This window comes from Marinomonas sp. NPDC078689, assembly GCF_044542435.1.
GTDB lineage: Bacteria > Pseudomonadota > Gammaproteobacteria > Pseudomonadales > Marinomonadaceae > Marinomonas > Marinomonas arenicola.
Genome location: NZ_JBITUJ010000003.1, coordinates 57,672 through 115,342, shown reverse-complemented (window position 1 = coordinate 115,342; position 57,671 = coordinate 57,672). Strand labels below are relative to the sequence as shown.

At 43.9% G+C, this 57,671-nt stretch carries 56 protein-coding genes, 3 tRNA genes and 1 pseudogene (1 of these 60 only partly in view); 17 read left to right on the top strand and 43 right to left on the bottom strand.

The annotated features are described in order from the left end of the window. Both ACIGBN_RS06705 and ACIGBN_RS06700 read left to right on the top strand, forming a co-directional pair. Positions 1–936, top strand: the 3' portion of a protein-coding gene (locus ACIGBN_RS06705) for an ABC transporter substrate-binding protein (RefSeq protein WP_396664403.1). The gene continues 60 nt to the left of window position 1, outside the view; 936 of the gene's 996 nt are visible here — the last part of the coding sequence; its start codon lies beyond the left edge, outside the window; it ends in the stop codon at positions 934–936. A 177-nt stretch (positions 937–1,113) separates the two neighbouring features. Continuing rightward, positions 1,114–1,551: a thermonuclease family protein gene (locus tag ACIGBN_RS06700; protein ID WP_133003974.1), complete on the top strand. Its 438-nt coding sequence runs from the start codon at positions 1,114–1,116 to the stop codon at positions 1,549–1,551. A 60-nt stretch (positions 1,552–1,611) separates the two neighbouring features. Here the strand turns inward: ACIGBN_RS06700 and ACIGBN_RS06695 are convergent, their stop codons facing one another. Further along, entirely contained in the window at positions 1,612–2,469 is an 858-nt protein-coding gene (locus ACIGBN_RS06695; protein WP_133003975.1) for an SDR family oxidoreductase, read from the bottom strand. 90 nt (positions 2,470–2,559) lie between these two features. Then, positions 2,560–3,051 carry a DUF2798 domain-containing protein gene (locus tag ACIGBN_RS06690; RefSeq protein ID WP_396664400.1) on the bottom strand — a complete coding sequence of 164 codons (492 nt, stop codon included), beginning with the start codon at positions 3,049–3,051 and terminating at the stop codon, positions 2,560–2,562. 101 nt (positions 3,052–3,152) lie between these two features. On the opposite strand from ACIGBN_RS06690, the gene ACIGBN_RS06685 reads away from it, so the two are divergent. Further along, positions 3,153–3,578, top strand: coding sequence for a MarR family winged helix-turn-helix transcriptional regulator (locus tag ACIGBN_RS06685; protein ID WP_207923413.1), 426 nt, complete (start codon positions 3,153–3,155; stop codon positions 3,576–3,578). Positions 3,579–3,645: 67 nt separating this feature from the next. On the opposite strand, the pseudogene ACIGBN_RS06680 reads toward ACIGBN_RS06685, so the two are convergent. The 3 genes and pseudogenes from ACIGBN_RS06680 to ACIGBN_RS06670 all read right to left on the bottom strand — a co-directional run bounded on the left by ACIGBN_RS06680 (position 3,646) and on the right by ACIGBN_RS06670 (position 6,332). After that, positions 3,646–4,332: pseudogene (locus tag ACIGBN_RS06680) on the bottom strand (HD-GYP domain-containing protein). Positions 4,333–4,700: 368 nt separating this feature from the next. Continuing rightward, positions 4,701–5,315 (bottom strand): LysE family translocator, encoded by a 615-nt coding sequence (locus ACIGBN_RS06675; RefSeq protein WP_396664398.1) that lies wholly within the window; start codon positions 5,313–5,315, stop codon positions 4,701–4,703. A gap of 105 nt (positions 5,316–5,420) precedes the next feature. Further along, a complete protein-coding gene (locus tag ACIGBN_RS06670; RefSeq protein ID WP_396664396.1) occupies positions 5,421–6,332 on the bottom strand; it encodes a LysR family transcriptional regulator in 912 nt (303 codons plus the stop codon). A gap of 305 nt (positions 6,333–6,637) precedes the next feature. On the opposite strand from ACIGBN_RS06670, the gene fepB reads away from it, so the two are divergent. The 4 genes from fepB to ACIGBN_RS06650 are packed head-to-tail and all read left to right on the top strand — an operon-like array spanning position 6,638 to position 10,521. Beyond that, on the top strand, positions 6,638–7,675 hold the full coding sequence (gene fepB, locus ACIGBN_RS06665; RefSeq protein ID WP_396664394.1) for a Fe2+-enterobactin ABC transporter substrate-binding protein: 1,038 nt from the start codon (positions 6,638–6,640) through the stop codon (positions 7,673–7,675). Beyond that, positions 7,665–8,678 carry a Fe(3+)-siderophore ABC transporter permease gene (gene fepD / locus ACIGBN_RS06660; RefSeq protein WP_133003993.1) on the top strand — a complete coding sequence of 338 codons (1,014 nt, stop codon included), beginning with the start codon at positions 7,665–7,667 and terminating at the stop codon, positions 8,676–8,678. Before fepB ends, fepD begins: the two co-directional genes overlap by 11 nt. Continuing rightward, complete coding sequence (locus ACIGBN_RS06655) at positions 8,675–9,688, top strand: FecCD family ABC transporter permease (protein WP_396664392.1); 1,014 nt, start codon at positions 8,675–8,677, stop codon at positions 9,686–9,688. Before fepD ends, ACIGBN_RS06655 begins: the two co-directional genes overlap by 4 nt. Then, positions 9,685–10,521: an ABC transporter ATP-binding protein gene (locus ACIGBN_RS06650; RefSeq protein ID WP_133003995.1), complete on the top strand. Its 837-nt coding sequence runs from the start codon at positions 9,685–9,687 to the stop codon at positions 10,519–10,521. The genes ACIGBN_RS06655 and ACIGBN_RS06650 overlap by 4 nt, the downstream gene beginning before the upstream one ends. Positions 10,522–10,648: 127 nt before the next feature. On the opposite strand, the gene ACIGBN_RS06645 is transcribed toward ACIGBN_RS06650, so the two are convergent. The 3 genes from ACIGBN_RS06645 to ACIGBN_RS06635 form a co-directional block, all read right to left on the bottom strand. Next, the gene (locus ACIGBN_RS06645) at positions 10,649–11,530 is read right to left on the bottom strand and encodes an MBL fold metallo-hydrolase (RefSeq protein ID WP_396664390.1); all 882 of its coding nucleotides are present in this window, start codon (positions 11,528–11,530) and stop codon (positions 10,649–10,651) included. An 82-nt stretch (positions 11,531–11,612) separates the two neighbouring features. After that, positions 11,613–12,206, bottom strand: coding sequence for a malonic semialdehyde reductase (locus ACIGBN_RS06640; protein ID WP_396664388.1), 594 nt, complete (start codon positions 12,204–12,206; stop codon positions 11,613–11,615). Positions 12,207–12,269: 63 nt separating this feature from the next. Continuing rightward, entirely contained in the window at positions 12,270–12,917 is a 648-nt protein-coding gene (locus ACIGBN_RS06635) for a DsbA family protein (protein WP_396664386.1), read from the bottom strand. Between the two features lie 115 nt (positions 12,918–13,032). Here ACIGBN_RS06635 and ACIGBN_RS06630 point away from each other — a divergent pair, with 115 nt between their 5' ends. Beyond that, entirely contained in the window at positions 13,033–13,935 is a 903-nt protein-coding gene (locus tag ACIGBN_RS06630) for a LysR family transcriptional regulator (protein WP_396664384.1), read from the top strand. A gap of 607 nt (positions 13,936–14,542) precedes the next feature. Here the strand turns inward: ACIGBN_RS06630 and ACIGBN_RS06625 are convergent. The 12 genes from ACIGBN_RS06625 to purU all read right to left on the bottom strand — a co-directional run bounded on the left by ACIGBN_RS06625 (position 14,543) and on the right by purU (position 28,850). Then, entirely contained in the window at positions 14,543–14,704 is a 162-nt protein-coding gene (locus ACIGBN_RS06625) for a hypothetical protein (RefSeq protein WP_396664383.1), read from the bottom strand. Between the two features lie 181 nt (positions 14,705–14,885). Further along, positions 14,886–16,064 carry a hypothetical protein gene (locus ACIGBN_RS06620; RefSeq protein ID WP_396664381.1) on the bottom strand — a complete coding sequence of 393 codons (1,179 nt, stop codon included), beginning with the start codon at positions 16,062–16,064 and terminating at the stop codon, positions 14,886–14,888. A gap of 301 nt (positions 16,065–16,365) precedes the next feature. Beyond that, complete coding sequence (locus tag ACIGBN_RS06615) at positions 16,366–16,851, bottom strand: hypothetical protein (protein ID WP_396664379.1); 486 nt, start codon at positions 16,849–16,851, stop codon at positions 16,366–16,368. Then, a complete protein-coding gene (locus ACIGBN_RS06610; RefSeq protein WP_396664377.1) occupies positions 16,851–17,558 on the bottom strand; it encodes a DUF3800 domain-containing protein in 708 nt (235 codons plus the stop codon). Before ACIGBN_RS06610 ends, ACIGBN_RS06615 begins: the two co-directional genes overlap by 1 nt. Positions 17,559–17,572: 14 nt before the next feature. Then, positions 17,573–19,339 (bottom strand): restriction endonuclease subunit S, encoded by a 1,767-nt coding sequence (locus ACIGBN_RS06605; protein ID WP_396664375.1) that lies wholly within the window; start codon positions 19,337–19,339, stop codon positions 17,573–17,575. Beyond that, on the bottom strand, positions 19,339–20,817 hold the full coding sequence (locus ACIGBN_RS06600) for an N-6 DNA methylase (RefSeq protein WP_396664373.1): 1,479 nt from the start codon (positions 20,815–20,817) through the stop codon (positions 19,339–19,341). The genes ACIGBN_RS06605 and ACIGBN_RS06600 overlap by 1 nt, the downstream gene beginning before the upstream one ends. Before the next feature lie 74 nt (positions 20,818–20,891). Next, positions 20,892–23,348, bottom strand: a complete 2,457-nt coding sequence (gene hsdR / locus ACIGBN_RS06595) for an EcoAI/FtnUII family type I restriction enzme subunit R (protein WP_396664371.1) — start codon at positions 23,346–23,348, stop codon at positions 20,892–20,894. A 658-nt stretch (positions 23,349–24,006) separates the two neighbouring features. Further along, on the bottom strand, positions 24,007–25,311 hold the full coding sequence (locus ACIGBN_RS06590) for a TRAP transporter large permease (RefSeq protein WP_396664369.1): 1,305 nt from the start codon (positions 25,309–25,311) through the stop codon (positions 24,007–24,009). Between the two features lie 74 nt (positions 25,312–25,385). Beyond that, on the bottom strand, positions 25,386–25,898 hold the full coding sequence (locus tag ACIGBN_RS06585; RefSeq protein WP_396664367.1) for a TRAP transporter small permease: 513 nt from the start codon (positions 25,896–25,898) through the stop codon (positions 25,386–25,388). Positions 25,899–26,010: 112 nt separating this feature from the next. After that, positions 26,011–27,048 carry a TRAP transporter substrate-binding protein DctP gene (gene dctP / locus ACIGBN_RS06580; protein WP_396664365.1) on the bottom strand — a complete coding sequence of 346 codons (1,038 nt, stop codon included), beginning with the start codon at positions 27,046–27,048 and terminating at the stop codon, positions 26,011–26,013. Between the two features lie 37 nt (positions 27,049–27,085). After that, a complete protein-coding gene (locus tag ACIGBN_RS06575; RefSeq protein ID WP_396664363.1) occupies positions 27,086–28,030 on the bottom strand; it encodes a bifunctional 5,10-methylenetetrahydrofolate dehydrogenase/5,10-methenyltetrahydrofolate cyclohydrolase in 945 nt (314 codons plus the stop codon). Next, on the bottom strand, positions 28,002–28,850 hold the full coding sequence (gene purU, locus ACIGBN_RS06570; protein ID WP_341564895.1) for a formyltetrahydrofolate deformylase: 849 nt from the start codon (positions 28,848–28,850) through the stop codon (positions 28,002–28,004). Before purU ends, ACIGBN_RS06575 begins: the two co-directional genes overlap by 29 nt. A gap of 229 nt (positions 28,851–29,079) precedes the next feature. Here purU and ACIGBN_RS06565 point away from each other — a divergent pair, with 229 nt between their 5' ends. From ACIGBN_RS06565 to ACIGBN_RS06540, 6 genes are all read left to right on the top strand, one after another. Next, positions 29,080–29,991 (top strand): LysR family transcriptional regulator, encoded by a 912-nt coding sequence (locus ACIGBN_RS06565; protein ID WP_396664361.1) that lies wholly within the window; start codon positions 29,080–29,082, stop codon positions 29,989–29,991. Positions 29,992–30,302: 311 nt separating this feature from the next. Then, positions 30,303–31,556: a sarcosine oxidase subunit beta family protein gene (locus ACIGBN_RS06560; RefSeq protein ID WP_396664359.1), complete on the top strand. Its 1,254-nt coding sequence runs from the start codon at positions 30,303–30,305 to the stop codon at positions 31,554–31,556. A gap of 30 nt (positions 31,557–31,586) precedes the next feature. After that, a complete protein-coding gene (locus tag ACIGBN_RS06555) occupies positions 31,587–31,883 on the top strand; it encodes a sarcosine oxidase subunit delta (RefSeq protein WP_396664357.1) in 297 nt (98 codons plus the stop codon). Positions 31,884–31,896: 13 nt separating this feature from the next. Further along, a complete protein-coding gene (locus ACIGBN_RS06550) occupies positions 31,897–34,953 on the top strand; it encodes a sarcosine oxidase subunit alpha (RefSeq protein WP_396664355.1) in 3,057 nt (1,018 codons plus the stop codon). Further along, a complete protein-coding gene (locus tag ACIGBN_RS06545) occupies positions 34,946–35,641 on the top strand; it encodes a sarcosine oxidase subunit gamma (RefSeq protein WP_396664353.1) in 696 nt (231 codons plus the stop codon). Before ACIGBN_RS06550 ends, ACIGBN_RS06545 begins: the two co-directional genes overlap by 8 nt. A 130-nt stretch (positions 35,642–35,771) precedes the next feature. Continuing rightward, on the top strand, positions 35,772–36,017 hold the full coding sequence (locus ACIGBN_RS06540) for an integrase (protein ID WP_396664351.1): 246 nt from the start codon (positions 35,772–35,774) through the stop codon (positions 36,015–36,017). A 273-nt stretch (positions 36,018–36,290) separates the two neighbouring features. Here the strand turns inward: ACIGBN_RS06540 and ACIGBN_RS06535 are convergent, their stop codons facing one another. From ACIGBN_RS06535 to ACIGBN_RS06455, 17 genes are all read right to left on the bottom strand, one after another. Beyond that, positions 36,291–37,052 (bottom strand): tyrosine-type recombinase/integrase, encoded by a 762-nt coding sequence (locus ACIGBN_RS06535; protein WP_396664349.1) that lies wholly within the window; start codon positions 37,050–37,052, stop codon positions 36,291–36,293. Between the two features lie 331 nt (positions 37,053–37,383). Beyond that, positions 37,384–37,471, bottom strand: a tRNA-Ser gene (locus ACIGBN_RS06530). A 96-nt stretch (positions 37,472–37,567) separates the two neighbouring features. Beyond that, entirely contained in the window at positions 37,568–38,137 is a 570-nt protein-coding gene (locus ACIGBN_RS06525) for a nitroreductase (protein ID WP_133004009.1), read from the bottom strand. Positions 38,138–38,329: 192 nt separating this feature from the next. Further along, positions 38,330–39,376, bottom strand: a complete 1,047-nt coding sequence (gene nadA, locus ACIGBN_RS06520) for a quinolinate synthase NadA (RefSeq protein WP_133004010.1) — start codon at positions 39,374–39,376, stop codon at positions 38,330–38,332. 38 nt (positions 39,377–39,414) lie between these two features. After that, positions 39,415–39,490, bottom strand: a tRNA-Lys gene (locus ACIGBN_RS06515). Between the two features lie 34 nt (positions 39,491–39,524). After that, positions 39,525–39,600 (bottom strand) — tRNA-Lys (locus ACIGBN_RS06510). A gap of 41 nt (positions 39,601–39,641) precedes the next feature. Further along, on the bottom strand, positions 39,642–40,430 hold the full coding sequence (gene ybgF, locus ACIGBN_RS06505) for a tol-pal system protein YbgF (RefSeq protein ID WP_133004011.1): 789 nt from the start codon (positions 40,428–40,430) through the stop codon (positions 39,642–39,644). Then, positions 40,427–41,011, bottom strand: a complete 585-nt coding sequence (gene pal, locus ACIGBN_RS06500) for a peptidoglycan-associated lipoprotein Pal (protein ID WP_396664346.1) — start codon at positions 41,009–41,011, stop codon at positions 40,427–40,429. Before pal ends, ybgF begins: the two co-directional genes overlap by 4 nt. 19 nt (positions 41,012–41,030) lie before the next feature. Then, a complete protein-coding gene (gene tolB, locus ACIGBN_RS06495; protein WP_133004013.1) occupies positions 41,031–42,329 on the bottom strand; it encodes a Tol-Pal system beta propeller repeat protein TolB in 1,299 nt (432 codons plus the stop codon). Then, positions 42,329–43,276: a TonB C-terminal domain-containing protein gene (locus ACIGBN_RS06490; protein WP_396664344.1), complete on the bottom strand. Its 948-nt coding sequence runs from the start codon at positions 43,274–43,276 to the stop codon at positions 42,329–42,331. The genes tolB and ACIGBN_RS06490 overlap by 1 nt, the downstream gene beginning before the upstream one ends. Further along, on the bottom strand, positions 43,276–43,704 hold the full coding sequence (tolR, locus tag ACIGBN_RS06485) for a protein TolR (protein WP_133004015.1): 429 nt from the start codon (positions 43,702–43,704) through the stop codon (positions 43,276–43,278). The genes ACIGBN_RS06490 and tolR overlap by 1 nt, the downstream gene beginning before the upstream one ends. Further along, positions 43,704–44,384 (bottom strand): protein TolQ, encoded by a 681-nt coding sequence (gene tolQ, locus ACIGBN_RS06480; RefSeq protein ID WP_133004016.1) that lies wholly within the window; start codon positions 44,382–44,384, stop codon positions 43,704–43,706. Before tolQ ends, tolR begins: the two co-directional genes overlap by 1 nt. A gap of 9 nt (positions 44,385–44,393) precedes the next feature. Next, positions 44,394–45,407 carry a Holliday junction branch migration DNA helicase RuvB gene (gene ruvB / locus ACIGBN_RS06475; protein ID WP_133004017.1) on the bottom strand — a complete coding sequence of 338 codons (1,014 nt, stop codon included), beginning with the start codon at positions 45,405–45,407 and terminating at the stop codon, positions 44,394–44,396. A gap of 6 nt (positions 45,408–45,413) precedes the next feature. After that, the gene (gene ruvA, locus ACIGBN_RS06470; RefSeq protein WP_133004018.1) at positions 45,414–46,013 is read right to left on the bottom strand and encodes a Holliday junction branch migration protein RuvA; all 600 of its coding nucleotides are present in this window, start codon (positions 46,011–46,013) and stop codon (positions 45,414–45,416) included. Beyond that, positions 46,010–46,567, bottom strand: coding sequence for a crossover junction endodeoxyribonuclease RuvC (gene ruvC, locus ACIGBN_RS06465; protein WP_133004019.1), 558 nt, complete (start codon positions 46,565–46,567; stop codon positions 46,010–46,012). Before ruvC ends, ruvA begins: the two co-directional genes overlap by 4 nt. A gap of 165 nt (positions 46,568–46,732) precedes the next feature. After that, positions 46,733–48,502, bottom strand: coding sequence for an aspartate--tRNA ligase (gene aspS / locus ACIGBN_RS06460; protein WP_396664340.1), 1,770 nt, complete (start codon positions 48,500–48,502; stop codon positions 46,733–46,735). A gap of 196 nt (positions 48,503–48,698) precedes the next feature. Next, positions 48,699–49,193 (bottom strand): transcription elongation factor GreAB, encoded by a 495-nt coding sequence (locus tag ACIGBN_RS06455; protein ID WP_396664338.1) that lies wholly within the window; start codon positions 49,191–49,193, stop codon positions 48,699–48,701. Between the two features lie 179 nt (positions 49,194–49,372). Here ACIGBN_RS06455 and ACIGBN_RS06450 point away from each other — a divergent pair, with 179 nt between their 5' ends. Both ACIGBN_RS06450 and ACIGBN_RS06445 read left to right on the top strand, forming a co-directional pair. After that, the gene (locus tag ACIGBN_RS06450; RefSeq protein ID WP_341564868.1) at positions 49,373–49,795 is read left to right on the top strand and encodes a MarR family winged helix-turn-helix transcriptional regulator; all 423 of its coding nucleotides are present in this window, start codon (positions 49,373–49,375) and stop codon (positions 49,793–49,795) included. A gap of 23 nt (positions 49,796–49,818) precedes the next feature. Continuing rightward, positions 49,819–50,553 (top strand): siderophore-interacting protein, encoded by a 735-nt coding sequence (locus ACIGBN_RS06445; RefSeq protein WP_396664336.1) that lies wholly within the window; start codon positions 49,819–49,821, stop codon positions 50,551–50,553. Between the two features lie 72 nt (positions 50,554–50,625). On the opposite strand, the gene cysN is transcribed toward ACIGBN_RS06445, so the two are convergent. The 4 genes from cysN to ACIGBN_RS06425 form a co-directional block, all read right to left on the bottom strand. Beyond that, on the bottom strand, positions 50,626–52,239 hold the full coding sequence (gene cysN, locus ACIGBN_RS06440) for a sulfate adenylyltransferase subunit CysN (protein ID WP_133004024.1): 1,614 nt from the start codon (positions 52,237–52,239) through the stop codon (positions 50,626–50,628). A 30-nt stretch (positions 52,240–52,269) separates the two neighbouring features. Next, a complete protein-coding gene (cysD, locus tag ACIGBN_RS06435) occupies positions 52,270–53,175 on the bottom strand; it encodes a sulfate adenylyltransferase subunit CysD (protein ID WP_133004025.1) in 906 nt (301 codons plus the stop codon). A 169-nt stretch (positions 53,176–53,344) separates the two neighbouring features. Continuing rightward, entirely contained in the window at positions 53,345–54,691 is a 1,347-nt protein-coding gene (gene yegQ / locus ACIGBN_RS06430) for a tRNA 5-hydroxyuridine modification protein YegQ (protein WP_396664334.1), read from the bottom strand. A 116-nt stretch (positions 54,692–54,807) separates the two neighbouring features. Further along, complete coding sequence (locus ACIGBN_RS06425) at positions 54,808–55,740, bottom strand: hypothetical protein (RefSeq protein ID WP_133004027.1); 933 nt, start codon at positions 55,738–55,740, stop codon at positions 54,808–54,810. A 156-nt stretch (positions 55,741–55,896) separates the two neighbouring features. Here ACIGBN_RS06425 and ACIGBN_RS06420 point away from each other — a divergent pair, with 156 nt between their 5' ends. Further along, a complete protein-coding gene (locus ACIGBN_RS06420) occupies positions 55,897–56,481 on the top strand; it encodes a superoxide dismutase (protein WP_115896324.1) in 585 nt (194 codons plus the stop codon). Positions 56,482–56,559: 78 nt separating this feature from the next. Here ACIGBN_RS06420 and ACIGBN_RS06415 read toward each other — a convergent pair whose 3' ends face one another. Both ACIGBN_RS06415 and ACIGBN_RS06410 read right to left on the bottom strand, forming a co-directional pair. Continuing rightward, positions 56,560–57,000 (bottom strand): TerB family tellurite resistance protein, encoded by a 441-nt coding sequence (locus tag ACIGBN_RS06415; protein WP_133004028.1) that lies wholly within the window; start codon positions 56,998–57,000, stop codon positions 56,560–56,562. Next, the gene (locus ACIGBN_RS06410; RefSeq protein ID WP_396664331.1) at positions 56,985–57,497 is read right to left on the bottom strand and encodes a DUF6942 family protein; all 513 of its coding nucleotides are present in this window, start codon (positions 57,495–57,497) and stop codon (positions 56,985–56,987) included. Before ACIGBN_RS06410 ends, ACIGBN_RS06415 begins: the two co-directional genes overlap by 16 nt. Positions 57,498–57,671 lie beyond the last annotated feature (174 nt).

Below are 57,671 nucleotides of genomic sequence, written 5' to 3'. Positions count from 1 at the left end.
AGCGCCGCAAGCTGTGGTTCTTTTACCATAGCGGACATGAACTGGAATTCCGCGAGTTTGATTGCGCATATTGATCAATTTATTCTTAACAATGGATATCAATGTGATGCCGAACTGATTCCTGGTGACAGCGTGCCTACTGGCATCTCAATGATCGAGAAAGGCCAGCCCGATGTGGCGCCTGAGCTTTGGACCAACAGTGTCAAAGAAGCCTTAGACAAGGGCGTCGCTGATAAGCGTTTGCGCTATGCCGGAAAAGCATTAATAAATGGCGGTGAAGAAGGTTTTTGGGTTCCTGCTTATCTTGTTAAACAGTACCCTGAAATGGCAACCATTGAAGGTGTGATCAAGCACGCAGCGCTATTCAAACACCCAGAAAGTGAAACCAAACACGCGTTTTATAGCTGCCCTGCTGGCTGGACTTGCCAAATTACCGCAGAACACCTTTTTAATGCTCTAAAACTGGCTGATTACGGTTTTGATATGGTCGACCCAGGTTCCGGTGCGGGATTAGCAGGCAGCATTTCTCGAGCTTACGAACGCCACCAACCTTGGTTTGGCTATTACTGGTCACCCACACCGGTATTGGGCAAATACCCTATGGTCAAAGTGGATTTCGGCACCGGTGCGGACGTAGAGGAATACCGCAATTGCACCACGCAGCCAAATTGCCAATCACCAAAAGTGACCATGTACCCACCTTCTCCGGTATACACCATCACCACAGAAGCTTTCGCCCAAAAAGAACCTTTGGCCTACGCTTACTTTGAAAAACGTGGTTTTACTAACCCACAGATGAGCAAGTTATTGGCCTGGATGGAAGACAATCAAGCGGATGAAGAAACCGCCATGTATTACTTTTTAGAAACGTATCCAGAAATTTGGAAAGCGTGGGTGTCGGCTGACACCGCCGAAAAGGTAGAAAACGCGTTATAAAATCCGATTAGACAAACATCATTAAAGCCTGAGTAGCGTAAAAGCCACTCAGGCTTTTTATTATCACTGACTCAGCAAATACGCTAAAATAGCTGAAATATTAAGGTGTTAACTCACCTACTTGAACGAAAATAAGCTCAGCACAGGACGTGCTAATACTCTTTGAGGTAACAATAGATGACCCGCGTTTTGATCTTATTTGGGCTGCTGTTTACACCATTCGTGTATGCCCAATCGATCGTAGTAGATCGCATTATATCTGTATACGACGCCGACACCTTTCGAGTCGACATTGATAGTTGGCCACAGATCATTGGCAAAAACATGTCGATTCGAGTGAATGGCGTCGACGCCGCCGAAATCCGTGGCAAATGCCCAAGCGAGAAGTTGCAAGCCAAAATGGCTCGGGACTTTACAAGAGCGTTTTTAAAGAAGGGGCATTTAATAGAACTAAGAGGCATGAAGCGCGGTAAGTACTTTCGCTTGATTGCCGATGTTTACGTGGATGGAAAGTCACTCTCAAAAGAGTTGATTTCCTTAGGATTGGCTCGCCCTTATGATGGTGGCCATAGAGACGGATGGTGTTCAACCAATACGAAAGATAAACACCTGTAGCCCATCTTGGTCGACAGGTGTTTATGTTAAGCGACGGCATTAAGCTAAAGAAGACAGCGGTTAGTGCTTGTACTCAGCTTTTAGCTTGGAAAAGTAATCTTCCCAGCGAATGTGCTCTCGCCCTGCCGCGGCGGCGAATTGACTAGGGTTATCAGATTTACCTTCTAAAATACCTTGGTAAATGCCCGCTATCACAGTACCAAGAAAATCCCCTAGCTCGGCAATTCGGTTCTCTTTAAACGCTTCAACCGTCATCGCTTGATACACCAAGTTGGCATCAAACGCCTCGTTCATAAAGTCCACCAATTGGGATTGGGTAATCGATTCGCCATTGAGGTTATAGGTGTGACCCTTGTGTTTATCTTCTAGCAGCATTTTTGCGTAAGCGTAGGCCAATTCACCGCGGGTGGTATAACCACACTTGCCTTCCCCAGCACAGTTAAAAATACTGCCCGCTTTTTTGTAGTTTTCGATGTATTCAATGTCTGGCTCAATATAAATGCCATTACGACCAATCACCCATTCTAAACCACTTTCACGCACATCTTGCTCGGTCTGACGATTGCTTTGAATCACGGGTGAAAACGCGGTATTTTCTTCTGCTCCCTGCACACTGGTGTAAACGATTTTTGTTACTCCAGCCTTCTTTGCTGCAGCGATCACATTTCTATGCTGACCTATGCGTTTATCAGGTGCGTCCATACCAGAAACAAGCAACAAGGTGTCAACCGATTGCAGTGATGCTTCGAGTTGTGCCAAGTCATTGTAATCCCCTGGTCGTACTTCCACGCCCAAGTGTTGTGCTTTTTCAGGCGTTCTTGCCAAAGCAATAATATTCTCTTTCGATGTTAAGGATAACAAGGCGTTAACAATGGCTGCGCCTAACTGGCCACTGGCTGCGGTAACGGCAATTTTCATTTTTTTTCCCCTGTTTTGCTGATAATCAGTCTTTGTAAAAGTGTATTTTAGTTTACTCATCTTGCTTGTTCATTTGCTTACGAAGCGCTATTAGCTGCGCAAAAAACGCTCTATTTTTGGTTTTATTGTCATTGTGATGACAGTCGACAAGGTTAACGCCACCGGCAACGCCGCCAATAATCCATTTAACCAGCCATGATAAAATGCAGAAAGGTCATGAAAGCCAATATTGTTAGCCGCTGTGCTGAACGCCATAAAAGATTCCATGACACACGCCATGCCAACGCCAACGATCAAATTGCGTTTGTTCTCCCGCATTTTGGGAGTGAGCTTTTCTACCAGCTTAGTGACCAAGGCCATCAAAATAAACCCTGCTGGCATCACGGTAAACAGCGCGGTTATAAATGAGGTTAACCAGCTTAAGAAAAAAGTGTCGGTAAAGCCAATATTTCGATACGTCATGATGCCGGTTAAAGAACCACCTATAAGGGTCATTACCCCTAAAACAAGGGCGATTTTATGCAATAAAGGGGTTTTCTTTTGTTCTAATGCTGGAGCGGATGCAATCGTTTTAATGGTCATTTTAAAACCCAACCTTGAATTCAATAGATAAGTGATTGATAATATCAACCATAATATACATATGATTGATAAAGTCAACTAATTCCAAGAGAGAGCTTAGATTGCCTACTAACACATCACTAGAAAACCTATTCCACCTGGTGCACGCACTGAAACAACAAATGCATCGACACATTGAAGAGCTTGGCTTAAATATTACCGCGATGCACATACGTACCATCAGCATCATTAATGACAAAGGGTCTTGCACAGCCAGCGAGGTAGCCAGCTTCTTACAGCGCGATAAAGCTCAAATAACCCGTTTGCTGAACGCGCTCATCAAAGACGATTTGATCACTAAAGAAAACAATCCTGACGACAAACGCAGTCAATGTCTGCGCCTTACCGAGAAAGGATTGCATTTGCTAAAGCAAATAAAAGGCATTGAAAAGACCATCTTCAAGATGATGTCGAACGGCATGTCAGAGGAGACATTAGAGGGCTTTCAGCAAGTTACCAAACAACTTACTCGCAATCTTACTGGCTAATCACAAGTGCCTGTTTGATCATTCTCGATCTAGTAACGAGATGACCTAGACAATGGTACCAATCATGTCACGAAAGATAATCAGCAATTGGCACGTCATCAATCTGATCTGGGTTCATGTATTCTTGAGCGTAAGCCAGATAAGCCTTCGATTCTAAAAACAACCGGAAGATATCAGGGTCGATATGCTGGTTGGTTACCATAGAAGACATGATTTTAATGGCTTCGGACAGTTTCTTACCTTTTTTGTAGGGTCTATCTACTGCTGTCAGTGCTTCAAATATGTCGGCTACGGCCATCATTCGAGAAACGGGCGACATGTCATCTCGGGTTAACCGTTTAGGATACCCAGTTCCATCCATTTTTTCGTGATGGCCACCAGCAAGCTCAGGCACAGACTTTAAATGCTTCGGAAACGGCAACTTATCCAGCATTTTTATGGTTTAAACAATGTGCTCATTGATCTTGTAACGGTCTTCTGGTGTCAACGTGCCACGCTGAATTGAGAGATTGTGCAGTTCCCCTCGATTGTAAAGAAATTCAGGCACATCCATTTTGAACCCCCATGGATTACCTTCTGGTAATTTTTCTGAGTCAGGTCGCTCAAAAAGATGTTCTGGCCGGTCAGCAAGTAATGGCTCTTTGATCGGCAATGTAGGGGCTGCTGTTCTATTTTTCTTTTCTAGTTCTTCATGGGAAATGCCAATACGATCGTCGAGGGTTCGAGTCCAGGTTTTTTGCGCAATGCTGTCCATGCGGCCTTGTTTGCTTTCATCCAAATACTCCCCTCCTTGATTCAACTTGGCCACAAATGCAAAGTCATCATCCAGTTGAGCCAACGTTTCATGCAACGCCGCGTCGTCAACCACAATGGCGTTCTTATCCAGTGTACTGCTCAAAAATTGAATCTCTGTCTCACGCTTGATCACTTCTACTCGCATGCGAATCTCATCAATTCGGTCGTAAATGGTTTCCAGTTTCGTGGCCTTACGCTTAGGCAGAAGACTGCAGAGTATTATGGTGAATTACGTATCCGCCAATGAGGCAGCCGCTATGTTAGGAGCAGATCCACACCGAGACAATTAACGTCAGTCAATGGTCACGGCTCTCATCCTTATTCGCTCTAAATGGTATAAATTACTCGTAATGCAAGTAAGATCAAAATAACACCAGATAGACGATCAATGATCAATGCCTTAGCGCGAACCGTGTTTATTACCTTGGCATTAGTCAGAAAAGTAGCAATCAAGCTATACCATAATCCATCAATCAATAATGGTGTGAAGACGATCACAAGCTGATCAAAAACATCATTGGCTATTGCTATAAACGGACTAAAAAGAGCCGTGAAAAAAAGCATGATCTTGGGGCTTAAAATCGAAATCAAAAAGCTCTCACGCATTCCTTCAAAAATGGATGTCTTTTCTCCAGAAGCTAATTTAGCCGCCAAGCCACCCGTTGAGCGCAGAGCACGCGTACCTAGGTAAATTAAGTAAGCGGCGCCAGCTAATGTAATGCCTTTAAATATCAGTGGCGTCTGCTCCATCATGACAGACAACCCCATGATAGCAATGGAAGCGTAGAGACCAATCCCCATTGCGTGTGACCAAGCGACCGCTATACCGTGGACTCGACCGCTTGCTAAAGAGTGCTTTGCGACAATCGCAAGACTAGGACCCGGTGACATAGCGCCTAACAAACAAATACTAAAAAGTGATAACCACACTGTGATTGTCATAATCTATCCTTCTCTTATTTGCTCTCATTAGATAGGAACTAGATCATTAACTGAAATCATAATTAATCATGATCAAGATGATATAAAGTCATGGCGATACCTTCATCAGACTGAATATTTCGAGGTCCTTAATTTTTGAGCGACCTCATTCCTGAAGTATTTATGCGCGGGTTCATTATCAAATTTTGGGTGCCAAAACAGCCAATATTTCTGTTCTTGTGTCTTAAATGGTAGTGAGTGAGTTTTTATATCCCAATGCCTGGCTAGGTTCGTCGCTATGTGCTCAGGGAGTACCATCAAGCGGTCACTGTTTACCAGTAAACTCATAGCGGTACTAAAAAAAGGCACTTTTAATGCAACCCGACGAGAGTAGCCCTTAGCGGACAATTGGCGATCAACTAAGGAGTCTTTATCAGCACCACCTGTCACTTTAACATGGGTATATTGAACGATGTCTTGAACCGTTATACTCGTTTGTTTGGCTAAGGCATGGTCGCTAGCCATCACGCATACAGGTACATCTGAGCCTAAATAAATACTGGATACATTGTCAGGCTTTTGGGCGAGCATCGAGGACGCTAGATGAATGCCAGTTTCGTGTAACTGATTGATTAGATTTGGCTCCCAGAGCTGAAAAGAGAGATCAAGTTTAGGAGACTGCTGAGTGAGATGCTGAGCTATATCCGGAAATAGATACTGAGCCACATAATCACTCGATGCGAAAACCAGCTCCCCTTGATAGTCTTTAGACTCAAATGGAACCTCGGTCAGAAGCGCATCAAACTCTCCAAGAAGGGAATCCAACTTAATTTTAAGGGTCGCCGCTTTCGCCGTTGGGATTAATTGATTGCCATTTCGCACTAACAGTTGGTCTTGGCATAACTCTCTGAGTTGTGCCAATTGGCGGCTTACGGCAGATTGTGAAATATGAAGGCGAGCCGCCGCTTTGGTGACATGACATTCCTCCAATAAAACATGAAGTGATCGTAATAAGTTGAGATTGGTCGTCCTTAACATGCCAGATGCCCTGCCTTTAACAACTTACGATAAAGCTGTGTGGTGTATTTTAGTGGTGTATATAAGCGCTCTGAGATGATCGAGTCAATACAAACTTTAGACCACCCTAAGGCTCTTTTAGAAAGCGAAAATTCCACCATACTCAGCCGCTTAAGGCTAGTCAATTGACTCTCATTTCAATGCGAATTAAAACCTCTTGCTTCAGGCATCTAGATAAAACACAATGAAAATGATTATCAATAGTGTTAAATTCCTATTCTCATCGATATAATAGCGCGCTCATATTGGTCTACAGGGTTTCAGACATGGTTCGCCGCATTACGCATTTCAGACGAGTTTTTACACTGCTCTTGTTCAGCCTCATTCTTGCAAGCTGTGATCAGTCACCTTCTGCACCACCTGCTCAAAAAACCTTAACCATAGATCAAGTTGAGAAAAGTGATTCTGGCTGGCCAAGAAGCATTATGACGCGTGAAGGCCTATTAACTCTGAAACAGGCGCCGACTCGAATTGTGTCCACCAGTGTGACCCTATCTGGCACCTTGTTAGCGATAAACGCGCCACTTGTCGCATCGGGTGGCACCATGGCCAATACCAGTGTTGCATCCGAACAAGGCTTTATGCGCCAATGGTCAGACATCGCAGAAGAGCGCGGCGTGGTGTCTTTGTATCAAACTGAACCGAATGCCGAAGCCATTATCAAGGCCAACCCAGATCTCATCATTATCTCCGCCACTGGCGGGGATTCTGCCATGAAACTGTACGACCAATTAAAAGACATCGCCCCGACGCTTGTCATTGGTTATGACGACAAAAGCTGGATGCAATTAGCGCACATTTTTGGTGATTTACTTGGCCTAGAAACCCAAGCTAATCAGGTCATTCAAGACTTCGAAAAACAGCTAAAGCTCACAAAAGAAGCCATCACGCTCCCTCCTCAACCCACCTCCGCCATGGTCTATTACCAAGACGATACAGGGGCGAACATTTGGACAACAGAATCCGCCCAAGGCCGTCTATTACAAGAGCTTGGATTCACCATCGCTAAGGTGCCAGAATCCGTTAAAGGCAACATCAGTATGGGGCTACGTAACGACATTGTCATCGCCACAGGCGAGCGCTTCCCCGATGCTGTCACCGGCGAATCTGTGTTGTTATTTTCCGCTTCCGAAGACAGAACCGCCGCGTTTAAAAACAACCATTATTTACAAACCACTCACCCAGTGATCAACCATCAAGTGTACGCCGTTGGTGAAGATACCTTTCGCTTGGACTACTACAGCGCCAGCCATTTATTAACACGGCTGCAAACCCTGTTTGGACGCAAAAACCATGTCGAATAACCCCTCCGTTTCTAGTGGAACGCGTTATAGCTGGTTACTGGGGTCAATATTACTATTGTCCATTATCATGGTGGTGAGTTTGTGTATTGGCGCCAAGCCGCTGTCTATCGACGTGCTCTGGAATGTGCTAGTTGGCAAGGAACACGGTCTTGCTGAAACCATCATTCTTGAAGGTCGGCTACCCAGAACGCTAAATGGACTCTTTGTTGGTATGGCTCTTGGCACTTCTGGCGCATTGATTCAAGCCATTACTCGAAACCCGCTGGCGGACCCTGGCATACTTGGCGTGAACCTTGGCGCAAGTTTAGCCATTGCCATCGCGATTGTTTTTTTAGGCGCAACCCAACTAACTGAGTTCTTTTTTTATTCCGCCATTGGCGCCTTGCTGGCCAGCGTTTTAGTGTATTTTGTCGGCAGTACAGGCGCTGGCAAAGTCGACCCTTTAAAGTTGACCTTGGCTGGTGTTGCCATCGGTGCGGCGTTTGCTGGGTTCAGTTCCAGCCTGACGCTTTTCAATCCTAGTGCGTTTGATCAAATTCGATTTTGGTCGGTTGGCAGCTTGGATTCACGAACACTTATGGTGCCCTTGTTTATTGCGCCTGTGGTGATTTTTGGGTGCTTTCTAGCCGTGGCTATTTCCCCTGCGCTCAATGCGTTTAGTCTGGGCGATTCTCTCGCCGCTGCACTGGGAAGCAAGCCTGCTCGTGTTCAAATCATAAGTTTGATCTCCATTACCCTACTTTGTGGCGCTGCCACCGCCGCGGCTGGCCCCATTGGTTTTGTGAGCTTAATGATGCCGCACATTGCCCGCTGGATGGTTGGGCCAGATCAGCGCTGGATCATCCCTTTTAGCTTTATTTTAACGCCAACATTGTTACTGATCGCCGACATTATTGGTCGCGTCTTAATTGCGGGAGAACTTAGAGTGTCGATTGTGACCGCCTTTATTGGCGCGCCTATTTTGATTTATTTGGTGCGCAGAAAAGGAGCCAACGGACTATGAAACCGCCTCAAAGCAATCTAGCCCGCTCATTTTTTGGCATCAAGCCCTCACGAATCCTTGTTCTTTTTCTGACGATACTGCTGATCTTTGCCACGCTTTTTCTTGGTGATCACATTGCCAACAATCTGAGCGATGTCTGGCAGTTAATCGCCGGAAAAGCCAACCATTATCAATCCATTGTGGTTTGGCAATGGCGTGCCTCGCGATTGTTTTCTGCATTGCTGATTGGTGCGGCGTTGGGCGTCAGCGGCGCTGTGTTTCAATCCCTCGTTCGTAACCCGCTTGGTAGCCCAGACATAACCGGTTTTAACGTTGGTGCTTTTACTGGCGTGTTGATCTCCATCGCTTTTTTTGGAAACCTATACTGGTTGAGTGTGTTAGGCGCCATTCTAGGGGGGCTTTTTTCGGCACTACTTGTGTATTTGTTTGCTTATCGTGAGGGGCATTCTGGCTTTCGCCTAATCATCGTGGGCATTGCCATTAGCGCAACGCTGACGGCGTTTAATCAATGGTTATCACTCACCGTATCACTGGAAACCGCGATGACCGCTGCATTATGGAGTGCGGGGTCCTTAAACGGTATGACATGGGCTCGTATCTTGCCCGCCGCGGCACTGATTTCGGCTTTTATGGTGTGCGCATTTTTACTCAATACGCGGATGAAATTACTTGAAATGGGGGACGATACTGCTGCCGCTTTGGGGGTGCCGGTCAATAAAACTCGCCTGATTCTCATGTTTGTCGGGGTATCGCTCACTGCCGTTGCTACCGCGATTACTGGGCCGATCGCGTTTATTTCATTGGCCGCCCCACAAATCGCCCGTCGGTTAGAAAACAGTGCCAGCGTATCGCTGAGTTCGTCTGCGTATGTTGGTGCTTTATTGTTATTGTGTGCCGACTTTATTGCGCAACACGGCTGGGCAGGCTCCACCTTGCCAGTCGGCCTGGTCACTATCAGTTTAGGCGGTATTTACTTGGTCTATTTGATTACTCGTGAAGGAAAATTATGACAGCGCCCTCCGTAAAACCTCACGTAACGGGGTTATCTCTTACAGAACTATCACTCGCAACAGAATCGATAACCTTATGCTATGACCAGAACATCATTGCGCAGGATCTTTCTGTTCGTATTCCTGAGGGAAAATTTAGCGTGATTGTCGGCCCAAACGGCTGCGGTAAGTCTACCTTACTGCGTGCCATGAGCCGATTACTTGAGCCAAAATCAGGCCAAGTGCTGCTGAATGGCCAAGACATTCATACCCTGGCAACACGAGACGTCGCCAAAATATTAGGATTGTTACCGCAGAGCGCCATTGCGCCAGATGGCATAAAAGTCGTCGATTTGATTGCCCGTGGTCGTTTCCCTCACCAAACATGGTTTCAACCTTGGCGTGAAGAAGATCAAAACGCCGTTGACGCCGCCATGAAAGCCACCAGCATCACAGAATTTGCGCAGCACAATGTTGACCAATTGTCCGGCGGACAACGCCAGCGGGTTTGGGTTGCCATGGCATTGGCACAAGAAACCCCATTACTCTTGCTCGATGAACCGACCACGTATTTGGACATTGCTCATCAGATTGAGCTAATGGATTTGTTTCAGGATTTGAATCGACTTCAAGGCCACACTTTAGTCGCTGTGTTACACGATCTTAACCATGCTTGTCGTTATGCAGACAACCTTATTGCAATGAAAGCCGGCAAAATCATTGCCACTGGCGCGCCAAAAGACATTGTCACGGAAACCCTCATAGAAGAAGTGTTTGGCTTACCCTGTATGATCTTGGACGACCCTATCTCTGGCACGCCATTGATCATCCCAAAAGCTCGACAAACTCGCTAACAACTCAAATTCAATGAAATAAAGTTAACCAATCTGACCCAACGAAAAATGGCGATCTTACACAAGATCGCCATTTTAAACCTCGTCAATGCTGCATAGGCTCATCCCCGCGTAAGCGCGCCCCTATCTAGCCCCAAGGCATCTCGCCCATGATAACTTTGGCGCTTAAACCCAATATCGCATCGCCGCCAATATTCGGATAGATGGCTTTCATTTTATCAATCAATTCATTTGAGTTAGTTGAGGATTGAGCAGAAGCTTCAAAATCTTGAATGTATTTACGGGTAAAGTTAACCGACTGAATAGTCATTGGCTTGTCACCTAACATGTGCCCAGGGATAACGGTTGTAGGATGTAGTTGTTCAATCACATCAAGGGTTTTATACCACTTTTGACGTGATTCAGGGGTTTGCGTATCCGCTAAGAAAACGTGCATATTGCTAAACACCACTACGCCACCAAGCATGGTTTTAATAGAAGGGATCCACACAAAGGTATGCTTGGGATCATGGCCGTTAAGACCCACAATATTCACTTTTTCACCATCAACCATTAAGGTATCGCCTTTCAATACGTCTGGCACAACCAACTTTTGTGGTGCATTTTCTTTAAGGATAGGCCCCCAGTACGCTTTTTTAGGCGCCATGGATGCTTTGATATACGCTTGAGTTTTAGCGGATGCCAATACCTTGGCATGAGGGTACGCCTCTGTAATCACGTCTAGTCCAAAATAATAATCGGGGTCACCGTGGCTAATGTATATAGTGGTTAGTTTTTTACCGGATTTTTTAATGAGTTCAACCAATGATTGTGCGTCATTTCGTTGAAATTGTGCGTCAACTAAGATTGCTTCTGTTGGGCCACTAATAAGTACGGAGCTGACAGGAAACACGCTTTTTTCTTGTGGATTAAACACCGTTGTTTCTAGTGTTGCGCTAACAGCATTGGCAGATACAACCACCGTTACGGCAAGCATACTTAGCTGAATGAATTTGGATAAAAGTGTCATAATAGTCTCTAGTCTTTTGTGAATGCAGCGAGTGAATATGCTGTTGATAAATGTATAAAATTAAGGGATATAAAAGCACTTGCTAAAGAATATCGACAACGTCTTCGAATGCCAGACGCGGTCCTCTTGGATAATTCTTTGTTGCATCCCCGTAGCCAATGTTAATAATAAAGTTAGACTTATAACGACCATCAGGGAAGAAGGTGTCATCAACGATTTTATTGTCAAAGCCACTCATTGGACCGCAATCTAAACCCAGACTGCGAGCGGCCATAATGAAATAAGCGCCTTGCAAACTTGAATTTCTAAATGCGGTGGCGTCTCGAAAAGCATCATTGCTAGCAAATAGGTCTTTGGCCGTTGGGTACGCAGGAAACAACTCAGGTAATTTATTATAAAACTGCGTATCCGAAGCAATAATCACCGTAGCAGGTGCCGTTAGGCTCTTTTGTTGATTGCCAGGAGCTAAGGCTTTGTTTAGTTTTTCTTTCGCATCGGAACTTTTTACCACCACATAATAAGCAGGTTGGCAGTTCATGGAGGTTGGCCCCCACTTCATTAACTCATAAAGCTCTTTAATCAACGCATCAGGAACTTCCTTATCTAAGAACGCATTAAATGTGCGTGCTTCGCTAAACAATTGTGCTTGGGCTTTTCTATCTAATTTATTATTCATGTAACGCTCCAGGTTTATTAACTAATTTTCATTCATAAATACATGCTTTATAAAAGTCATTATTCAATCGATCGAGTTCAATGTTTGTTTTATATAGGCTAACCACTTTACAGATTGGCCGTAATAATGATGGTGGTCCAATTTGATAAAGGCGCCATTTGAATGCTCAAATGCAAGTGTAGGAAATCCACCACCACCGACTGTTTCCAACATATGTCGTGCTTTATTTATGTGTTGCTGAGTTTTTTCACCACTAAAAAGGTCAAAAGCATTTAAGAAATCCAAAGTGCTAGCACCGAGTTCATTGGCAATGTTGGCTAGGTTAGGAACATCGGACTGAGAACGCCCTTGTACAAATTGAGCAATTTGCATCTTTTGCAACATCGCCAATGGATTAAGCCCTAAGGATTCGGCTGCTAACAGCGCTGTAATGGGCGTATCAGAATCTAAAATTCGCAGTTTATCTTCCAATATTGTTGTGTAATAAGTATGACTAAATACTTGGCCTGTTAAGGCTGTAATCTTTTTGTCCATAGCAACAATTTGCTGATGAGAAGCAGCGGATAATTGGCGTTTTCTTACGCCTGAAAATAAGCCGCCTGCATATATTTTAATATCTACATTAGTTAATTGAGTGAGTGCATCAATAAGCGGTGCAACGGCGTAACACCAGCCGCACTGCGGATCCATAATGTAGTGTAGGGTCTTCATTTCGTTTTCCTGAGTAGTATTAACGGTATGAAACCAGTATAAGTTGCAAATATGTTGCAACAAACCCCATAGTAGGCAATTGTTAGTTGCATAAATCGAACATATAGGTTGATAAATGGACAGGATTACTGCGGCTCAAGTCTTTGTCAGAATTGTCGAACAAGGTAGTATGGTGGGTGCTGCTCAGTCATTAGATATGTCACGCTCAATGGTGACAAGATACTTAAGCGAAATGGAGGCTTGGGCGAATGCGCAATTATTGCACCGCTCTACGCGTAAACTCTCGCTTACGGCGGCCGGTGAAAAAGTTTTTGAAAACTGTTTGTCGTTATTAGATTTAGCTCAAGAAGTATCTATTCCTTCTCAACAAGATCGTGTTGCTGAACCTGAAGGGTCAATACGTATTTCGTGTTCCCAATTTGCAGCAACCGTTTTATTACCCAAGGTTATCGATGCGTTTTTAGATCAATTTCCCAAAGTACATATTGATATCCATATCAGCAACCAAGTAACCGACTTAGTTGAGGATAGAATCGATCTAGCAATACGTATTACCAACGACTTAGACCCTAATATTATTGCACGCTCCCTAGGTCGGTGCCGATCTGTTTTGTGTGCCACCGACGAATATTTAAAGCGCTTTGGATATCCAGTATATCCGGATGATTTAGCAAAACATAACTGCCTAATTTACTCCAATTTTGGTAAAAGTTTGTGGCACTTTAGCAAACAGAATCAGGAGTTTGTTACTTCCGTCTCAGGTAATTTTAGTGCGAATGAATCCATGCTATTACTACAAGCTACGCTCAAAGGTCGCGGTATTTCCTTACAACCCGAAAGTGCCGTAGAACAGTTGATCGGTAATAAGAAATTAGTTCATGTACTTCCCAACTATGAACCCGCATCTTTAGGTATTTACGCCATATACCGTTCTCGCAAACATCAATCTGTCGCGATTAGAAAGCTACTAGATAGCCTAATATCGCATTTTGATAGAATAGACCAGAGTAATAAATAAGATAGGCGTCTAGTAAAGTCTGGGAGGTCCAGTGTGCCGCAATAACAGACAATTCAACCAGTACATTTGGACGAGCCATATGAAGACAACATTGGTGGATAAATATGAGATTGCTTGGAGGCACTGAAACACAAAAAAACCGCAATCAAGCGGCTCTTACAGAAATTATCTTCTGTCTGTCTATTATGACATTTTCTTAGCTTTTTCGAGCATTTGTTGCTGCTCTTTGATCGCTTCTCTGGCGATCTGATCAAAAAACTGGCGTTTTTCTGCAGATTTCGTATATCGAAAAAAGTCAGAAAAAGGCGTCGATTTCACTTTCTCTTTTTTTAGCCATCAGCATCTTGAATCTCCATAACTATCGTAGGCCTTCAATAGTCTCTAATTAATTAGGAAAAACTAACTAATAATTCGCACTTTATTCTGATCCCACTTTGACAGAACAGCGGTTTGAAACCAGTAAGGTTGAGTGAGATCATACGCTGCTTTTACCTGAACCATTAGGCCCAGCAATCAGCCTTAAGCTTGGCAAACAAAACTCTCAAGAGTGAGGCGAGGCTTTTCATCCATACGCTTAATTTCACTAATAGAATTATCTGGCGCACGCTTAAACCAACACACCATCTTTTATATAAACGGCTGAAACCCCCGCTTGGCCAGCCTGTTTAATGGCGCGACGCGACGCCTGCTTTGCCAGCTTTTTAAGTGTTTCTATGTCGTGTAAAGGATCTAATCTTTTGTGCTTCTTTACTTTTTTAAATTGACTCATCATTCACCCCTTAAAAAGTAAAACATTGGATTTGAGTTTAACAGTTAATGAAAATTCTTGCACAAAAAACAAATCAGGATTTACCAAAACACGAAGCCAGCCAACAAAGCTTGCTCGACTAACGCATCGACAAGTTGCAGTTCCGTGGTTTGCTCGTAAGGAGCTTCCCCTCACCTCCACTCTAGCCTTCCAGCTTCTGAGATAACAACTTAAATTCTTCTTTGATCTTCTGGTTCTGAAACTCTCTCACATCGGGAATTTGCAGACTAATCAGCTTACCGAAGTTATTCGCTCCATCGCTGATCAAGCCAGACACCGCCGAGCTGAGAGACACTGTCTTATAAGTGTTATCTGCCACCGCCATTTCTTTTTTGGTCAGATCATTTGCTTTAAACACCTTGTCTCGTTGCGACATCAAGACTTTTTTATATAAAGCAATTACCTTGAGAGTTAGCTCATTGGATTCAACGTTGTTTTTAAGCGTTTTTACATTCACACGCTTTGATATTAACTTTTGTGATTCTTTGATATTTGATTGTGCCGTTTCTTTAAAACCCTGCAATTTAGGCAAATAGTTGTTATCTATCTCGGCAATGAAGTGCGTCTGCATGCGATCCATCAACTTATAAAGAACCACCACCATGCCATAATATTTTTTAGCGTGCTCTAAACTCTCTCCAGTCTGATTGGTCAGCTCTTCAAGTTTTAGCGTCACGTCTTTAATTGCATTGAACACAACACTCATCTTAAGAATGTCATCGCCCACAACAGAAGACATAAGTACATCAATCTGTTCAGTTGACAGGGAAAGTCCGATTTCTGAGAAATACGTTCTCATCTCCACCAATGTTTGGCTCAACTCTTTATGATACTCTGAAATATTAGTTTCTGAAGTTTCTATAAGCATTTCATAGTCCGCCTTTGACACTGCGACCATGCTTTTCAGTGTTTCCCCTGGTAATAGCTTAGTTCGTAAGCTTCGCTCATCTCTAGAGGCCAGTACTTTTTCAGAACGGTACTCTTGTTGCTTACCTTCCTCTTCGGCTATTTTATCTTCTAGTCTACGATATTGCTCACGCAATGCTTTGAGCTTTTCTGAATCAAAAACATCCATCAAATCATCTAGGCTTTCATTAAGGTCATTATTAGCAGATGCTTGGTCACGCCCTAAAAGCTTCGACTTTTCTAACGTCGGGATCTCATCATGAATAACTAAAGAGTCACTCAGCTTGTCCAATACATCTCGGACATCGTACTGAAAGCCCGTGGTTTGACTGTCTTCTGCGGCATACGCCACAACGGGCGCTATGACACTGCTACTCAATACACAAGCAACCATGAGCGTTTTTAATTTAATCAACTTTTTTCCCTCAACAATAAATTGGCAATACAACACGAAGTAAATACAATGGCTCACATTGAACGTTTATTAAAAAACGCCTGTCGCTAGTGGCTACTCACCACCATACGCATTCTAAATAATGGTTTTTGATATCAGATTTTTAGCTACATACTCAACGTCAAGCATTTCATTTGAAGCGGCAATTCTGCTTGCAAAAAGACGGTAGTGATTCTAAGATACACGCATCTCATCTACCATGTGTAGAAGGAGTTACGACACCGTCCTCGTCAGAGGGCGAGGTCAGCTTTTCTTAGTGGCATTATATCGGATTACTTCTGTTTCTTTCCCAACGTTTATTGTATTTCCTTCTTTCGTGGTCACGCTCAACATAAAATGCGGTCCAAGGTAAGATATAGTCGCCTCTATCATCTAATACCACCAAATAGCCTTCCGCTTCATACCAAATATGAATACGCCTGTTTCTTCCCTTAGGCTCTGACCATATTTTAAGCAATGGGTGAGTATCATTTTCTATGATGGGCCTAGGCCAATGAATACGTTCACACCTAAAGTAATCTAGCTCACGTTCGTCTTCAACGGCTCCAGTGGTGGTCATATGCCAAAAAGTTGCTGATTTTCCATTTCGTTCTGGGTGACGCTTTAATCCTAATCGAGTACCTCGAAACACTGGCTTTGACAACACAAAGTCTTGTTCAAAGTGTGTATACACAGCATCAAGGTATCGTTCTAATTCATTACCATGATCGTTAAACAAAACTAAACCGGGTAACCATGCCGATGACATTAAGACACTCCCTGTCCATTCCAAATAAAGAGATTAAACTTACTTTCTCTTATTAAAGTATTACGAGTTAACTGATATCCACTGCGTTCTTTTATACGTGCGATTAGATCCAGTTTAGCTTGGTTCGTTGTCAAACCTCTATGCAAATACGCGAGCGCACCTATTAACAAGTCAGCCAATTGTAATTGTTCTGCTTCATGGGAATGAATTCGTTGCATTTTTTCAATCATTTGTTGAGAGAAATCATAACGACTATTGCACACTACATCATGTAACTTAGAAATTTTTTCATGTCCCAATGTGTCTTTAATATCAATGTAGACACGGTATTTTGATTCGGGATCGAAAATATTTTTCAACATGACGAAGTACATTTTATAGTACCAATCATCATGAGTTTGCCCAAAGTTCTGGTGGTTAAGAAGCGATTTATCAGGAACAACTAGCCCTCTAAAGTGACAGTCGTCGTCATCAAAAAAGTAATCTATCACATCAAGATAAAAAGCCAATTTACCTTTACTCACTTTTGTCCATTTGATTTCAAAATCGGCTGACAAACCATGTTTTATTTTAATTTCTCGAAGCCGCTTTGATATATCCACTCGTTTAGTAACAGGGCACCACAGTGCCCCTAACGTCATCACTTTAATGCCATCGTTCTCTAAATGACACGACTCGTCACAATACACATTATAAGTTTCGCTCATGAAATCCTCCTTGATTACAGCGCCTGCTCAACAATCCCATCGGCCAGTTGAACTTGTGTGGTTTGGGCGTCGGTTAAACGGGTTTTGAGTTGGTCGCAGAGTGCCATTAGTTCATCGACTTTGGCGACGATGCGGTGCTGTTCTTCGAGGGGTGGTATTGGAATTATCATTTCACCAACATCCCCTAATCTAAAACTATTTTTAATCCCTCGTTGTGGGGCATTAAATTGAAAATTCGCAAGCGGAGAGCGCATCAACTCAGGAAAATATCTATTTTTGCAATCATGCATAAACCTTAATAAGCAAGTATGTTGATTAATATAGGCCTCTCCAAAGCCATCAGGAATTAAACCTAAATTCCCAACATCACCTGTTATTGAAATTAGTAAATCATCTTTTATTAATTTCGTTCTTAACCCTTCGCCACCAATTGGTGGCGACACATACCTTAAAGCCTCAAGTCTCAGTTTGTAATCACCTTTGGCTAAATTTCCCATTGTTACAAAAATAGCACCAGTATCAGCATAATATTTGGCCCAATCCCTTGAGCCTGATGTAATTAACTCAGCAATTTGCCAAACCCGACACCACTCCCACCCTTTCGGTAGTTCAAACGGTTTTTCTTCGTCGGTGATGTCTGGCAGTGGTTTTTGTTTTTTGATTTTTTTGTCTTTAATTAGCTGGGCTTTTTCTGCGGCGATGCGTTCGAGCAGTTTAGCCGCAGGTTCGTCACTAGGGTTTTGGGGGACGAGTTTGCCCATGACGGCGAGTTGTAAGATGGTTTGCTTTAAAGTGTCGATGCTGGCGTTGGTGGTGAAAAGCGTGTCGAAGTGTTCGCTGATTCGCTGCCAGCTTTGTTGGAATGCTTCTTGGTGATTGTCAGGTTTTAATAAAGCATTTAATAGGGTTTCTACCAGCGTTTGGTGTGCCGTGAGGCTGCTTTCCGTTTGTGCTTCTAAGGCATCGCACAAACTCATTAACTCATCGACTTTGGCAACAATGCGGTGTTGTTCTTCAACAGGAGGTAAAGGCAATATACATGGTGCAATATCATCTTTATTGAAACCATCTTGAGCTGATCTAGATATACCTGTGAACATTTTTTGACCTAAAGGGCTTTTTAATAATTGATATACAAAACCATTGTGGTACGCATTTAGCTCATTATGAATACGAATTAGAGCGACGTTATAAGCCCCCTCTTTCCCCCAAAATACTTTGCCAACAGACGCACCATATCGCCCAACCATAACATCATTTATCGTACAAAATTTAGAGACCTTATCTTTTGGAACATAGACAGGCTGGGGGTTTACTCCTAAATCTCTTATTTGAATAAGCTGAACATATCCATCTAATTTCTCTTCAGAAAAAACAGATTTAGGTGGCTGTCCGCCACCACTGAAATCTAGAATGTCGATGAAGCGAGAAAACTCCCAACCATCAGGCAGTTCAAACGGTTTTTCGTCTTCGGTAATCTCTGGCAATATTTTAGGCTTTTTGATTTTACCTTCTTGAAGCAGCTGGGCTTTCTCTGTGGCGATGCGCTCTAGCAACACTGAGGCGGGTTCGTCACTGGCATTTTGTTCTACCAACTTGCCACGCACGGCGAGTTCTAAAATGAGTTCGCGTAATTTCTTGATGCCATGCAGGGAGAATTTTTTGGAACTGCCACGGCCCGCGGAGGATTTTTGCTCTATGGCGCTGGTCCAAATATCCAAATGATCGGTAATAAGACGTTCCGCCTTTAGCGTCTCTTTTTTGTGATTAGTCGTCGCCATTACTTACTCTCACCGTCTGTTGATGATGAAAGTGCAGCCGATAAGATGCCTTTGAGTTGGTCGCGTAATGCCTGAATATCTGCTTGTTGTTGGCTGTATTCGGCCAGTAGCTCTTCTGGGTCGTGGTTGATCACTTCGCCCACGTGGGGGTTTTTAATGTCTAGATTAAAGTTACGAGCAATAATCTCGTCGATGGAGACTTTCCACGCTTGTTCGTTTTCCACTCGGCTGGCAAAACCGTCGGCTTCGTCGCCCCACCAGCTGAGTTCCGTTTCAAACTCTTCAAATTTCATCGGTTTGGATTTGTTGTAGTTTTTCACGCCGTCTGGGTAAGGGTGTTCATAGAACCAAACGTCTTGAGTCGGTTGGCCCTTGGTGAAAAACAAAATGTTGGTTTTAATGCTCGTATAAGGATTAAACACGCCATTGGGCAAGCGCACTATGGTGTGCAGGTTGCATTCTTCGGTGAGCATTTTTTTGATTTTGGTTTTGACGCCTTCACCAAATAAGGTGCCGTCTGGCAATACCACGGCGGCGCGGCCGTTCGTATTAAGCACTTCGATAATCAATTGCAAAAACAAGTCGGCGGTTTCGCGGGTTTGCATGTCACTGGGGAAGTTTTTCTCGATGCCGTCTTCTTCTGTGCCACCAAAAGGCGGATTAGTGATGATTACATCGACTTGATCGTCCCAACTGGAAAGTGGTTTATTAAGTGTGTTGCCATGTTTAATTTGCACTGGGACTTCGATGCCGTGCAACATCATGTTGGTGGTACAAAGTAAATGTGGAAGCTGCTTTTTCTCTACCCCATGAATTTGCTTTTGCAGGGTTTGGTGGTCGTCACCGGATTTCACATAGTTGGCTTTCACATGGTCAAAGGCGCAAGCCAAAAAGCCGCCTGTGCCACAAGCTGGGTCCATGATGGATTCGCCCAGTTTTGGGTCCGTCACCGCGACGATGAATTTAGTAATGGCGCGCGGTGTGTAGAATTCCCCCGCGTTGCCTGCGCTTTGTAGGTCTTTAAGGATTTGCTCGTACAGATCGCCAAATAGATGGCGCTCTTTGGAATCGGTAAAGTCGATTTCGTTGAGTTTGTTTATCACTTGGCGTAATAACGTACCGTTTTTCATGTAGTTAAAGGCGTCACTAAACGCGGCTTTTACCACATAACCTCGTGGGTTTTTATCGATTGGGGCGATGAGGTTTTTTAGTTGTGGGAAGAGCTCATCATTAACAAATTCAAGTAATGCTTCACCTGTTATGCCTTCATTGTCAGCCGCCCAGTTGCGCCATAAAAACTGGCTTGGGATAGGTTCACGGTAGTCGTCTAGCTCCAGTTCTAACTCTTCTTCTTGGGCGTCGAATACTTTTAAAAATAGTAACCAAGACATCTGCCCAAGGCGCTGAGCATCGCCGTCTACACCGGCGTCTTTGCGCATGATGTCTTGAATGGATTTGATTGCTGAACTGATAGACATAGTATTCTCTTTTTCTATTTTCTTTTACGTGCAGTTTGTAGGGTATCGAACGTTTGTAAAACCAAGAAAGCGCATTACGCCGATTTTGGCGGCATGTGATAAATATGAGTTTCTAAGTCTTTAATGGCTTGTTCGTATTGCGGTTTACCACCAAAGCCTTTTTTGATGATGTCACTTAAACTGCCGATTTCATTAAATGGTTGTACTTTTAGCACTTGCATGGATTCAATTTCTTGTACGCCAACATCTGCGTACTTATCGAGCAAGTTGTTTAATACTTGCTGGGCGGTATCACTGTATTGAGTGAAGTAATTTTGCTTTTTAACGTTCTTTGCCCGCTCTTGTCGAGTCAAAGGTGGCATGTCGTAAACAAGATGGCAGATCATATCAAAAGGGTCCATGTCTTTGCCCACTTCCTCTTCTAAAGCTTGCCAAATAATCCCCTGCTCTGCCATTTCATCCAGAATGGTTTGCTTACGTTCTGCGCTTTGCCACTTTTTAATAAATTCATCGAGAGAGGCAAACTGCTTCGCCATGGTTTTACGGGTGTAATCTTTAAAGGATTCCGTCACCAGCTTGCCATCTGTATCGTAGTATTGAATGCGTTCTGCTAGAGCTTTTACGGTAACGCCGTTTATATAAAATTTTCGGACTTTTTCCTCTTCGTTCCAGTCATCGTCATTGTTACTAGCGTTTTGAAAAGCGCTGTCTGTGGATGAGCCCGAATCATCATAAGGGGCTTCTGGTTCTTGAATGGAGTCTTGATTTATATTTTCATCGTCAAAAGAGTTTTCGGTGTCATCTATGATGTCGTCTAAACCTTCCTCAGTTTCAAAGTCTTCTGGTTTAGTGACTTTTACTTGCTCGGGTTCGCCATCAAAGCGTTCATCCGCAAACAGTTCTGTGGCTTTTTTAAAATCTAAAATGGTGAACCAAAGCTTGCCGTATCTATCATCGATACGCGTACCACGACCAATGATTTGCTTAAACTTGGTCATGGATTGAATGCCTTGATCCAACACAACCAGTTTGCAAGTTTTGGCGTCTACACCCGTGGTCATTAACTCTGAGGTGGTGGCGATCACAGGATAAGGTCGTTTGGGATTAATAAAGTTATCTAACTGGCCTTTACCAAGTTCATCGTCGCCTGTGATTTTCATCACGTATTTATCGTTTTTTGCGACTTGTTCTGGATTCAAATTTACTAAGGCTCTGCGCATGCGTTCGGCATGATCAATGTCGTTACAAAAGACGATGGTTTTCGCCATGGGATCTGTGCGTTTCAGATAATTGGTAATCGTATGGGCGACGAGTTGTGTCCGTTCATCAATCACCAAAGTTCGATCCATGTCTTTTTGGTTATAAATGCGGTCTTCGACTTCGTTGCCTTTTTTATCAACTTGGCCTTTTGTTGGTCGCCAACCTTGAACGTCGACATCTATATCAACACGCACCACTTTATAAGGCGCTAGAAAGCCGTCTTCGATGCCTTGTTTTAAGGAATAGGTATAAATCGGGTCACCAAAGTATTCGATATTAGAAACTTCTTCGGTTTCCTTCGGAGTAGCGGTTAAACCAACCTGTGATGCTGAACTGAAATATTCGAGTATTTCACGCCACGCACTGTCTTCTGAGGCGCTGCCACGGTGACACTCGTCAATAACGATAAGATCAAAGAAGTTAGGATCGACTTGTTTGTAGGCTTTTTGCGATTCTTCTGGGCCAGTTAATGCTTGGTAAAGCGCCAAATGAATTTCAAAGGCAGGATCCACTGTGCGCCCCGTTATTTTTGTCATGGCAGGGCCAAACGGCTGAAAATCATTAATACGCGTTTGGTCTACTAAGATATTTCGATCGGCCAAAAACAAAATGCGTTTTTTCGCCCTGGCTTTCCACAATCGCCAAATAATTTGAAAGGCGGTGTAGGTTTTCCCTGTCCCTGTCGCCATCACCAATAAGTTTCTGTCTTGCCCTGCGGCAATGGCTTCAACAGTTTTATTAATAGCTTGCAGTTGGTAGTAACGTGGCGCTTTGCCACTGCCATCATCATGGTAATCTTGTGTGATGGTTGGTAGATGCTCAGTTTTAAAACCTTTCCAAAGACAATATTTTTGCCATAAGGCTTGTGGTGTTGGGAAGTCTTCTAAGCGTATTTCGGTTTCAAGTTGAGTTGGATTGGTTTTGTCATGGAAAATAAAACCATCGCCATTGGTGGCAAAGACAAAAGGCACTTCTAACAGGTTCGCATAATCCAAAGCTTGCTGCATGCCTTTACCAATGTCGTGTTTATTGGCTTTGGCTTCAATCACGGCTAGCGGCATACTAGGTTTATGATACAAGACAATATCGGCCGACTTTACGGTCTGACGCGCCGCCATTTGTCCTCGAACAATCACCTTACCATCTCGCAATTTCACCTCTTGGCGAATTTGCGTCATGTCATCCCAGCCCACATTTTTCACTGCGGGTAGAATGAATTTAGTAATGATGTCTGTTTCGGTTAACCTTGCCTTATTAATCTCAGAAGCCATGCTGTATATCCGTTACAAATCGGTTTAGGTACTCTAAAAGCGTTACTGCGAAAATTTTAGTTGTGGGTTAGGTGTTAACATTTGGCAATCTAGCTACCAGCGTCTTTTTCAAAGGAAATCCTTATCCAATTTGTACCTAAATTAATGAGTTAAATGTCACCTATGACATTACAGTCCGTAACATAGCACTTTTTTTATTAGCGAATAAAGGATAAATCCTGACAATAACCAGACAAATAGACTGAACGGAACACGGGTAAAAATTGATGTTGCTGAAAGCTTACTCGCAGGACAACTGCAAAGAATCATGACGGATTAGCAAATACTGATGATAGAGATGCACTTGGTTTTGCCAAGTCGACAAATGATCTCTCCAGCCGTTCGACTCATCACAGCGCAGCTATTGACAGAAGAAGCTTAATGACTGTACTCATCTAATTACTGGCTAGTGAAGCATTATGACGCGTGAAGGTCTCTTGATACAGGAAAAAGCGCCAACTCGAACTCTATCTACCAGTGTGACCCTATCGGACCCAACGAAAAATGGCGATGTCACACAACATCGCCATTTTAGATCTCGTCAATAAGAGCGTTATTACAGTGATCTCTACATTCTTCGTATTCTAAAAAACGTTTTTTCTATTCTAGTGAGGTCTGATTACCCTCCGATACCTAATACTAAATTCGGTAGCCACAACGAAACTTGTGGAACATACGTTACAATAAGCAGTGTTGGTAACCAGGCAAAAGCAATCATACAGAGAGTGGGTTTCATCATTTGATTTATTTTTGCGCCACCTAGTTGTCCACCTAAATACAGCAATGGTGCCGTTGGCGGTGTAATATTTCCCATTCCTAGATTGACACCAACAATCGCGGCAAACTGTATAGGGCTCACTCCTAATTCGACCGCCAAGGGAAGCAATATTGGCGTAGCCAACAGCACGGCACTCGCATCATCCATCAACATACCAATGATGATCATAAAAACATTAATCATTAATAGAATTAAGATCGGGTTATCACTTACGGACGTGAGAAACGCCATAATTGTGCCTGGAAGATCTTCCATGATATACAGTCGACTTAAAATCATAACGGTATAGAGCATCACCATGATTACACCAGTAGTAATTGCAGCATCAAGAATTGCCTGCAGAAAGCTACGTATAGTCAAGCCTCTGTACACCCAAAAACCCACAGGAATAGCATACAGTACACCTAGTGCAGCGGCTTCCGTTGGCGTGACCACACCACCATAAATGCCTCCAAGGATAAGAAATGGCATCACTAAAGCTGGCATGGCCTTCGCGCTACGCTTGATAAAGAGTTTCTGAAAAGTTTTTAAGTCGATAGGGTCTTCAAGAACGAGATTTTTATTATTCCTAACCAGCATTACATTAACAATACAAAGTAAGATGGCAAGAATAATACCAGGGACAACGGTTGCCAAAAATGCAGCTAATACAGATTGATTACCAATCCATGCATAAAGAATCATAATGGCACTGGGTGGAATCAACAAACCAAGCACTGATGCATTCGCTATTAATGCAGCAGAATGTCCTTGAGGGTACCCTGCTTTCTTCAACTTCGGAAACATGATGGCACCGATACCTGATAATGTCGCCGCGGCACTGCCTGTAATTGAGCCAAATACAGCACAAGAAATAACCGTTACAACCCCTATTCCACCTTTCATTCGACCGACAAATAAATCGACAAAATCGACAAGTTTATCGCCAATATGACCTCGGTTAATGAGTCCTCCAGCAATAATAAAAAGCGGAATGGCGAGTAACACAGAATTACTCATTCGACTAAAGCCGAAAGGCAGTAAGAAACTAGGATCGTAGTCGGCAAAAAACATTAGAAATGTAGTGGATGCAAGGAACGCGAATGGTACAGGAACGCCAATAATAAGCGTGGTGACCAATATACATAATGCAATTACTGACAGCATTTGAATGTATCCTTTGATAAAATTTTATAGAAATTCACTATTAAATGAACGTATTAAGAGGGTGATTTATCGTGTTATTCGGTAGGTTTTCCATAATATGCGGCTTTTAATTTTTTCATTTCCCCCATCAAATCATTAAAAAAATAACAACTCATAAGGAAAAAACCGAAAAAAACGGCACTGTGACCAAATACAAGTGGGATTTGTAATCGGCTCGTTTTTCCATCAGCATCAAAACTCCACATTAGAAACTCCCAACCATAATAGGTATAGAGTACAGACAAGGAAACAGTTATGAAATTTGCTAATACAGAAACAGAATAACGAAGAACAGGGTTTGAACAGTAAACAGAAAACACTTCTGCACTAATATGTTTTCCTTTATGGCTAGCGTATGATGCGCCAATAAAGTACATCCAGAAAGACCCAATAACCAATAACTCTTCTAGTCCGTGAAAACTAACACCTAAAACATAACGAAAGAACGCACCAGAACCGACACCCAGCACAATAAAAACACTGCATAAAACAGCAAGTGTCTCTTGTAAAGTAAGAATTTTATTGCTAATTAATTTTATAGCACCCATATTGAATTCTCTTTATTTAGATTGCTATGGAGTTGGAATAATCTTCCCTAATCAAAAATACACCATAAAAAAATTGGCAGTGATACACATCACTGCCAATTACTCTTTTATATTAGTTTTCTACTGTTTTAGCCTGATAAGCTTTTTGTATACTATCTATCAATTCAGGCGTAAGACGGCTTCGTAGTTTTGGCCAAGTTTCTTCACGTGCTTGTTTTGCCCAAAGCTGAAGCTCTTCATCAGACAATTTTATGACAGTCACACCTTTGTCTTTTAGAAGCTTTTGGTGTTTTAAATCATTTTCTTCTGCCACATCAATGCTTTGACTCGCATATTTAAGCGCAATTTCTTGGATAATATGGCGATCTTTGGCACTTAATTTCTTCCAAAGTTTGTCACTTGCCAACCAACCGTAGGCATCAATAAAGTTATTTGAAACCACAAAGTATTTAATAACATCACGGAACTGTAGATAATTTAAGGTTGAAGAACCACCACTCCATCCATCGGCAACACCAGTTTGCAAAGACGTATATAATTCAGCGAAAGGGACTGATACAGTTTGAAAACCTTGATCTTCTGCTGCGGTTTTAAAAATATCCATTGGTGGGACTCGCAACAGAATATTTTTTGAAGCACCTGCATTACCGACATTTTCAGGCAATTTAGTCAGTCCAAAACCACCAAAACCATCTACTTCGAAACCTAATAATTTAATTTTTTGTTCGCTAATTAAACCTTCCATCGTCGTAAATAGATAAGAACCTGGAGAATAAGTCTCACGCACTTCTTCATAATTCGTTGCTAAATAATGCAGATACATCACTTCGAGGCGAGGATCAAATTGACTGGGAATATTAATCAATCCCATATCCATCGTACCACGTGATAACTCTTCGAATACTTGTGTATAATCCCCTAATTGATTGGCAGGAAAAACCCTAACTTTTACACGTCCTTCGGTTGCTTCTTCCACTTCCTTTTTAAAATTCATTTGAGCATTTGTAACAGGGTGGCCAGGAGCAAACATGCCTGCAAAGTTTATTCTTACACTTTCTGCGGCATGAATAGGCGCTGTTCCTACCAACAACAGCGCTGACGTCACTGTTGTCGTAGATAATATTTTTCTTACATGTTTTATAATTTTCATAATTGCGTTCCTTTTGTATAATAATTTATTTTTTTAGTTAGCTTTCTTTCGTTATTAAATTTTTTCCTCTAATCGCTGCATCTAACGTATTCTGCATTAACATAGAAATAGTCATTGGTCCGACACCGCCAGGAACAGGGGTGATAGCAGATACTTTTGAACGAACATTTTCAAAGTCCACATCCCCTACTAATTTAGTTTTCCCTTCATCCGTCGTTATACGGTTAATGCCAACGTCAATAACAACAGCCCCTTGCTTAATCCAACCTTCTTTAATGAAGTTTGGAATACCCACTGCTGCGACAACAATATCGGCTTGACGACATATTTCACCGGGGTTATTAGTTCGACTGTGAATGACGGTAACGGTACAGTTTTCTTGTAATAGAAGACTCGCCATTGGTTTTCCGACGATATTAGAGCGACCAACGACAACAGCGTGCTTACCACTCAACTCACTGGCCCCCATAACGCTCTTAATGAGCTGAATAGAACCGGCTGGGGTACAGGGAACTAATGCGTCATTTGTATCGCCGGTTGTGAGCTTTCCGGTATTTAAGTAATGGAAACCATCCACATCTTTTTCAGGCGCAATAGACTGAATCACCTGATGAGAATCAATTTGTTTAGGCAAAGGCAGTTGAACCAATATCCCATGAATATTGGTGTCATTATTCAAGCTATTGATCAGCTCAAGTACTTCTTGCTCTGACGTATCAACAGGCAAATCAAATTGTTGAGAAGCAAAGCCACACTCTTCTGCTTTTGCGCTTTTGTTTCTAACGTAAACACTGCTTGCTGCGTCGTTACCCACTAAAATTACCGCTAAGCCTGGGACGATATCCGCCATCGCCCGACGAGATTTGACGGACTCAATGACGTCGGCGGCAACCTGTTTACCATCGATGATGACAGCGTCACAAGACTGTGATTTTGAGTTAGAAGCTGACAATTTACTGGAAGATAACGGTGCGATGGCCATGAAGAAGAATCCTACGTTCAAGTTGAAGTTTTACGGCTTTTGCCAGAACTTGACTTTCGGTATCACGACCGATCGCCACCATGTCACTTGCAGAAACGGCATGATCCACACGTTTTACGTCTTGTTCAATAATTGGCCCTTCATCAAGGTCAGCCGTTACATAATGCGCTGTCGCACCGATGAGCTTAACGCCTTTATCACGAGCTTGATGGTAAGGACGGCCGCCCTTAAAACTGGGTAAGAATGAGTGGTGTATATTAATAATCTTGCCAGACATTTTTTGGCAAAGGTTGTCCGATAGCACCTGCATATAACGAGCAAGAATCACTAAATCAATGCTTTGTTCAGCAATGAGCTTAAGCAACTCTGCTTCTTGTTCAGGTTTTGTCTCTGCCGTAATGGGTAAGTAATGAAAGTCTAATCCTTCATGTTCAACACGAGATTTGTATCTTTCATGGTTTGAGGCAATAGACACTAATTCCATAGGCAATTGATCAATTGAATATCGATACAATAAATCATTTAAACAATGGCCTAATTGAGACACCATAATCATGACACGTGGCTTAACTGAAAGGTCGTATACATCCCACACCATTTCTGGATAAGAAAGTCTGGCTTCAAAGTCCATTTTGAATGTTTCAAGCGTCACAGTCTCATTGATTTCAAAACATAAGCGCATAAAGAAACGCTTATCATCTAAATCAACATGTTGACCACTTTCAATGATGTTGCCTCCGCTTTCTGTCACAAAGCTGGTAACGGCGCTGATAATTCCGGTGTTGTCATTACAAACAAGGTTAAGAACGAATTTTTTCATATTCATAAGTATCTTTTTTGTGGTGTCACTTCCTCATAATAAGAAAGTAATTTAAGGGTTAATGGCGCAACGAAATTTGATTCCGTATATCTTTGACTCTTGTTTTATAGCCCAGCGATGATTACAGGCACAAAGGATTTAATGGCATCTTTGCATTCCAAAATGGAAGGATTGGCTTGCTCATTGATGAAATTACGTTAGAATCCGCTAAAAAATCTGGGAGATTGACATGAGAGCATCACTACCGTTTATGAATTCTTTAGTGTTTTTTGAAGCCTCAGCACGGCTAAGAAGCTTCACAAAAGCAGCAGAAGAGCTCTATATCACGCAGAGCGCAGTCAGTAAGAAAATAAAATTATTGGAAGAAAGCTTAGGGTTTGAGCTGTTTATTCGAGAACCACGACGACTCATTCTGACGCCCGCTGGAAAAGAGTTTTATATAGAAACGAAAAGTGTATTAAGCCAAATGTCGGATAGCATCAATAGAATTAGACGTGATGCCGATCCAGATATGGTAACCATCACCTGTACTCAAGCGGTGTCTCACTTCTGGCTATTTCCACGAATAACACGTTTCAACTTACAACACCCAGATATAGCGATTAATATTTACTCCTCGAATGATCTTGATGAAAACACATGCGCACAGTTCGATTTAGGCATTTTGAATGGCCCTATCAGTAAGAGTGAAAAATGGGATTCCTACCTAAACAACCACTTACTCTTCCGAGAACGCATTTATCCTATCTGTCATCGCGACTACCCTATTGATAGATTATTAATGCCAGAAGAAATTGTTAACGAAAAACTGATTCATTTAGACCCCTCTGCATGGCGTTGGCCAACTTGGGTCAACTGGTTTGCCAGCTTTGGCATTGAATTTAACATTCCAAGAAACGCGCAATTATTCAACCAGGTGACACTAGCGCTAGAAGCCTCTAGACAAGGTATGGGGGTTAGTCTTGGTTGGGACTTTATGACAGAAGAGATGCTCAGAAGGAATGAAATGAAACGTGTCAGTAACATGTTTTACGAACCTGATATGGCTGATTTTCTTGTTTACAGAAAATCTAAAGAACTGTCCCTTGCGGCGAAAATATTCCGTGACTGGCTACTGACTGATATCGCTGAGAACACCTAATTAAAACAGCTCTGCACAACCCAATACCCTGCCACCACTTTGAACTCACTTCCTTATCTAACTCCCTTACCTAAAAAAAACAAAATACTGTATGAGTATTTTGTTTTTTTGACAACAGAATAGAATTCCAAATTGGAATGCATAAATTCTATAAAGTCGTTTGTTTAGCGCAAAAAGGCTATCTAGTATTGGAACAATACTGACCTCTCAAATAGTGATCGTCGCTCTGATTATTTAGTTTCTAATGAAACCATTATGTTCGACTTTATTTTTGACGTTAGACCAATACTCACTAACCAACGGACAATAAAATGCAGCATTTTTCTGGATTTGGATTGCTCAAACACAGCCTAACTCATCATGAAAACTGGCAACGTACTTGGCGTAACCCTACGCCAAAAAAGAAATATGACGTTATTATCATCGGTGGTGGCGGTCACGGTTTAGCAACAGCGTATTACTTAGCAAAAGAACACGGTGTTACCAACGTAGCAGTCATTGAAAAAGGTTACCTTGGTGGTGGTAATACAGCACGTAACACCACGATTGTTCGATCTGGTTATCTGTGGGATGAGTCATCTCATTTGTACGAGCATTCACTGAAAATGTGGGAAGGACTCTCTAAAGAACTTAACTACAATGTTATGTTCTCTCAACGAGGCGTAATAAATCTAGCCCATACTTTGGGAGACATGCGTGATCTTAAGCGTCGAGTCAGTTCAAACACTTTAAATGGTATCGACGCTGAAATGCTCGATATGCAGCAGGTTAAAAAAATACTGCCGCATTTAAACTGCTCTGATGCCGCTCGCTACCCCGTTATGGGCGCTGCATGGCAAGGTCGTGCTGGTGTGGCGCGTCATGATGCCGTCGCGTGGGGATATGCACGAGGCGCTGACGCTTTTGGGGTGGATTTGATCCAAGAAACGGAAGTAACCGATCTTATTATTGAAGACGGTACCATTGTTGGTGTGAAGACAAATCGTTATGGCGATATTCAAGCAGGTCGAGTTGGCTCCGTGGTCGCGGGAAACTCTAGTGTGATTGCCAGCATGGCTGGTTTCGAGCTGCCATTAGAATCACACCCTTTACAAGCGCTCGTCTCAGAACCTATTAAACCCATCCTTGATACTGTTGTAATGTCCAATCATGTGCATGGCTACGTGAGTCAATCTGATAAAGGTGACCTTGTTATCGGCGCTGGTATTGATGGGTATAACGGTTATGGCCAGCGAGGCTCCTATCCAACAATAGAGCATACCATTCAAGCCATTATAGAATTGTTCCCTATTTTCAGCCGAGTCCGCATGAATCGTCAATGGGGAGGCATTGTGGATACTTGCCCTGATGCTTGTCCGATTATCAGTGACACACCGGTTAAAAACTTATTTTTTAATTGTGGTTGGGGAACAGGTGGCTTTAAAGCCACGCCGGCTTCAGGTCATGTTTTTGCCGCCTCTCTGGCTACGGGTGAAATGCATGAATTGGCAAAACCCTTCTCCTTATCTCGCTTCCACAACGGCGCTCTTATTGACGAACACGGTGCAGCAGGCGTTGCTCACTAAACAGCGTTGTACGCTAAAGGAATATTGACCATGTTTCATATTTATTGTCCGCATTGTGCAGAATATCGTGAAGAAGAAGAGTTTCATGCAGCTGGACAGGCTCATATTGCTCGCCCGTTAGACCCAGAAAACTGTTCAGATCAAGAATGGGGAGAATATCTATTCTTTAGAAAAAACCCTCGTGGTATTCATCACGAGCTCTGGGTTCACTCTGCGGGATGCCGAAAATTCTTTAACATCACTCGTGATACTCAAACCTACGAAATTAAAGAAACGTATAAAGTTGGCGAACAGCCTACTTTCCTTAACGATTATACTGCTAACTAACAGGAGCGGAATCATGACTCAACAAAACCGTCTAAAAAACGGAGGTCGCATAGACCGCTCCATACCAATTACGTTTACTTTCAACGGTAAACAGTTGACTGGCTTTCAGGGTGATACACTTGCTTCCGCTTTACTCGCCAACGGTATTAATGTCGTAGGTCGTAGCTTTAAATACAGTCGACCTCGAGGCATCGTTGCTTGCGGTGCTGAAGAGCCAAACGCCATTATGCAGCTAGGAGCAACCGAAGAAACTCAAGTTCCTAACGTTCGAGCAACCCAACAAGAATTATTTGAGGGCTTAGTCGCCTCTTCTACAAATGGTTGGCCAAGTGTTGACACTGATGCCATGAGCTTACTTGGTAAATTCGGTGGGAAAATGATGCCACCTGGATTCTACTATAAAACATTTATGTTCCCACAATCTTTGTGGGGCACTTACGAGTCTGTGATTCGCAAAGCCGCAGGCTTAGGTCGGTCGCCACTTAAAAACGACCCAGATCATTATGATAATATTAACCAACATTGCGACGTGCTTATTGTTGGTGCTGGCCCAGCGGGTTTAACGGCTGCTTTAACCGCTGCTCGTGGCGGCGCTCGCGTCATTATTGCTGATGAGCAAAATGAATTCGGTGGCTGTCTGCTTAATACAAAAGAAACGATGGATGGTGAACCCTCTTCTGAATGGATAACGTCTGTTGTTGAAGAGCTCAACACTTACAAAGATGTTTTATTATTACCTCGTTCAACAGTGAATGGTTACCACGACCACAACTTCCTCACTATTCATCAACGCTGCACAGATCATTTATCGGACATGGCACCAATAAATCAGGTTCGCCAACGTTTACATCGAGTCCGAGCTAAATGGGTTGTCTTAGCAACCGGTGCCCATGAGCGTCCTCTGGTTTATGCCAACAATGATATTCCAGGCTGCATGCTTGCTAACGCAGTATCAACTTACATCAACCGCTACGGCGTTGTGCCGGGTAACGAACTGGTTCTCATGACAACAAACGACTATGGCTACCAAACGGCTCTAGATTGGCATGATACAGGAAGAAAGGTTGTTGCGATTGTTGATACACGGCCTAACACGGCAGACAGTGATTATGCTAAACAAGCTCGCCAACGTGACATTAAAATAATTAATGGCTCTGCAATTATTGAAGCGCATGGCAGCAAGCGTGTTTCCAGCGTGTCTATCGCTCAAATCAATGAGAAAGGAACCAAACTCGCTGGTGTTGCTTCTCAACTTAAAGCAGACACGGTAGCAACGTCTGGGGGCTGGAGTCCTGTTATTCATCTATCTTGCCATACAGGCAGTCGCCCTATTTGGGATGACGCAGTGATAGGCTTTGTTCCTGGCAAAACAATCCAGAAACAGCTAACCGTTGGTGGTATTAACGGCCAATACAATACAAAATTGGTAATGCAACAAGGCATTGAAACAGGTCTGCAAGTATTAAAAGAGCTAGGGCTTGATATAAAAACAGAGCACGCTACTGAACCAGCACACGCAGCCATGAGTCTTCCAAGACTTGAGCAGCGTAAACTTAGTCCACCGATGGCGCTGTTCCATATCCCTCATTCAAAACCAACATCACAAGCGCCAAAGCAATTTGTTGATTATCAGAATGATGTTACCGCAGCGGGCATAGAAGTCGCTTGTCGTGAAGGCTATGAATCGATTGAGCACGTCAAACGATACACCGCCATGGGGTTCGGTACGGACCAAGGTAAATTAGGCAATATCAATGGGATGGCCATTACGGCAGCGGCGTTAAATAAAACGATACCTGAAACAGGCACCACGATTTACCGACCTAATTATACGCCAGTTACTTTCGCTGCTATAGCTGGCCGTAATTGTGGGCAACTTTTCGACCCTGCCCGCTTCACGGCAATGCATAAATGGCACTTACAACGGGGCGCTGTCTTTGAGGATGTAGGTCAATGGAAGCGCCCTTGGTACTACCCGAAAGCAAATGAAACAATGGAGGAAGCCGTTAACCGAGAGTGTCTGGCTGTGCGGGAAAGCATTGGTATTCTTGATGCGACGACCCTGGGTAAAATCGACATTCAAGGCAAGGATGCACGCGAATTCCTTAACCGTGTCTACTCTAATAGCTGGACAAAGCTTCCTGTTGGCCGCTGCCGCTATGGGTTGATGTGTCGTGAAACTGGCATGATTTTCGATGATGGTGTAACAGCTTGTTTAGGTGACAATCACTTCCACATGACAACAACTACTGGTGGTGCTGCAGGTGTGATGGAATGGTTAGAGCTATGGCACCAGACAGAATGGCCAGAGCTCGACGTTTACTTCAATACCATTACAGATCATTGGGCTACCATTACTATTTCGGGGCCGAATAGCCGTAAACTGTTATCTGAATTGGTCAATGCAGAGACAGACATTTCAAACGAAAGCTTTGCCTTTATGGATTGGAAAGAAATGGAGGTAGCAGACATTCCGGCTCGTGTCTTCCGTGTGTCTTTCACAGGTGAACTAACGTATGAAATCAATGTGCAAGCCAATTATGGTATGCACATCTGGGAAAAATTAATTGCACATGGTGAAAAATACGACATAACACCATACGGCACTGAAGCCATTCACGTATTACGTGCTGAAAAAGGTTTCATCATTATTGGTCAGGACACCGATGGTTCTGTTCACCCACATGATCTGGGTATGAGTTGGTGCGTTGCACAACAAAAGCCTTTTAGTTTTCTGGGTAAACGGGGGATGACACGTGAAGATTGCGTACGTAAAGGGCGCAAACAACTGGTCGGCCTAAAAACAAAAGACCCGAAACAATTATTACCAGAAGGTTCACAAGGTGTATTGAATCCGACGGGATCTATTCCTATACAAATGGTCGGACACGTAACCTCTAGCTACTGGAGCCCAACGTTAAATCGCAGCATCGCAATGGGCTTGGTAAAAGATGGCCTGAACAAAATGGGAGAGTCTGTTTACTATCCACAACAAGATGGCAGCGTGATAGAAGCTGAAATTTGCAGCTATACCTTCCTAGATCCAAAAGGAGAACGCCAAAATGTCTAATACAAAAACGACGGCACAGGAACAATCAACAGTAGAAATTCAACAAAACACCTTGATTGCCATGATGGATCCGCTACCAAATCCAGATAACAAGACAATACAAGCTCAGTCTCCTTTATATCATGTTGACCTTGATATATTAGCTAAGAAAATACAAAAAGAAGGCGGCGTCCATTTACGTGAGCGTGCGTTTCTTGGGTATTTAAACTTACGCTGCAATCAGGCGTTAAACGAGCATAGAGACGCGATTGAAAAAGTGCTCGGTATCCCTCTTCCTAGAGAGCCGCTTAGTTCGTCAGAGTTAGAAAATTACTCTATTCGATGGGTATCACCTGATGAGTGGTTGATTGTTGTTCCTGGCATTGAGGCATTTGCCATTGAGTCAAAACTTCGCAGCGAATTGACTGGTCACTATTCGATCATTAACAGCAGCGGCGGCTCAACCATGCTAGAACTATCTGGCCATAATGTTGTGGAACTACTAAAGAAATCTACGCCGGTTGATCTTCACCTGAGCCAATTTCCTATTGGTAAAGTCGTCTCAACTTTATTCGCTAAAAGCAGCGCTGTGATTCGTCGTACTGGTGAAACACAATTCGAATTAATTATTCGTCGAAGCTTTGCTGATTACATCTGGCTTTGGATACAAGACGCCAGTGCAGAATTTGACTTGGTAATAGATAAATAAGCTATAAATCACTTGTTAGTATAGACAGCTTCTATTGATGTACTAGTTGATGTACAAGGAAATTCGATGCCAAAAATTGCTAAAGAGCTTACTGCTATAGCAGCCTCTAAGATTAAAAAAGACGGGCGCCATGCCGTTGGTGGCTTATACCGCCGTTCTCAAGCGCATGGATCGTAAAGACTTAACTCAACATGGCTTTCGCTCAACATTTAGGGACTGGGCTGGTGAAACCACCAGTTTTCCCAGAGAAGTGATTGATCATGCTCTAGCTCATAAGCTCAAAGATAAGGCAGAGGCGGCCTACCAGCGTAGTGATTTATTACAGAAAAGGAGACAGTTAATGGAGGAATGGTCAAAAGCATCATATCCCAGGTAAATAACGAAACTGGTAGAGTAATTACTCTGCCTTTTCATTCTTTAGCTCTTCAGCCTTAGCGATAACTTGTCGTTGATCTTCAACGGCGAGACCTCTTACTTTCTCAAAAAAATTTGCTTTTTTGATATTGATGCATAGCGGATGAAATCTGAAAAAGGTGTGGACTTAACTTTTTTACGTTTTAGGGTTGGCATTACCTTCTCTCTTTCTTAGTTTATTTAGAATTACACGCTGCTGCTTTAAATTTCTCTAACCACCCAAATACCATTTTTCTTAGGGCCTTGGTACTCTAATCGTCCTTCCTACTTTAACTTTGAAACCGCACGCTCTACAAACGATATATAAATTTGCATGTCCTAGAGCTCTCATCAAATCGGATACTTCATGAGGACTTAATGATTTCATATGCTCAACAACCGGCTTCTTAAATACATCCCTGATGCCTGAAAGAGGATTATGATCAATGAAGCCACTATTAACAGCAAAGTTCATGATCTCATTGAGGAGCTGTGCTGTTCGCTTAACAGTTTCTAACTTTCCGATACTCTCCGGCTCACGAAGAACTTCTATAACGACTGGAGCACTTAGTGACTTAAAGGGAATATGGCCAAGTTTGTGAAACGCGTATTTTTCAAGCTTACGCCAGTTATCAAGCATTGTTTTCCTTTTAACTTGGCTAACCTTTAATTCATACCACTGATCAGCAACATACTTCAAAGTATACGTTTGCAACAACTTCAGTTTAGCTTTTCGCTCTACTCGCTCGATTTGTGGATCAATGCCTTCATGTAATAGCTTTCTCATTTCATAAGCTTTGTCTCTAGCTTCTGAAAGCGACACATCAGAAAATGGTCCAATACCTATGAAAGTCTTTTTACCAGTAACAGGCCTTGTGTATCGAAACTCCCAGAACTTTGAGTTGCTAGGCTTAACATAAATGTAAAGACCACCACCGTCGGATTTTCGAATAGATTTCCCATTAACTGCCTTTAGGCTTTGAATTTGTTTTACGGTAAGTTTATTTAGACTAGCCATAATGCCTCCTGAATCAGCTAATGTATGACCGATTCGACGAAGAAAATCACGAAATAAACCGTCATACAAAAAGCATAATTATCTTATTAATTTCAATAACTTATATGTTATTTATGGTTAAAAAATAATGATTTTGAGTTCTGAGATAGGCATTTTAAGTTCAATCAAAAAGTGTATGACTCTGATTAAATGCAAAATTAGTCCTACTATTTGCACTACACTTTTTTCTTGGACGTAATCGTCCAATTTAGACTAAATTGAACATAACTAATTGATTTGCATAAATTTTAGACGAAAAAAAAGACGTCCTTGGACGTCTTTTCTGAAATAATGGCGGTGAGCAAGAGATTCGAACTCTTGATGCCTTTCGACATACACGCTTTCCAGGCGTGCTCCTTCGGCCACTCGGACAGCTCACCATATACCGGCCAATCACGCTCTGCGTAATTTGTGCGCGTATATTAATTATGAAGTCATTGTATTGCAAGCCTTTTTTATAAAAAAGAATGCCTTTTCTAACAATCTATCCATTCAATACGATCTTCAATGCCGGTGTCCGCTGGCGCGTTCGCTTTTTTACCTGTTGGTGTGCCCACATAGATTAAGCCGACAATTTGATCGTTCATTTCAAGATTCAATAAATCTTTGGTTTTCTGCGTGAAACATGCAGGCCCACTGCGCCACATGGTGCCATAGCCCAGTGAATTCAGCCCTAACATAGCCTGTTGCGCAGCGGCTGAGGCCGCCATAATTTGCTCTACTGCAGGCACTTTTGGGTGTGCTTGAGTGCTGGCATAAACCAATAGAATAGCTGGCGCTCTAAAAGCCTTTTTCACAAACGATGCTTCTTTTGCGGCTTCTAAGTTTGGCAGTTCGCTCAGAGCCTGCTGCCAGTAAATTTGCCCAATTGCGTTGCGCCCTTCCCCTTCATAGACTCGAAAACGCCAAGGCTTCAGGTTGCCGTGATCTGCCGCTCGACTTGCGGCATCAAGCACTTCAAGCCATTCATTTTTCGTCGGGGCTGGCAGCTCAAGAGCAGGCTGAGACACTCGATTTCGCATAAACTTGATAATATCGTTACTCATAAAGAAGAAGTTTCCTGTCGATCTATATCGGGGTGCTTATTAAAAGATGATTTAATGATAATGAATATCATATAACGCTTTTTAAGGTCTACTCTTTTAAAGAAATAAAGAGGATTCAAAAACAAAATGATGGGGAAACAACGGGAGGGAGTGAAGATTTGAGGCGGTTATCGCACCGCCTCAAATTAGGAATCAGCTAACTTGAAAGTCCAGCATGCGCTGCAATGGAATCAAGGCTTTTGCTCGAGTTTCTTCTGCAACGAAGATCTCGTCAGTGCCATCTCTCAAAGCATTGCGAAGCAGTTCCAACGAGTTTAACGCCATCCAAGGGCAATGCGCACAACTGCGGCAATTTGCACCAGAACCAGCCGTAGGCGCTTCTACAAAACGCTTACCTGGAGACGCTTGCTTCATCTTGTAAAAAATACCTCTATCTGTTGCCACAATAAAGGTTTCATTACTCATTTCTTTTGATGCTTTAAGCAGCTGTGAAGTAGAACCAACAACGTCCGCCACTTCAACAACCGGCTCAGGTGATTCAGGGTGAACCAACACAGCTGCATCAGGATAAATGCTCTTTAGATCAAGAATGCCTTTTGCTTTGAACTCTTCATGGACAATACAAGCACCGTCCCAAAGAATCATATCCGCGCCTGTTTCACGCTGAATATAACCACCAAGATGTTGATCTGGCGCCCAAATAATCTTTTCACCCATGTCATTCAGATGGTTCACAACATCCAAGGCAATGCTGGACGTAACAACCCAGTCAGCACGCGCTTTTACGGCGGCAGAAGTGTTTGCGTAAACCACAACCTTACGATCAGGATATTGATCACAGAAAGCGGAAAAATCATCGATAGGACAACCAATATCTAGGGAGCAAGTGGCTTCCAAGGTTGGCATTAAAATGGTTTTTTCAGGACTGAGGATTTTAGCTGTCTCACCCATGAACTTAACGCCTGCAACCACTAAGGTCTCGGCCTCATGATTGGCACCAAAGCGCGCCATTTCTAGGGAGTCGGCAATCACACCGCCCGTCTCTTCTGCAAGCTCTTGAATCGCATCATCGGTATAGTAATGAGCAACCAGCACGGCGTTTTTTTGCTTCAATAGCGTTTTGATTTCTTCGCGAAGAGCGTCGTTGTCCAAGGCAGGGCTTTCAAGGGATTTTTCAGCGGCAGACAGGTGTTGTTGAACAGTAGCTCGTAATGCAACTTTATCAAAAAGTTCGGACATACAATTACCCCTTCAGGCACTTGGAGCGAGGTGATATTTGGTGGGTCGTACTGGATTCGAACCAGTGACCAATTGATTAAAAGTCAACTGCTCTACCAACTGAGCTAACGACCCAAAAATCACAGAAAGATAGTAAATAGGAAAAAGTTGGTGGGTCGTACTGGATTCGAACCAGTGACCAATTGATTAAAAGTCAACTGCTCTACCAACTGAGCTAACGACCCAACGGGTTGCGTATATTACAGAGCCCGTTGAGAATTGCAAGCTATTTCATGCTACTTAAATAACTTGTTGCTAGCTTAGCGGTTTTGCTTTCAGGAAAACGACTAATTACGTCCTGAAGATAAGACTTAGATGCACTCGCATTGCCCAACTGATCATTGACAATTCCAAGTTTATATAGCGCATCAGGCTCTTTGCTATGACCTGGAAACTTTTTAATGACGGTAGTAAAGGCTTGAGCGGCTTCTTTAGGCTTGCCAAGAACAAGTTTTAATTCCCCAAGCCAATAGTAGCCATTACCAGTAAGCGTGTTATCTGGGTAATCTTTTACGAATTCTGTAAAAGCCACTTCGGCCGTCTCAAATTGCTTACTGCGAATCAAACTATAAGCATCATCATAAGCCGAGCGGGCTTGTGGTGACACAGGAGTGAGTGCAATCGGCGCTAATTGAACCGAAGAAATACTATCTAATGACTCTTTTTTCGCATCAAGTGTCGCTGGAATAGCGGCAGGAGCCACACTTGTATTTGCCTGGGAAACTTGACTATTTTGCCTAGCGGCAGAAGCTGACATTAGCAGAGAAATACGCTTATCAAGATCAATATAACGATCTCGCTGTTGCGCTTTCATTTGAGACAATTCATGTCCCTGCTGTTCTAGTTGCCCTCTAAGATCTCGCACTTCCGATTGAAGCGAATCCAATTGTGAAAGCAGTTCGGCTGCAGCATGAGCGGGCAAGGTTCCTGCCTGCTGATTAGCAGCCATTGCTAGTGGGGCTGTTAAAAACAGCCCCACTGCAAAGGAGCGAGAAATAAGCTTATTTACGATCATTTTTCGTAACGTACTTCTACTCGACGATTTAGCTGCCAAGAAGAGGCATCATGACCAAAGGCAACAGGCACTTCTTCACCGAAACTAACGGTTTCGATTTGAGATGCTGCAACGCCTTGAATAGTCAAGTAACGGCTAACCGCTTTAGCACGACGCTCACCCAATGCCATGTTGTACTCACGAGTACCACGCTCATCCGCATGACCTTCTAGAACAACGCGAGCTTCTGGATGCGAAATAAGGTATTGAGCGTGTTTAGCAAGCGCTTCACGAGCCGCTGGGCGAACAACAGATTTGTCAAAATCGAAGTAGAATACAGTTTGAACACCATCAAGCATGCTCATGCTGTTTGCTTCGTCTGCTTTAGCTTGACCATCATCAACAATCACACTGCTTACTGCGCCATCTTGGTTTGCACCATAAGATTGATCCGCTGCATCCGCTGCTTGTTCAGTCGTTGCTGCTGCTTCGTCTGTCGCTGTTGTCGCAGAATCCGTGTCAGTTGAGGTTGTGCTACAACCCGCAATCCAAGCCGCAGATAAACCGATTACAGCAAACTTACCTAGTTTATTTACACTCATTATTCACTCCTTAATGTCTTTATTTGAAGTACGGAGACCATGCTGGTTCACGTACATCTCCATCTGCTGACGGCAGCTTGTATTTCACAAGCCCATCAACGGATACAACTGCCAATATGCCTTTTCCGTTTTCACTGGTGGCATACATAACCATGCTACCATTCGGCGCAATAGTTGGCGATTCGTCTAAATAGGTGCGAGTTAATATTTTTACTCGACCTGTTTTCATGTCTTGTAGCGCGATGTGGTAATTACCATCGTCTTTTTGAACCGTAACAAGGTAGCGCCCATCAGGCGTAAGCTCACCCTTACTGTTTGAGTCACCTTCAAACGTAACACGCTCTACACGCTTTGTCTTAACATCAAGACGATATATTTGCGGGTTGCCACCACGGTCAGAGGTAAAAATAATACCTTTGCCATCTGGCTCCCAGCTTGGTTCTGTATCAATAGCATAATGATTGGTCATACGCTCTAGTTTTTGTGTAGCAATATTTAACGTATAGATTTCAGGGTTACCATCTTTCGACAACACCAAGGCCAATTTCTTACCATCTGGAGACCAAGCAGGTGCACCATTTAGGCCTCTAAAGCGAGCCACTTGCTGTCTTTTCCCCGTCGCTAATTCTTGAATAAAGATATTAGGACGACGGTTTCTGAACATCACATAAGCAATGTACTTACCATTACCACTCCAAGATGGCGACAAGATAGGCTCTTTTGACTCTACGATAACTTGAGGTCTATGGCCGTCTGCGTCCGCCACTTGCAATTTGAAAGTAGGCGCAAGGCGATTGCCTTCTGTTGTTACATAAAGAATACGCGTACTGAAAGCGCCAGGAAGCCCAGTCAACAGCTGATACACCTTATCACTGATGTAATGAGCCGCATCGCGAAGGTTTGAAGCGTTCACATCGATGGAGGCATGCTTCTCAACCGGCTTCTGGCTCAACACATTGAGCAATTCAAAACCAACACGATAGCGATTGGCGGCGATTTTTTTCACCGAGCCAATCACCACATAATCACTTTTTAATAAGCGCCAATCACGATAAAACACATCCGCTTCTTTTGAAGGTTGGCTTAGCATGCTAGAGCGCGGAATCGCCTGAAATAAACCACTGCGCGTCAAATCGTCTTGAACAATTTGAGCAATATCTTCAGGTAGTGCATCCGTACCGTTGTAACCAAATGGAACAACAGCGATAGGCAACAATTGATCTGCCCCACTGGTGACCTCAATAACAAGCTGCGCCCTTGCGGTACTAACAAAGACAAAGCAGGTGAAAAATACTAAGAACCATTTACGTAATATCATTAGTTTCTTAAGTCCTGTGGATTAAAAATAATTACAACTCTTCGAAAGTTTCTGTCAAACACATAAGGGTCCACTTCCGATAACTCCTTAACAACAATGCTCCTTGCGGCGTCTTCTGCACGCTGATCAAACAAGGCGTCGCCACTTCCCTTAATAATGTTCACGGCCAACACTTCACCCGACGGCAAGAAAGAAATGGCCAACTCTGTTTTCATGCCATTTCGAGCGCTCGGTGGGCGATTCCACGCAGCGGTGATTCGATCATTGATTAAACCACTGATCGATTGCACCATTTGGGCCTCTTCTGCGGCTTTCTTCTCTTCTTCCGCTTTTTTCGCTGCGGCCGCTTCAGCGGCTTCTTTCGCTAAGCGCTCTTTTTCCGCTTCTCGAGCGGCAGCCTGCTTACGCTGTCTCTCTTTTTCCGCTAATTGTTTTGCTTCTTCCGCCTGACGCTTTTTCTCTTGCGCGGCCTTTTCTTGCTCAATGCGTTTTTTCTTTTCCGCCTCTTGTTTCGCGATTAAGGCTTCTTGCTGTTTTTTCTTAGCCGCGTCAGCGGCCTTCTCTTTCTCAGCAGCGGCTTTTTTCTTTGCAGCAGCCTGTTCAACGGCTTTTTTCTTCGCTTCTTTAGCTTGAGCTAGGCGTTTCTTTTGGGCCTCTAGCGCTTTTCTCTGCTCTAGCTTTTTGGCTTTTTGCTGAGCTTCTTTCTCTTTTTCTTTTTTCGCTATCGCCTGCTGCTGAATAATTTTTTTCTTTTCTTCCTCACGCTTGCCAATAATGGTCTGTGAAATATCCACCACAGTCGCATTCACAATAGGAGGTCGCTTAGGCAGAGGCTTTTCATTATCGCTAAAGTCCACCGCCACAAAACACGCAGCAACAATAACTAGATGAAGGCCAACCGCCAATAAGGCGGGAACGCCGTAACTGTCTTTACTCAGCAAATTCATTAATTATTGTCCGGCTCCGTTACCAATCCCACATTGGGCACGCCAGCTCCTTGCAAAGCCACCATTAGACCAACAACCGCACCATAAGAGACATTTTTATCACCTCTGACCAGTACGGGGATTCTAGGGTTTTGGTTTAATACCTTTTTTACCCTCGCCTGCAAAGCATCCAACTCGATCGGCTCTTGCTTGCCGCCAAAGTCCAAATAAAACTGCCCATTACTGTCGACAGAAGCAATCATCACATCGGTTTCTGTTTGCTGAATAGGCGATGCATTGGCGTTAGGTAACTTAACATCCACCCCTTGGGTAAGCATCGGCGCTGTGATCATAAAGATCACCAACAACACCAGCATAACATCAATGTAAGGAACCACATTGATCTCAGCCATAGGGCGACGTTTTTGTCTTCTTCTAGAGCGAGGCACTATGCTACGCCTCCCTCTCTCACGTGTACCTTACGATGAAGAATACTGGTGAATTCATCGGAGAAATTTTCATAGCCTGACGCCAGTGATTCTGCCACCGTTGAGAAACGGTTGTACGCAATAACCGCCGGAATCGCAGCCACCAAACCAATGGCCGTCGCAATGAGCGCTTCCGCGATACCCGGTGCGACCGTCGCCAGTGTGGCTTGCTGAACGTCTGCCAATCCAATAAAGGAATGCATGATGCCCCAAACCGTACCAAACAAGCCGATATAAGGGCTTGTTGAACCCACTGTTGCCAAAAAGGAAAGGTGTTTTTCTAGCTTCTCTTCTTCTCGATACAAGGCCACACGCATAGTACGCTGAACCCCTTCCATAACCGCATCAGGCTCGACATTATGACTTTGACGTAAGCGCGTAAACTCTTTAATACCCGCTGTAAAAATGCCTTCGATCCCTTCTACTTTTCGACCTTCTTGTGTGAGCTTTTTATAAAGCTTGCTCAAATCGATGCCGGACCAAAACTCATCTTCAAATTCTGTTCTTACTTTCTTAGCTTGCTTTAGCACACGCATTCTTTGAAAGATAATTACCCAAGAAAAGATGGATGCTGCCAACAGTATCAACATAACCATTTGCACAACAAAACTAGCGCTGGCAATTAAACCCAAAATTGACATTTTTAACCTCTATTTAAAATCTGAAGGTAGCTGGTAATTAAAATGCTCGTAGGCGCGCTTCGTAACTTGGCGACCTCGAGGCGTTCGTATAACAAAGCCTTGTTGTATTAAAAAAGGCTCAATAACATCTTCGATGGTGTCTTTGTCTTCGCCCACCGCCGCGGCAACACTGTCTAACCCAACCGGTCTGCCGTCAAACTTCTCTATCATAGTCAATAACATACGACGATCTAAATGATCAAAGCCTTGACTATCTACACTTAACATATCCAGTGCACGCTGAGCAACTTTTTGCCCCACTAACACATCGCCATTAACCTGCGCCACGTCTCTAACACGACGCAACAGTCGGTTGGCAATTCGCGGCGTACCACGGGAGCGACGCGCCACTTCAAAGCTTCCGGATTGGTCAAGCTCCATGCCCATTTTGCTGGCTGAGCGCGCCACTATGGTGGTCAGCGACTCAACATCATAAAACTCTAAACGCTGTACGATACCAAAGCGGTCTCGCAACGGCGATGTCAGCAAACCCGCTCGTGTGGTTGCTCCGACCAGCGTAAAGGGTGGGAGTTCAATTTTAATCGAACGCGCCGCAGGCCCTTCCCCGATCATGATATCCAACTGATAATCTTCCATCGCAGGATACAAGACCTCTTCAATAGCAGGACTCAAGCGATGTATTTCATCAATAAAGAGCACATCACCTTCATTAAGATTGGTTAATAATGCCGCCAAATCTCCCGCCCTTTCGAGCACAGGTCCTGAAGTGGTTTTGATTTCTGCGCCCATTTCATTGGCAATGATATTCGCCAATGTGGTTTTACCCAGCCCTGGTGGCCCAAAGATCAATGAATGATCCAGTGGTTCTCCACGCTGGCGAGCGGCTTGAATAAAAATATCCATTTGCTCTTTGACCACTGGCTGGCCGATGTACTCAGCAAGGGACTGCGGTCGAATGGCACGATCGACTTGTCGATCTGTGCCTTTTAATTCTGCCGAGATAATACGATCACTTTCTATCATCTTCTATTACCTTAGCATGGCTTTTAATGCCGCTTTAATAACCTCTTCACTGCTCGCTGCATCTACAGGCACAGTGGCGATCGCTTTGGCCGCTTCTTGAGGTTTGTAACCCAATGAAATAAGAGCCGCTTCGGCTTCTTGTCTTGGGTCGGCTTGGACTTGTTTCAATACCGCTGGGGTGGAAAAAAGATCCGTTTTCGCGGCTTGCCCCAATTTGTCTCTTAATTCAATGATCAAGCGTTCCGCGGTTTTCTTACCTACCCCCGGAATCCTGGTTAATGCAGTGACGTCAGACTCCTGCACATTGGCAATCAACTCTTCCGACGACATGCTAGACAAGACTGCTAAGGCCATTTTAGGGCCTATGCCATTTACCTTGATCAGCACTTTAAACAGCGCGCGCTCACTTTTATCAATGAAGCCGTAAAGCGTATGCGAGTCTTCTTTTACTTGAAAATGCGTATACAGAACCACGCTACCACCAATCGGCGGCAACTCATAAATCGTTGTCATCGAGGCGCTAAGTTCATAGCCGATGCCATTTACATCCACCAACAATTCCGGCGGCGATTTCTCGATCAATGTTCCAGCAATCCTACCTATCACACACTTTTCCTTATATCCATTTCAGACCAACGCTTTGACGTTCGCCCTGCTCTTTTCCCGACGCCATATTCCAGGCCGCCTGATGTTCTTGTATTAGCATGACACAATGCAATCGCGAGCGCATCGGCTGCGTCGGCTTGCGGAGGAGAAGACAAGCCTAATAACAACTGAACCATGGCTTGCACTTGGGTTTTGTCTGCGTTGCCATTGCCAACCACAGATTGTTTGACGCGTCGCGCAGCGTACTCGTTAACAAACAGCTCTTTGAGCGCTGCCGCCACAATGGCCGCCCCCCTTGCTTGCCCCAGTTTTAAGGCTGAGTTGGCATTTTTCGCAAGAAACACTTCTTCAATGGCAAATTCGTCTGGCGCGTATTCATCCAACAAGGTGGTGACAGAATTAAAAATCACCTTAAGGCGAACAGATAAGGCCTCATCGGGTAAGCGAACACAGCCGCTATTCACATAGACAGACTTACCATTAGTCACATCAATAATGCCAAAGCCCGTTATTCTTGAGCCTGGGTCTATTGCTAAAATTCTGGTCGTCGCCATCATTAACCTATTAAAGAGTCAATATTACTGTATATTTCAACAGCCTTTAACTTACAGAGTATACAATCCTGACATAAAAAAAGGCCGTTTAATAACGGCCTTTTACATTTTTTTTTCGCTCTCTTAACAAACATCACCGTCAGTAGAGCGAAGGTGGCGCTAAGCTTACTCTGTCACTGGCTTTCTAACGCGAATATTCAGCTCTTTCAACTGTTTATCGCTTACTTCACCTGGTGCTTGAGTTAACAAACAAGTCGCACTTTGTGTTTTCGGGAAGGCAATGACGTCACGAATAGAAGCCGAACCTGTCATCAACATAACGAGGCGATCTAGACCGAATGCCAAACCACCATGCGGTGGCGCACCAAATTTCAATGCGTCTAGTAAGAAGCCAAATTTCTCTTCTTGCTCTTCTTCACTGATATTAAGCAACTCAAACACAGTTTCTTGCATAGAAGACTGGTGAATACGGATCGAACCACCGCCCAACTCAGTACCATTCAAGACCATGTCGTATGCTTGAGACAAGGCATTAAGCGGATCTGCTTTTAGCGCTTCTGGAGAGCAAGAAGGCGCAGTGAAAGGATGGTGAATAGCCGTGATGCCACCATCGGATGTTTCTTCAAACATTGGGAAGTCAACTACCCATAAAGGCGCCCACTCACAAGTGTACAAGTTAAGATCTTCACCCAACTTGCAACGTAATGCACCCAAAGCTTCGTTTACGACTTTTGCAGAATCCGAGCCGAAGAAGATCAAGTCGCCATCTTGTGCATCAAGACGAGTCATCAATTCTTGGCGTACTTCCATCGGTAAGAACTTAACGATTGGAGACTGTAGGCCTTCTTCAAGGTTAGACTTGTCGTTCACCTTGATGTAAGCCAACCCTTTGGCGCCGTAAATACCAACAAATTTAGTGTACTCGTCAATTTGCTTACGAGTCAGCGAGTTACCGCCAGGCACTTTCAATGCGGCAACACGACCTTTAGGGTCTTTTGCTGGGCCAGAGAAGACTTTAAAGTCCACGTCTGCCATCAGGTCAGACACGGTCACAATCGTCAATGGAATACGTAGATCAGGCTTGTCGCTGCCGTAGGTTTCCATTGCTTCAGAGTAAGGCATGCGTGGGAAGGTGCCCAAATCAATGTTCATTAGCTCTTTAAACAAGCTCGTGATCATTTCTTCTGTCATGCCCATGATCTGCTCTTCGCTCATGAAAGACGTTTCGATGTCTACTTGAGTGAATTCAGGTTGGCGATCGGCACGCAAATCTTCATCACGGAAACATTTAGCAATTTGGTAGTAACGATCAAAACCAGACACCATCAACAGCTGCTTGAACAACTGAGGAGACTGAGGAAGCGCAAAGAAGCTACCTTGTTGAGTACGGCTTGGTACCAAATAATCACGCGCACCTTCTGGTGTTGCGCGCGTTAGAATCGGCGTTTCGATGTCTAAGAAGCCATTGTCATCCAAGTAGCGACGCAATACAGACGTTACTTTTGAGCGAAAACGCATTTTTTGCTGAATTTCTGGACGACGTAAATCGATAAAACGGTTTTTCAAACGAACGTCTTCACCAACAGATTGATGCTCATCAAGCTGGAATGGTGGTGTTTTTGCGGAGTTTAGAATCTCAAGCTCTAAGCCCAAGACTTCGATCTCACCTGTGTTCATGTTTGGGTTAACTGTCCCTTCTGGACGAGCACGAACCAAGCCTTTTAGCTTAACAACAAATTCGTTACGAACACTGTCCGCAATGGCAAAACTGTCTGCACGATCTGGGTCAAATACCACCTGAGTGATGCCTTCGCGATCACGCACGTCTAAGAAAATAACCCCGCCGTGGTCACGGCGACGATGAACCCAACCACATAAAGTGATTTCTTGTGAAATGTTAGAAGCATTTAATTCGCCGCAATAATGGCTGCGCATAATTTCTATCCTATTACTGTCTCAGTAAGAGAGTGAAGTGTTCTTTGTTCGCTTTTTGTTAGACCAGAAAACAAAATGTGTTTCCCATATAAGGAGGAAAACAAAAAGCCAAAATATTTTAAGGCAAAGCATTATATGCGAACCAAGTCATACTCTCTAGAGTAAGAAGGAAATTTGTCTATAACAGTCCATTTCTTCATAAGACACTGGCTATTTCATAAACAATTTCGATTCCAGATTGCTTCAAAAGCACTTCGTCGCCTTCCATTTTACCAACCAGTGTCAGCCCTACTGGGCTAGATGGGGTAACCAAAAAGACACTTTTACCATCGCCTAGCTCAACACTTAAGCCTCCCGCACAAGCAGAAAGATAAAACCATTTGCTATTTTTCTGTTGCGCATTGACCTCGATCAGGCCCACTAGCGCCCCTGTTTTTATCTCATCGTCTTCACCGAAGAACACCGCCTTGTGATTCGAAAAGCTTAAAAAATCCTTTTCACACTCCAACACTCTTTGTGACTGCCCATGGGCAAGATAGGACGCCTCCAATCCGAAGGTATCGTATTTATTTTCCGCCACACTCTCTTCACTGGTCGCCGCGTCGTAAGCTTGGTTCGCGGCCCATTTCGCGGTCTCAAAGCGTTTTTCAAGAGCGCTTATTATGGCTTCATACACGGTTACTTTGTTCATTTCGTCTCACAACAACTAGGGGTACGACACATTATTAATCACGCTCTTTTATCAAGAAATTGGTGCAATGAATAAGCAAGATACAAGGAAGCCTCACGGCAAGGCATTTTCTCAATTGACAAAGTCAACCAATAAAACTATAGTGATAATCGTTCTCATATAAGAAGCGAGTCACTTTTATGCCAAGCAACCTTGATGAATCACTGCACAGACTTATCCATTGCTATAAGTCCCAGGTCAAACGCACCATCAGTGACTCTCATTTGGATCTTCATATTGGTCACATAAGAGCATTGAAATGCATACGCAACATTCCCAAATGCAGTGCTCAGGTGATCTCACAAAGAATGAATTTAGATAAATCGCAAGTGGCGCGAATTATAAAAGAACTGCTTAGCAAAGGTCACATAGAAAAACACCCTAACCCCGATAACCATAGAAGCCAATTATTGCTTCTCACACAGTCAGGGCAAAGCGTCATAGACACCATGATCACGCTCGATAGCACCACATCGGCAAAAATGACCCATGGGTTGAGCGAACAAGAGATCAAAGACTTCAAACACTACGCAGAAATCATGATTAGAAATTTATGCGAATAATACATTATATTCAGGAGAAACTTATGAGCAGACCACAACCAAGAGAGCTCGTTGTTATCAACACCACTCTAGTAACACCGCACATGCTAAGAGTTACCTTAGGTGGCGAAAACATGAACACCATGCCGGAAAATCAAGAAAGCGGATACGTAAAACTTATTTTCCCTAGCGAAAGCGGCCGCCTAATGCGCACTTACACCATACGCAAACAACGCGCGGACGAGATCGACATCGACTTCATGCTTCATGAGGATTCAGGTCCAGCGTCTTCATGGGCAAAAAACGCCAAAGCGGGTGACCGCATTCTTATTGGCGGACCTGGCCCTAAAAAAATGATCGAAGAGTCAGCCCAATGGCAGCTTTTGATCGGCGATATGACCGCCCTACCGGCCATCAGCGTCAATCTTGAAACGCTACCGGCCGACGCAAAAGGCTATGCGGTAATCGAAGTGGTGTCTGAAGCCGACATTCAAACGCTTAAACACCCAGCAGGCATTGAGATTAAATGGGTTATCAATGCTCAGCCAGGCAGTAACGAACAAGCCTTGCTAGAAGAAGTGAAAGCATTGGAATGGCTATCCGACGACGTGTCCATATGGGCCGCGTGCGAATTTGGCAGCATTAAAGCACTGCGTCGCTTCTTTAAAGAAGAGAAAAAGGTCGAAAAGAGCAACCTTTATATCTCAAGCTACTGGAAACAAGGCAGCAACGAAGATCAGCACAAAGCCGTTAAACGCGCTGAGGCCGAAGTGGCATAAGCTCTAAAAAAAACAAAATAAAAAGCCAGCGATGAAGCTGGCTTTTTTTGACTCTGCAACAATGATAAGAAATTACAAGCGCACTTGCTCAATAATCAAATCAATTACATTGTCTACTTTTGTTTCAACGATTTCTGTATCGGCAATGCTGGTATCAGCAACCAATAAAGTCACACCCGTTTCGCGAATCAAGGCCGCTTCAGCAGCCGTGGCATTGGCTTTTGCTAATGCTACAACACCTTGACGCAACAATAATCGCTCTACGGATTCAGCTTGCGCCAATACTTCAGCAGACAAGGCGATAACCGCAGGCTTTTGACCAAGACGAGCGGCGCGGTCTTCTGCACTAACAATCGTGTCTTCATCTAAATCGGCAACCGCTTGCTCAACCATACCAGCACCAACGGTCACGTTGGTTAGACGGTCAATCACAATAAGAGCACCAGTAAAACGGCTGTTTGTGTATTCATCAAACGCGACTGGCGCATCAAATTGAATCACACAATCACCAATGCCATTGAGCTCAAGCGCTGAAATGTCACTGGTTTCCAAAGTATTCACATCAACACGGTGATTAAAGTGATGCACTTTACCCGGTACTGTTTGCGTACCCAGTTTAAAGTCATACAACTTACCAGGCACCAATGGCTGATCGGCCATCCACACAACAGATGCGCGTAGCGCCGAAGCGATTAACGGCTCTTGGTCTAGGTGAGACAGCATGTCGCCACGACTGATATCAATTTCGTCTTCTAGGGTAATGGTCACCGCCTGCCCGGCTTTCGCAGACTCAAGGTTGCCATCGTAAGTCACAATCTCGGCGACTTTCGATTTTTTACCAGAAGGCAAAGCAACGACTTCATCACCTGGCTTAACCACACCAGCCGCTATGGTTCCTGAGAAACCACGGAAATCTAGGTTTGGACGGTTCACATACTGCACTGGCAAACGGAAAGAATCACGCTTCACGTCACGGTTAATTTGCACGGTTTCCAAAATCGCCATCAATGGCTTACCTTGGTACCAAGGCGTGCTTTCAGAGGCGTTAACCACGTTATCGCCTTGCAATGCAGACATTGGGACGAAATGAATGTCCGCAGGCTTACGATCGCCTAGTTGCTCAACAAACGCTAAGTAGTCAGCTTGGATTTCTTTGTATTTCTCTTCCGAGAAATCCACCAAATCCATTTTGTTTATTGCCACAACAACGTGCTTAATACCCAATAACGCAGCAATATAAGAATGACGGCGAGTTTGTGTTTGCACACCGTAACGAGCATCGATCAAAATAATGGCTAAGTCACAAGTGGACGCGCCGGTTGCCATATTACGCGTGTATTGCTCGTGTCCTGGTGTGTCCGCAATGATGAACTTACGTTTTTCAGTAGAGAAATAACGGTACGCCACATCAATGGTAATACCCTGCTCGCGCTCCGCTTGCAGACCATCCACCAAAAGCGCCAAATCTACGCCTTCGCCTTGGGTACCCGATTTTTTACTGTCACGTTTTACCGCCTCTAAATGATCTTCATAAATCAATTTAGAATCATGCAGCAAACGGCCGATAAGTGTACTTTTACCATCGTCTACGTTGCCACAAGTAAGCAAACGCAGTAGGTCTTTTTCTTCATGTTGTTTCAAATAGCCAAGTATGTCTTGGCTGATCAATTCTGACTGGTGAGACATTCGTTACTCCAAACTTTCTTTACTTCAAACTTAGAAGTAGCCCTGTTTCTTTTTCTCTTCCATAGACCCAGCGGAGTCATGGTCGATCATTCTGCCTTGGCGCTCTGAACTCGTGGTGAGCAACATTTCCTGGATGATTTCAGGCAATGTGTCGGCTTCAGACTCCACCGCACCGGTAAGCGGGTAACAGCCAAGCGTACGGAAACGAACAGACTTCATTTCAGGCGTTTCGCCATTTAACGGCATACGATCATCATCAACCATGATCAAGGTGCCATCACGCTCAACAACAGGACGTTTAGCAGAGAAGTAAAGAGGAACAATAGGAATACTTTCTAAATAGATGTATTGCCAGATGTCCAGTTCCGTCCAGTTAGACAATGGGAAAACACGGATGCTTTCGCCTTTATTGACTTTGCCGTTATAGATATTCCATAACTCTGGACGTTGGTTTTTAGGGTCCCAACGGTGTTGCTTGTCACGGAAAGAGTACACGCGCTCTTTGGCACGAGACTTCTCTTCGTCACGACGTGCACCACCGAAGGCCGCATCGAAACCGTATTTGTCTAACGCTTGTTTTAGACCTTGGGTTTTCATCACATCGGTGTGCGTCGCACTACCATGGGTGAATGGCCCAATGCCTTGATCAATCCCTTCTTGATTTTGATGAACAATCAGTTCCAAACCTAGCTTGGCAACCAATTCATCACGGAAGGTGATCATTTCTTTGAATTTCCAACCTGTGTCCACATGCATCAGTGGAAACGGTGGTTTACCAGGATAGAATGCTTTCATGGCAAGGTGCAGCATCACGGCTGAGTCTTTACCAATGGAATAAAGCATTACTGGATTGTCAAATTCAGCAGCGACTTCACGAATAATGTGAATGCTTTCAGCTTCTAGCTGTTTTAGGTGAGTCAGTCTTGCCTCTGTCATAATTTCCCATCTCTGTTATAAGGCTTGAGCATTTTTTTCACTATAACATGCCTTTCTGTTATAAAAACCCTCATAACTAGACCATGTTGATATATAGATATTAAAAAAGGCTCATAAGCTGAGCCTTTATAGAAATCCAACACGACCTCTTTAAAAACAGAGCTTGAGGCTATGCGTTTGGTAGGTTTCTCATTATCAAACCATATTCAAGACCTTCAGGTCTGACAGAGAGCGGGATACGGACCACATGCCCCGAACCTGGCGCCACCTCTGTCCGCTCCCCTTGCTTATTTTCCATTGCTTGAAGCTCGATCAGCTGACTGCCCGACGGCGTCATCAACTCTAAGGTGTCACCACTTTTAAAACGATTTTTTACATCGACTGTTAACCATCCATCATGCCAATCCAGCATTTCTCCAACAAACTGCTGCTGCGTTGAGATCGATTTTCCATGCTGATAATTCTGATATTGGTCGTGCACATGACGACGGTAAAACCCTTCCGTATAACCTCGATGCGCCAGACCTTCCAACTTGTCCATTAAGCCCATGTCGAAGGCTTTGCCGTAGTGTACGTCGTCAATTGCTTGGCGGTATAACTGAGCCGTACGAGCGGCGTAGAAATGCGATTTAGTCCGACCTTCAATCTTTAGGGAATGCACCCCCATTTCGATCAATTTCTCAACGTGCTGGATCGCCCGCAGATCTCGACTGTTCATAATGTAAGTGCCATGCTCGTCTTCAAAGGCTGGCATAAACTCCCCTTCTCGACCTTGTTCGCGCAATAACACCACGTCATCAAACGGCTTACCAACCCCCAATGTGGTTTGCTCTTTAGGGTCAAAAACGTGCGCCCCTAAATGACTGCCATCGGCTGGCACTATGTCGCCGCTTACGTCTTCTTTGGCGGCCTTAACATCGTACTGCCAGCGACAAGAGTTGGTGCAGGAGCCTTGGTTCGGGTCCCGTCGATTAAAATACCCTGACAACAAACAACGCCCAGAATAAGCAATGCATAAGGAGCCATGCACAAAGGTTTCTATCTCCATGTCTGGCACCATGGTGCGGATGTCGCCGATTTCCTCTAGTGACAATTCTCGAGAAAGAATCACGCGACTCAAGCCATAGTTGTGCCAGAATTTGACCGTCGCCCAATTCACTGCGTTAGCTTGCACCGACAAATGTATCGGCATGTCAGGAAACTTTTCTTTAACCAGCATCATCATGCCAGGATCCGACATGATCAGCGCATCTGGCCCCATCTCAATCACGGGCTCAATGTCTTTAAGGTAGGTTTTTATTTTGGCGTTATGCGGCGCGATATTACTCGCCACATAGAGTTTTTTGCCCTGCTGATGCGCTTCTTCAATACCGATGGCCAAGTTCGCCATATCAAAATCGTTATTGCGCACACGCAAGCTATAGCGTGGCTGGCCGGCGTAAACCGCATCGGAACCATAGGCAAAGGCGTAGCGCATATTTTTAAGCGTGCCCGCAGGGGAAAGTAATTCGGTCATAAGGTCATTAGTCTTGATTGGAATGAATGCGCGCATTCTACCCAAACTCTTCTATGACGCTATTTGGAGACACAAAAAAGGCCGAACGAGTCGGCCTTTCCATGATTTACATCAAATTAATTCGCTTCTGAACTCAACTGCTGCTGCAGTAAAAGCTGATTGATTTGTTTATTCAAGCGCAACACCTGAGTGTTCATCTGAGAGCGGAAAGCATCAATGGCGTTAATCGCATCTTGCTGATTACTTAACGTGCGTTTCATGTCAGCCAGCTCTTCATTGCTCGCGCCATTAGGCTTGTTGGCCAATGCCGTCAGTTTCTTCTCTAGGGAATCTATGTCTTGTGACGCTTGATCAAGGCTCAACGCTTGCGCCTCATCCTTGCCTTTTTGCGACGCCACCTCTTTCTCTAAGCCAGTCAACTTAGTCGACACAGACGGCCAGTCTTTGGTGATCGGTTTTACGGCCTTATCAAGGTCTGCAACCGAGCGAATGAGCTTATTGTAATTTGCTTCTAGTTCATTAAACGCATCGCTTTGGATTGCCACTCTTTGGGTTTGAGTCGACACCGCGTCGTTCATGATAGACAGCTTTTTCTGCATGGCTTCAATGGCATCCGTATGAGCAGACAAGGTTTTACGATTGGTATCGTAAGCCACTGCCCACAGCTTGCGGATCTCACTGTCATGATTTTTTAAGGTTTGCTCAACCGTCTCACCTTGCTTATTCGCAGACACATCGGCCGCTAAAAACTGATGATCCAGGTTTTCAATTTGACCTTTCGCATTCGACAGTTCATTGCGCAGCTGCATGTTTTGCTGCCACAACCAATAACCGGCACCCGCCGCGGCGGCAAGGATCAAAATAAGCAGAATATACACACCCACTAAACTCGGTTTTTTATAGCTCGTTGCCCCAGCCGATGCGCTAACGGCTCTGGCTGGCGGTGGGTTCAAGCGACGCTTAGGTGTGCTGGATGTTGCCCTTCTATCGCTGACCTCATCTTGGTCTAGCTTCAGGCTTGGGATGTCAACGTTCTCGTCTCTAGGCATGGAAATCTTATTTCTTCGCTATCAATAAAAATTATGGAATTAATAACCATACAAACTTAATGAATATTATATTCGAAAGTTCAATGATACTATATAAGCACCATTAACTGCTTGATAACAAGCATTTTTCGTTAATATAAAGCAAGGAGAATTGAAATGGCTTTTGAATTACCCGCTCTTCCTTATGCTAAAGATGCACTAGAGCCGCACATGTCTGTAGAGACACTTGAGTATCACTACGGAAAGCACCACAACACGTACGTAGTTAAGCTTAATGGCTTGGTTCCTGGTACTGAATACGAAAACAAATCTCTAGAAGAGATCATCACTTCCGCGCCAGCGGGCGGTGTTTTCAATAACGCAGCGCAAATCTGGAACCACACTTTCTTCTGGAACAGCCTTAGCCCAAATGGTGGCGGTGAGCCAACTGGCGCACTTGCTGATGCCATCAACGCAAAATGGGGCTCTTTCGCTCAGTTCCAAGAAGCGTTCAATGACAAAGCAGTCAACAACTTCGGCTCTAGCTGGACTTGGTTAGTAAAAACAGCTGACGGTTCTCTAGACATAGTTAACACTAGCAACGCAGGCACTCCAATGACTGACGGCCTAACCGCTATCATCACTGTAGACTTGTGGGAACACGCTTACTACATCGACTACCGCAACGTTCGTCCTGATTACCTTAAAGGATTCTGGGCATTGGCTAACTGGGAATTTGCAGCAGCAAACTTCGCAGCCTAAGCCACACTAAGCAATGCAGTCAAAAAACGCGGCCTTGGCCGCGTTTTTATTGTCTACAGGAAATCGATTCGCAGCCTCTTAAGAGCCGAGCTCGGCTTTTACCGCCAATTTGGCCTGAATAAACTCGGAATGTGGCATAAAAAGCAGCTCACTGATTCGACGGATACGATGATCTTCATAGGCATCCACAACACCATCGGCAAACGCCACTCGCCATAAACCTTTTACCAGTTCGATTTTCTGCTCAACGCTCGCCGTCTCATTAATGACCTTAGTGAATTGGTAAAAATCATTCGCCTCGGCAATGCCCGCTTTCGCCTCTTCATAGACCTCTTCAACGCTGTCGCCGAGATCGGTCGCCTCACGTAAAAATCGCTTTACCTGCTGCACTTCATTTTCATCAATCGTGTCATCTGCCATCACAACCTCCATCATCAAAGCCGCTACGGCTCTTTGATAACTGATTTGCTCTTCAGGCTCTGCCGATACTTGAAAAAGACTTTTTAACACGTGAAACATGCACTCTCCAAACGATGGTTTTGTATAGACTGACGGAGCTCATCGACTAATACATTGGGAAATTGACGGTAATCCAAATAGGGACACCAAATACGATTATTGGTTACAAAGGCAATATGACGTTCTCCACAAACGAGCGCCTCATCAGGCACAGGCACTTGCCCACGAACCTCATTACCGACAAAAAACACCTTGCCGGTTAGCTTATCGGTATGCCCTGTCGAAAACACGATGGCGACATTGTTCGTCAGCATCTCGTCTCGCCATTGGCGCCACAGATCAAGCTCAGGGGCGGTCAGTTTGGCGATAATAGTAACAATTTTTCGCCAGTGATTGCCATTTAGCGCAATCAGTGCAGGCACACAGCCAAGCTGTTGCTCATCCTTTGATGCCGGCATGATAGGCGGATTTGGCAAAACAAAGACGTACTCTGCTTGCCGAGGGCATACCCCCATCATCGGCTGTGACGACACATTTTTTTCCATTAAGGTAGACACTCTCTCAAACCTTTTGTGCTTATTAGTGTATATAGATGCATTCTAGCAGACTTAGGATATCCAAGTAATTTTGGTCAAGAGTGTGCAGCAACAAGGCATTCTCATGCCCACGAGTCATTGATTAACACCAAATAACACACAAACATTAGAAAATGCTAATGTTTGTGTTACTCT

Bases quoted from the DNA above. Each gene is read 5' to 3' on its own strand.
- ACIGBN_RS06700 (WP_133003974.1), top strand. From the start codon at position 1,114: ATGACCCGCGTTTTGATCTTATTTGGGCTGCTGTTTACACCATTCGTG.
- ACIGBN_RS06695 (WP_133003975.1), bottom strand. From the start codon at position 2,469: ATGAAAATTGCCGTTACCGCAGCCAGTGGCCAGTTAGGCGCAGCCATT.
- ACIGBN_RS06690 (WP_396664400.1), bottom strand. From the start codon at position 3,051: ATGACCATTAAAACGATTGCATCCGCTCCAGCATTAGAACAAAAGAAA.
- ACIGBN_RS06675 (WP_396664398.1), bottom strand. From the start codon at position 5,315: ATGACAATCACAGTGTGGTTATCACTTTTTAGTATTTGTTTGTTAGGC.
- ACIGBN_RS06670 (WP_396664396.1), bottom strand. From the start codon at position 6,332: ATGTTAAGGACGACCAATCTCAACTTATTACGATCACTTCATGTTTTA.
- fepB (WP_396664394.1), top strand. From the start codon at position 6,638: ATGGTTCGCCGCATTACGCATTTCAGACGAGTTTTTACACTGCTCTTG.
- fepD (WP_133003993.1), top strand. From the start codon at position 7,665: ATGTCGAATAACCCCTCCGTTTCTAGTGGAACGCGTTATAGCTGGTTA.
- ACIGBN_RS06655 (WP_396664392.1), top strand. From the start codon at position 8,675: ATGAAACCGCCTCAAAGCAATCTAGCCCGCTCATTTTTTGGCATCAAG.
- ACIGBN_RS06650 (WP_133003995.1), top strand. From the start codon at position 9,685: ATGACAGCGCCCTCCGTAAAACCTCACGTAACGGGGTTATCTCTTACA.
- ACIGBN_RS06645 (WP_396664390.1), bottom strand. From the start codon at position 11,530: ATGACACTTTTATCCAAATTCATTCAGCTAAGTATGCTTGCCGTAACG.
- ACIGBN_RS06640 (WP_396664388.1), bottom strand. From the start codon at position 12,206: ATGAATAATAAATTAGATAGAAAAGCCCAAGCACAATTGTTTAGCGAA.
- ACIGBN_RS06635 (WP_396664386.1), bottom strand. From the start codon at position 12,917: ATGAAGACCCTACACTACATTATGGATCCGCAGTGCGGCTGGTGTTAC.
- ACIGBN_RS06630 (WP_396664384.1), top strand. From the start codon at position 13,033: ATGGACAGGATTACTGCGGCTCAAGTCTTTGTCAGAATTGTCGAACAA.
- ACIGBN_RS06625 (WP_396664383.1), bottom strand. From the start codon at position 14,704: ATGAGTCAATTTAAAAAAGTAAAGAAGCACAAAAGATTAGATCCTTTA.
- ACIGBN_RS06615 (WP_396664379.1), bottom strand. From the start codon at position 16,851: ATGTCATCGGCATGGTTACCCGGTTTAGTTTTGTTTAACGATCATGGT.
- ACIGBN_RS06610 (WP_396664377.1), bottom strand. From the start codon at position 17,558: ATGAGCGAAACTTATAATGTGTATTGTGACGAGTCGTGTCATTTAGAG.
- ACIGBN_RS06605 (WP_396664375.1), bottom strand. From the start codon at position 19,339: ATGGCGACGACTAATCACAAAAAAGAGACGCTAAAGGCGGAACGTCTT.
- ACIGBN_RS06600 (WP_396664373.1), bottom strand. From the start codon at position 20,817: ATGTCTATCAGTTCAGCAATCAAATCCATTCAAGACATCATGCGCAAA.
- hsdR (WP_396664371.1), bottom strand. From the start codon at position 23,348: ATGGCTTCTGAGATTAATAAGGCAAGGTTAACCGAAACAGACATCATT.
- ACIGBN_RS06590 (WP_396664369.1), bottom strand. From the start codon at position 25,311: ATGCTGTCAGTAATTGCATTATGTATATTGGTCACCACGCTTATTATT.
- ACIGBN_RS06585 (WP_396664367.1), bottom strand. From the start codon at position 25,898: ATGGGTGCTATAAAATTAATTAGCAATAAAATTCTTACTTTACAAGAG.
- dctP (WP_396664365.1), bottom strand. From the start codon at position 27,048: ATGAAAATTATAAAACATGTAAGAAAAATATTATCTACGACAACAGTG.
- ACIGBN_RS06575 (WP_396664363.1), bottom strand. From the start codon at position 28,030: ATGGCCATCGCACCGTTATCTTCCAGTAAATTGTCAGCTTCTAACTCA.
- purU (WP_341564895.1), bottom strand. From the start codon at position 28,850: ATGAAAAAATTCGTTCTTAACCTTGTTTGTAATGACAACACCGGAATT.
- ACIGBN_RS06565 (WP_396664361.1), top strand. From the start codon at position 29,080: ATGAGAGCATCACTACCGTTTATGAATTCTTTAGTGTTTTTTGAAGCC.
- ACIGBN_RS06560 (WP_396664359.1), top strand. From the start codon at position 30,303: ATGCAGCATTTTTCTGGATTTGGATTGCTCAAACACAGCCTAACTCAT.
- ACIGBN_RS06555 (WP_396664357.1), top strand. From the start codon at position 31,587: ATGTTTCATATTTATTGTCCGCATTGTGCAGAATATCGTGAAGAAGAA.
- ACIGBN_RS06550 (WP_396664355.1), top strand. From the start codon at position 31,897: ATGACTCAACAAAACCGTCTAAAAAACGGAGGTCGCATAGACCGCTCC.
- ACIGBN_RS06545 (WP_396664353.1), top strand. From the start codon at position 34,946: ATGTCTAATACAAAAACGACGGCACAGGAACAATCAACAGTAGAAATT.
- ACIGBN_RS06540 (WP_396664351.1), top strand. From the start codon at position 35,772: ATGCCGTTGGTGGCTTATACCGCCGTTCTCAAGCGCATGGATCGTAAA.
- ACIGBN_RS06535 (WP_396664349.1), bottom strand. From the start codon at position 37,052: ATGGCTAGTCTAAATAAACTTACCGTAAAACAAATTCAAAGCCTAAAG.
- ACIGBN_RS06525 (WP_133004009.1), bottom strand. From the start codon at position 38,137: ATGAGTAACGATATTATCAAGTTTATGCGAAATCGAGTGTCTCAGCCT.
- nadA (WP_133004010.1), bottom strand. From the start codon at position 39,376: ATGTCCGAACTTTTTGATAAAGTTGCATTACGAGCTACTGTTCAACAA.
- ybgF (WP_133004011.1), bottom strand. From the start codon at position 40,430: ATGATCGTAAATAAGCTTATTTCTCGCTCCTTTGCAGTGGGGCTGTTT.
- pal (WP_396664346.1), bottom strand. From the start codon at position 41,011: ATGAGTGTAAATAAACTAGGTAAGTTTGCTGTAATCGGTTTATCTGCG.
- tolB (WP_133004013.1), bottom strand. From the start codon at position 42,329: ATGATATTACGTAAATGGTTCTTAGTATTTTTCACCTGCTTTGTCTTT.
- ACIGBN_RS06490 (WP_396664344.1), bottom strand. From the start codon at position 43,276: ATGAATTTGCTGAGTAAAGACAGTTACGGCGTTCCCGCCTTATTGGCG.
- tolQ (WP_133004016.1), bottom strand. From the start codon at position 44,384: ATGTCAATTTTGGGTTTAATTGCCAGCGCTAGTTTTGTTGTGCAAATG.
- ruvB (WP_133004017.1), bottom strand. From the start codon at position 45,407: ATGATAGAAAGTGATCGTATTATCTCGGCAGAATTAAAAGGCACAGAT.
- ruvC (WP_133004019.1), bottom strand. From the start codon at position 46,567: ATGGCGACGACCAGAATTTTAGCAATAGACCCAGGCTCAAGAATAACG.
- aspS (WP_396664340.1), bottom strand. From the start codon at position 48,502: ATGCGCAGCCATTATTGCGGCGAATTAAATGCTTCTAACATTTCACAA.
- ACIGBN_RS06455 (WP_396664338.1), bottom strand. From the start codon at position 49,193: ATGAACAAAGTAACCGTGTATGAAGCCATAATAAGCGCTCTTGAAAAA.
- ACIGBN_RS06450 (WP_341564868.1), top strand. From the start codon at position 49,373: ATGCCAAGCAACCTTGATGAATCACTGCACAGACTTATCCATTGCTAT.
- ACIGBN_RS06445 (WP_396664336.1), top strand. From the start codon at position 49,819: ATGAGCAGACCACAACCAAGAGAGCTCGTTGTTATCAACACCACTCTA.
- cysN (WP_133004024.1), bottom strand. From the start codon at position 52,239: ATGTCTCACCAGTCAGAATTGATCAGCCAAGACATACTTGGCTATTTG.
- cysD (WP_133004025.1), bottom strand. From the start codon at position 53,175: ATGACAGAGGCAAGACTGACTCACCTAAAACAGCTAGAAGCTGAAAGC.
- yegQ (WP_396664334.1), bottom strand. From the start codon at position 54,691: ATGACCGAATTACTTTCCCCTGCGGGCACGCTTAAAAATATGCGCTAC.
- ACIGBN_RS06425 (WP_133004027.1), bottom strand. From the start codon at position 55,740: ATGCCTAGAGACGAGAACGTTGACATCCCAAGCCTGAAGCTAGACCAA.
- ACIGBN_RS06420 (WP_115896324.1), top strand. From the start codon at position 55,897: ATGGCTTTTGAATTACCCGCTCTTCCTTATGCTAAAGATGCACTAGAG.
- ACIGBN_RS06415 (WP_133004028.1), bottom strand. From the start codon at position 57,000: ATGTTTCACGTGTTAAAAAGTCTTTTTCAAGTATCGGCAGAGCCTGAA.